Consider the following 57,671-nt stretch of genomic DNA (forward strand, 5'->3'; position numbering starts at 1 on the left):
CGGGGTGTGTGAACACCAGGGCCGCGACAGCGGACAGCACTACGGCGCAGGCACCGGCCAGCGCCGCGATCGTTCGCCTCATCCGCTCTCCTTCGCTCGATGGGGAAGTTCTTCCGCTTTGGTGCGCGGGGGCCGCGGCGCCGCCGACCCACGAGGTTCTCACCTGCAGCCGGTATAGAAGCGCCGTACCCGGCGGTCAAGGGATCGGCCGGCGGGTCATCGCGGCCCGCGCCCGGGAACCACGCCAATCCGCTGCATATCAAGCAGCTTGCTATCAAGCTGCTTGATTCGGAGTCGCGAAAGTTTCAGCCCGAGGGGCGCGCGTTATCGTCTCCTGGTGACTCATCGCCGCACCACTGACGCCGGCCCGCCCGCCGCACCCCCAGCGCGCCTCAGCTACCTGGTGTACCGCCTGGAGCGTCGGCTCCGCGCCCGCCTGGACGAGGCACTCGCCCGGCACGGCGTCACGACCACGGAGTACATGGCGCTGAGCGAACTGCGCATGGGCGACGGGGTCTCCTCGGCGGAGCTGGCCCGCATCGCCTTCGTCACGCCGCAGGCGATGAACCTCGTCGTTCGCAACCTGGAGCAGCGTGGACTGATCCGGCGTGACCCGCATCCGGACGGCGGCCGTGTGCTGTGCGCCCGGCTCACCCGCAAAGGGCTCTCGGCTCTGCGGCGCTGCGACGGCCTGCTCGACGGCATAGAGGAGGTCATGCTCGCGGAGGTCGACGACACGACGCGCAAGACGCTGGTGGAGGGCCTCACCGTGTGCGCGAGAGCCCTGCGTCCCGACGCGCCTTCCTGAACTCGCCGGGCGGTGCGACCTCGTCGCCGGCGGGGCCGCGCCACTCCCGGGCCCGGCGACGGCGTCCGCCGCGACGGGGAGGGCGACGAGACGGCCGCCGGACTTCCCGTGCGGCGGGGTGGGTCGCGTCGCACGGGAAGCGGCCCCGGGAGGGAGCGCGCCCGGAACCGGATACGGCCGGTCGTGGGGAGCCGGCCGCGTCCGGTCGAGGCGTCGGTCAGGGGCTGGTGCAGGTGAGGGCGGGGGTGGCGGCGGTGCCGTTGCCGTTGAAGCCGAAGGTGGTGGAGCCGCCCGCGGCGATGGAGCCGTTGTACGAGGCGTTGCGCACCGTGACGCTGGAGCCGGACACGCTGGGCTCGCCGTTCCACAGGCTGCTGATGGTCTGCCCGCCCGGCCAGGTCCACCGCACGGTCCAGCCGTTGACGGCGGAGCCTGCGGCCCGGACCGTCACCGACGCCCCGAACCCGCCCGGCCAGCTGTTGACGGTCGTCATGACCGCCGAGCACCCGCCGGGAGCCGGAGTGGGCGTCCCCGAAGGGGTCGCAGTGGGGGTGCCCGAGGGCGTCGGGGTGGGGGTGGGGGCCGGGTCGCTCTGGAACTGCGTGAAGAACCGCCAGGTCTCCGCCGGAAGCCAGCTGGAGCCGCCGGAACCGGGGGACCCGTCCATGGGAGCCGGCAGGTGCCCTTCGTCGAACGCGGCCCATACGACCGGATACCCGGCCCTGCACCCCGAATAGGTGGTGGTTCTGTGCGTCAGACTGCCCTGCGATGGTTCGGGCGGGTTCTGGGCGGTGCAGCCGTTGTTCCTGACGAAGGTGTCACGCAGCGATCGTCCACCGGCGATGCTGAGCACGTTGTCCCTGATGCCGTGCGCGCCGAAGTACGCGATGGGCTGAGTGCCGCCGCTGCACCCGCTGATCTGACCGCCGGCGTAGACCGCCACCGCGCGGAAGACGGTCGCCCGGGCACACGCCAGCGCGTAACTCATGCCGCCGCCGTAGCTGAACCCCAGGGCGAAGCGCTGCGTCGTGTCCACGCAGAGATCCGCTTCGATCCTTCTGATCATGTCGTCGACGAACGTCACGTCCTCGCCGCCGGAGTTGGCCCAGCCGTTGTTGAGGCCCTGGGGCGCCACGAAGATGGTGCTGTTGTTCGACAGCCGCAGGAGCCCGTAGTAGGCCCAGACGTCCCGCTGCACGGTCTGGCCGGTGGCCACGTCGGTGGCGGTGCCGTTCAGCCAGTGGAACCCGAAGACCAGCCGGTAGGGACGGCTGTTGTCGTAGTTGTCAGGAATCCTCAGGATGAAGGTGCGATTCTTGCCGTTGCTCTGAATCGAGTGCGTACCGTTGCTCAGCGCCGGCGCCCTGCCGCATCCGGCGGTGGGCGCCGCCGCGCTCGCGCCCGCGAGTGACACGCCCGCGCCGCCGCTGCTCAGCGCCGTGTGAGCCGTGCCCAGGACGAGGAGTACCGCGACCGCGGCAACCCCGACCAACGATTTGTGCCTCAGCATCGTGCAGCTTCCTCTCCCATTCGGCTCCGTCGCGGCAGGGCGGGCCGACGCCGGCGATCGTGTACGCCTCGACCTGCCCGGAGCCGTACACCCGCCGGGTCCAGCCCGGCCCGGTTGGGGTTGTTAACGCTCACATCCGGCCCTCCGGTTGTGTTTCCGGCTCTGTCGATCGGGCCGTGGTGGTGGAGCGCAGCAAATACGAGGCGGAACAAGCCGTCAAGAGCCCCGCGCTCGCCGTCGCGCGAGGGGTGAGGACCGCGTGGGCTCGTCTGGGGTTTCACGGGCCGCCGCACCCGGCCGCCGAAGGCGTCGTGCTGAAACGTTCATCGCCGACATCGCGGACCGGGAGACGGCGCCGCAACTTTCAGGGGGGTCGTGTGGACGTCGGAGCATGTGCGTCGCGCGCGACGCGGGCGGTCTGGTCGAAAGTTTCTAGCGAGGCTTGACATGTTTCTTAAGGATTCACACACTGAGTCACCGAGACGGTGCTCCTGCCGGGATCGGTGGTGGTGCGCGGCAGGGGTCACCGTCCGCGACACCCCGGCGGCGGGCGTTCGCCGGCGCTGTGACGGGGCGCCGGACCGCGGGACGTCTCCGTGCCCCCCGCCTCCCATGATCGAAGATGGGGGCTCGGTCATGGGCGGGGGCGGCACATCCCCGTCGATCTCGGCGTGGCCGCCGCCGGCGACTCGGCGTGCCGCAGGCGTTCCGGGCGTCGAAGACGGAAGGCCTGGCGCGGTTCGCCCGCTCCAGGCCTTGACCGGTCACCGTTCAGGGTTTGACGGCGACGCCGCCGTACGCCCAGGCGTGGCCGTCTCCGGGGATCGGCTCCTGGTACCGGTCGGGGCGCCACTGCACCACTTCGACCACGCCGGGATCGACCAGCTGCCAGCCCTCGAAGAACCGCTCCACCTGCGCCTTGGTGCGAGGCACCATGGGGGCGGTGCTCTTGTCGTAGGGCTTGGTGAACTTCTCGCTCAGGTCTGGGGCGAAGTCGAGCGTGATGTGCGACAGCAGCAGGCAACTGCCCGAGGGCACGGCGGCCTTGTACTGCTCGACCAGGTCGTAAGGGGCCTCGTCGTCGGTGATGAAGTGCATGACCCCGACCAGGACGACGGCCACCGGCCGGTCGAAGTCGACGACCTCCCGGACCTGGGGGTGGGAGAGGATCGTCTTCGGCTCCCGGAGGTCGGCCTCGATCACCGACGTCCTCCCGGTGGGGCTGCCGGTCAGCAGGGCACGGCCGTGCACCAGGACGATGGGGTCGTTGTCCACGTAGGCGACCCGGGCCCGGGCGTTGGCCTGCTGGGCGACCTCATGCGTGTTGCCCTGGGTGGGGATGCCTGTGCCGATGTCGAGGAACTGCGCCATCTCCTCCTTGACGGCGAGGTGGTGCACCGCCCGGCGCAGGAAGTCGCGGTGCGCGCGAACGCCCTCACGCGTGCCCGGCGACAGCTTGATCAACTGTTCGGCCGCCTCGCGGTCGGCCGCGTAGTTGTCCTTGCCGCCTAACAGATAGTCGTATATGCGTGCCGCATGCGGGATCTTGGTGTTGATCCGCGCGAGGAGGTCAGCGGCCGCAGACTCCGGAGAACCCGACATGAATAACCCTGCTTTCGTCGAATCAGCATGATGTTAGCGCTAGCCAGTAATCAGATCATCGCCTTTGAGTGAGTCTTTCGATCCCGTCCCCTGACGCGGCGCCGTGCTGAAATTTTCATCGCCTCGGCGCAGCCGGCGGGGACGCCCGCCGCCGTCCCGCCCGCACGGCGGCCGAGGGGCCCGAGCCGTCTCGGCGGCGGGGCGGCACCACAACGGCCGATAGGTCACCTGTCCACGAGGGCGCCGTGGGCGCCGGCCGGTCACGGGGAGCCGCCGCCTCGGCCGGGCCGGCGTCATGCGGGGTGGACATTTCATCGGGGGTGGCTTACAAAGACATCCCGCGTCCTCGGTGAGAGTGCCGCCGAACACCGCTCGCCGGGGCCCGGGGCCTTGGCCGCCGGACAGCCACGGCGAAGGCGTCGCCACGGCCGGCTCCGGCGTGAGGCTGTGGTCCCCCGACTCAGCGCGACCTCCGGTGGGCCGTCACCCCCGTCTGCCGGCATTGTCCTTCACCAGAATTGTTAGCGCTCACATCCTGGCCCCGCGCTGATGCGGGCTAAGTCGGTCGCCGCCCGGGCGGCCTCCCGGTCACAGAAAGGCGATCATGAAAATCCCCATCCCGCTCCGGGTCGGTCGCAAATCCAGGCGTGGCATCCTCTGGGTCCTTGCCATGACCTGTTTCGTGATGTCGATCCCGGTTGCCGCGAAGGCGGACAATCCCATCGTCCAGACGATCTACACCGCCGACCCGGCTCCTCTGGTGCACAACGGCCGGGTCTACCTCTACACGGGGCACGACGAGGACGGCTCCACGTACTTCACCATGAGGGACTGGCGGGTGTACTCGTCGGCGGACATGGTGAACTGGACCGACCACGGCTCCCCGATGAGCCTGGCCACGTTCAGCTGGGCGGACCAGAACGCGTGGGCGGGCCACACCGTCTACCGCAACGGGAAGTTCTACTGGTACGTCCCGGTGCGAGAGCGGGCCAGCGGCCAGATGGCCATCGGGGTGGGCGTCTCCAGCAGCCCCACCGGGCCGTTCACCGACGCTCTGGGGCGTGCGCTGGTCAGGAACAACGAGATCGACCCCAACGTGTTCATCGACGACGACGGACAGGCCTACCTGTACTGGGGCAACCCCAACCTCTGGTACGTGCGGCTGAACGCCGACATGATCTCCTACTCCGGTGGCCCGACGCAGATCCCGCTGACCACGGCAGGCTTCGGCACCCGCACCGGGAACGCCAGCCGCCCGACGCTGTACGAAGAGGCGCCGTGGGTCTACAAGCGCAACGGCCTGTACTACAACGTCTACGCCGCCAAGTGCTGCTCGGAGTTCATCGCCTACTCGACGGCTCCCGGCCCGACGGGGCCGTGGACCTACCGGGGGACGGTGATGCCCACGCAGGGCAGCAGCTTCACCAACCACCCCGGCGTCATCGATTTCAACGGCGGTTCGTACTTTTTCTACCACAACGGGGCATTGCCGGGCGGCGGCGGATACACACGTTCGGTGGCGGTGGAGAAGTTCACCTACAACGCCGACGGCACCATTCCCAGCATGAACATGACCACCACAGGGGCACCCCAGGTGGGCACCCTGAATCCCTACGTCCGCCAGGAGGCCGAGACGATCGCCTGGTCGTCCGGCGTGGAGACCGAGCGCTCCTCCGACGGCGGGATGAACGTCGGGTGGATCGAGAACGGGGACTACATCAAGGTCAAGGGCGTCGCCTTCGGCGCCGGCGCGACCTCCTTCGAAGCGCGGGTGGCCTCGGCCACCAGCGGCGGGAGGATCGAGCTCCGTCTCGGCGGCGTGAACGGCGCCCTCGTAGGGACGTGCGCGGTCCCGGGCACCGGCGGCTGGCAGGCGTGGACCACCGTCTCCTGCTCGGTCAACGGCGCGACCGGCACGCATGATCTCTACCTGAGGTACACCGGTGGAAGCGGCAACCTGTTCAACGTCGACTGGTGGCGGTTCAGCGGCGGCTCCGGCGGCGGGAACGTGCTGTCCAACGGCGACATGGAGAGCGGAACGACGGGATGGGGCGCCTCCGGCGGAACGCTGTCGTCCAACACCGGCGTCGCGCGCGGCGGCACGCGATCGCTGTCGATCACGGGCCGCACGGCTTCGTGGAACGGCCTCACCCAGGACGTGACCTCGAAGCTGACCAACGGCAAGAGCTACACGACCAACGTCTGGGTCCGCTCCCAGAGCGGCACGCCCGGGGCGAAGGCCACCATGGCGCTCACCGCCAACGGCTCGACGAGCTACGTCCAGCTGACTCCGGCGACCCCGGTGAACACGGGCGGCTGGACCCTGCTGTCCGGTACGGCGACCGTGTCGTGGACCGGCACGTTGTCCGGCGCCACCTTCTACGTCGAGACGGCGGAGGGGACCGACGGCCTCACCATCGACGACGCGTCCCTCCAGTAGGGCCACGACCCACGAAGCGGGGGCGGGTGGCCGACCGCTCACCGGGAGGATGAGAATCCTGTTCATGTCGTTGACCGAGCAGGCGATCGTGCGCATCAGGCGGCTCATCATGGACGGAGTGCTGTCGCCGGGCTCCCGGTTGCCTCCAGAACAGGAGCTGGCCGTCGAGCTCGGCCTGTCCCGGAGCCTGCTCAGGGAGGCGGTGCGCTCCCTCGTCACCACGCGGGTGCTTGAGGTGCGCCGGGGTGACGGCACGTTCGTCACGAGCCTCAAGCCGGAGCTGCTGCTGGAGGGGGTCGGGCTGGCGGTCGAGATGATGCGGGGCGATGATCTGCTGGAGATCGCCGAGGTGCGGCGGTTGTTCGAGCCGGTGGCCACGGGGCTCGCGGCCACGCGGATCACCGCCGATCAGCTCGCGGTGGTCGGGCGTCATCTGGAGGCGATGATCGCCGCGCAGGACGACGTGGAGGCGCTCAACCACCACGATGACGCCTTCCACCGCGCGGTGTTCGAGGCCACGGGCAACAGATCGCTGTTCGCCCTGCTCAGCGGCATCGCCGGCTGGACGCTTCGGGCTCGGGTGTGGCGGGGGCTGGTCGAGGACGACGTGGCCGGCCGTACGGTCGCCGAGCACACCGCCATCTACCGGGCGTTGGCCGACGGCGACGCCTCCCTGGCCCAGGCGGCGGCGCTCATGCACGTGAGCACCACGGAGACCTGGCTGAGGGAGAACCTCGGCGGATCGTGCGCCGATCCGGCCCCTGAGCCGCGGGAGGGGGACCGCGGGGGCGACGGATGAGGCCGCGCGACGTGTGTGCCTTCGCCCGGCACGGGCCGCGCCCTGGGGCGTCAGCGCCGCGCGGTGTGGTTCACCCCGAGGTCCGGCTGGACGGGCCCGCGGCTCAGGGGGGCGAGCCGGCGCGGCTGGGCGGGGTGAGCGTGATCGTCCGCCGCCAGCAGCCGCCGGCCGGCCTCCTCCGGCCGGACGCCGGGGCCTTCGGCGCTCGGGGTGCCCGGCCGGAGGCCGGCGGCCGTGATCGCCTCCTCGTCGATGGTGAGGCCCAGGCCGGGTGAGTCTCCCAGCACGAACGCGCCGTCCTCGACGTGCAGGTCGACCGACACTCCCGTCGCGGGGCGCAGATCCTGCAGCTCGCTGGCCATGTGGTTCGGCAGCGACGTCGCGGCGTGCAGCAGCCCGATCGGCGTGTTGCCGATCGGGCTGACCGGCAGGTCGAAGGCGTGCGCCAGTGCCGACACCCGCAGGAAATGGGTGACTCCCCAGACCGCGGCGGCCTGCACGATGTCGATCGCCCCCGCGGCCAGCAGCGGACGATACTGCTCCAGCCCGGTGAGGTTCTCCCCGCTGGCGACCGACGCGCGGATCCCGCGGCCGACGGCGGCGAGGCCCTCGGCGTCCCAGCGCCGCACGGGCTCTTCGACCCAGACGAGGTCGAGGGTGTCCTCCAGCTCGCGGACGTGCCGGACCGCCTGTTTACGGTGCCACGCCTCGTTCACGTCGAGCATCAGACCCGGCCGCGCCCCGCGCCCCGCCTCGGTCAGGACGTCCCGCACCAGCGTGAGGCGGTGCCGGTCCCGCTCGATGTCGAGTCCGCCCTTGAGCTTGGCGGCCCGCAGGCCGTGCCGGGCGTAGACCTCGTAGACCGAGACGAGCTCGTCGTCCGTCAGGCCGATGTCCAGGCCGGAGGCGTAGGCGCGAACCCGCCTGTCACGCCCGCCGAGCAGTCGCCAGAGCGGCTCACCTGCCGCCTTCGCCTTGATGTCCCACAGGGCGGTGTCCAGCGCGCCGATGGTGCCGAACGCGGCGCCCGCGTGGCCCGCCTTGAAGGTTTGGCGCAGCATGCGGTCGTACAGCGCCGTCACGCCGCGCGGGTCCTCGCCCTCGATGGCGGCGAAGAGGCAGTCGATCTCCACATGCGGCCCCAGGCCGGCGCCCGTGATTCCCTCGTCGGTGTCGACCATGACGATCGACACCGGGACGACCCCTTCGGGGTAGACGCCGTTGGCGTCCCCGACCGGGCGGTCCCATTCCTGGGTCGTCGTCAACGTGCGATACCCCGTGATCCGCATGTCAGCCCTTCGTGGAACCGGCGGTGACCCCGTCGGCGATCTGGCGCTGGAGAAAGAGGTAGACCATCAGAACGGGTATGGCGGCGATCAGGACTCCTGAGGCGAAGGTGGGGATGTCGTCGGAGTACTGTCCTCGCAGCGAGGTCACGCCGATCATGAGCGTGCGGTTCTCGGCCGACGGCATCATCAGCAGGGAGATGAGCACGTCGTTCCAGCAGAACAGCGTGTCGAGGATGCCGACCGACAGCAGTGCCGGAACGCCCATCGGCAGCATGATACGCAGGTAGACGCCGTACGTCGTGTTGCCGTCGATCCTCGCCGCGTCGACGATCTCCGCGGGAATGCCCTTGTAGTAGCTCGTCATCAGGAAGATGGTGAAGGGGAGGAACTGCGCGACGTACGCCAGGATCAGCCCCGGATAGGTGTCGATCAGGCCGGCGTCCGCCATGACCCGGGCGAGCGGCACCATGATCACCTGGAACGGGATGAGCAGCGCCGCGATGCAGACCAGGTAGAGCGCCTTGGAGCCGCGGAACCGCAGCTGACTCAGCGCGAAACCCGCCATCGAGCCCAGGAGCAGCAGAAGGGCCACCGAGACGCTCACCACGAGGAGCGAGTTGGCGAAGTAACGCGCCATGCCGACGCTGCTCCAGGCCTTGACGATGTTGTCCCACTGGAGGGAGCTCGTCAGGGAGAACCGGTCGAGGATGTACTCACGCCGGCTCTTCATGGCGACGTTGGCGGTGAACATCAGCGGGTAGATCGTGGCGAGGGCCAGGACCGCCATGGGCACCGCGACGATCCGGTTGCCCAAGTGCCTGCCGGCCATCAGGTTCTCCCTCCGGTACGGCGAAGCACGCTGATCTGCAGGAGGCCCACCACGAGCATGATGACGAAGAGCACCGTCGAGGCGGCCGAGGCGAGGGCGGGGCGGTTCATCTGCCCCTGCTGGATCCAGATGTAGTACTCCGGGAGGTACGTGGACCCCTCCGGGCCGCCGCTGGTCATGACGTACAGCAGGCCGAACATGGACGTCAGCATCCCGATCATCGTGGTCACGAAGACGAACTGGATGGTGCGGGACAGGCTCGGAATGATCACGTGCCAGATGGTCCGGGCGAGCGACGCGCCGTCCACGCGTGCCGCGTCCAGGAGTGTGGCGTCCAGGCTGGCGAATCCGGCGAGGAACACCACCAGCGCCATCCCGAACGTCGCCCAGATCTGCACGCCGACGACCGTGAACATGGCGACGTCGGGGTCGCCGAGCCAGTCGACCGGGCCGACGCCGACCGTCCCGAGCAGGGCGTTCAGCGGGCCGTCGAACGCGAGCATGAGGTTGAAGATCGCGCCGACGATCACCGGTGAGAGCACCGCCGGGAAGAAGTAGACGCTGCGGAAGACACGGTGCCCGGGCACACGCAGGTAGATGAACGTCGCGAGCATGCCCGGGATGGCCACCGCCAGAGGGAGCAGCAGCACCAGCAGCCCGACGTTGCGCAGCGAGCCCTGGAACAACGGGTCCTGGAGCAGCTCCAGGTAGTTGTCGAAGCCGACCGCCGACCCGTTGCGCTCGCCGTCGCCGGTGAAGGAGAAGTTGACGCCCAGGAGCAGCGGCCACAGTCGCAGGGCCACGATGATCAGTACCGCGGGAGCCACCAGGACATAGGGTGCGTGGCGCTCGAAACGTGCCCCGAGGGAGGCCCGCCGAGCACCCGCCCCCATGTCGCGGCGGCTTCCCCGCTGCCGCGGTTCCGCTCTGCCGGTCCGCTCGGGGCGTGCCGTGCGGACCGACGGTGACGAGCCTCCGATCGGCACGGGATCAGCCCGCCTTGTCGGAAGCGGCCAGTTGCTTCACCACCTCGTCGACGGTCGCCGATCCGCTCAGGAGCTTCTGGGACAGCCGGCCCATCAGGTCCAGGGTCTTGGAGGACAGCGCGACGTGCAGTGCGGGCTTACCGCTCTTGATCTGGGACACGATCGTTCCGACGGCCGGGGCGGCCTTCGACACGTCGATCGTGGTGTCGGACGCGATGGCTCCGGCGTCGGAGTAGAAGGAGTTCAGCGCGTCGGTCGTCGTCAGCGATCGCACGAGGTCGGCGGCGAGCCGGGGGTCCTTCGTCCACTTCGCGACCGCGTAGCCGATGCCGCCGTCGTACGGAAGGCTGGGGGTGGCTCCGTCGGTGACGACGGGGGCCGCCATGACGCCGACCTTGTCGGCGCCCAGGAACTCGCCGAAGTCCTTCCAGTGCCCGATGTCGGACATCAGGCCGATGATGTGGGCGGCCTTCCCGGACTGCACGACGGCGAAGGCGTCGTTGAACAGCGCGGTCGAGTTGGCGCCGTCGTTGTTCAGCCCCGAGGACTCGGCCTCTTTCCACAGTGCGAAGAGCCGCTTCACGTTGGGGGAGTTCCAGTCGCGCTTCCCGGCGATCCAGTCGTCGTACTCCTGCGGCGTCAGGACGCCCGAGCCGAGACCGGAGAGGAAGAACTGGATGCCGAAGCCTTCCTTGTTGCCGAGCGCGAAGCACCTGGCACCGGTGGCCTTCTTGATGGCGCCGCAGTCGCGAACCAGGTCCTGCCAGGTCTTCGCCGGGCCGGCGGGGTCGAGCCCGGCCTTCTCGTACAGCGTCTTGTTGTAGTAGATCGGGTGACCCTGCAACGTCACGGGGGCGGCGTAGATCTTGCCGTCCTGGCTGAAGGCGTCCCAGCCCGCCAGTCGCTCCTTGTCCTCGGCCACGTACTGGTCGAGCGGAAGCAGCGCGGCCACGCGGTCGCGGATCTGGCCGCCGCCGTTGAACAACATGACGTCGGGGCCCTTGCTGGCCTGGATGGCCGCGCCGAGCAGGGTGTAGTACTGGTCGAACGGCTGGGCCACGAATTCGACGGCGACGCCGGGATGTTTCTTGGCGAAGTCGGCCTTCGCCTTCTGGATGTAGGCCGCGGCGGTCTCTTCGCCGGATTTCCAGTCCCACACCACGAGCTTGGCGACCTTCTCGGAATCGCTCGCCGAGGTGGTGGGACGTGTGGCGCTGCCGCAACCGGCTAAGGCCAGCCCCGCCACAAGGACGGCAGACCACAGTATTCGCTGCTTCATCGGGGTTCACTCTCCAGGGGGCGGCCGGCTCGCCCGGCCGACAGTGCTGAGGCGAAACGTAATTCGTATGACGTCTGACGTCAATACGCGTGCCATATACTCAGGGCGCCATGTGGCGCCGTCCGCGGCACCGGAGGGGGATATGTCGGCATCGCAAGAACCATCCCTGGGCGTCGTGGTGCCCCCCGCATGGGTCCGGCGACCGGCCAACCTGGCAAGGGCGGTGACGGCGGAGCTGGTCGAGCGCATCGTGCGCGGGGTGCATCCGCCGGGTACGCCGCTGCCTCCCGAGCCCGCGCTCTGCGAGACCTTCGCGGTGAGCCGCACCGTCATCCGCGAGGCCGTGAAGATCCTTCAGGAGAAGGGCCTGGTGCAGATCCGGCAGGGCAACGGCACCATGGTCACCTCGCCGGTGATGTGGGACATGCTCGACGAGCTCGTCCTGGCGGCGACCATCGCCGAGGACGAGAGCCTGGCCATCCTCGACGACCTCGTCGTGACCCGGCGCGTGCTTGAGTCCGACATGGCGAACGTCGCGGCCCGCCTGGCGGGCCAGGACACCATCGATCGGCTGCGTGCGCTGGTCGACCGCATGGACGAGCTCGTGGACGACCACGTCATCTACGCCGACCACGACCGCGCGTTCCACGACACGATCATGCAGGCGTCCGGCAACCGCATCGCCCGGGGCGTGGTGCGGGCTCTGGAGAGCCAGGTCATCAACACCGCCCGGTACACGGGGCAGCCCGAGCGGGCCCTGTGCGTGGCGTCCAACCAGGGCCATCGCCGCATCTACGAGCGCATCGCCGCCCGCGACCCGGGCGGGGCCGCCGAGATGATGTTCAACCACATCACCGAGGCGTGGCTCGTCCGCCGCAGAGGCCCGGGCGACCCGATGCGCCTGCGGCGCTGACCGGGGACCGGCCGGCCGGAACCAGGCCATGGGTGTTCCCGGAGCCGGGCCGGGCCTGAGGCGTGCCCGGGGCCGGCGGGCGGGGGCCGGTCAGTCGGCCGGAGAGAAGAGGCGCTGCTGGATCTCCCGGCGGTAGTCGTCCAGCGTGTTGTCGATGTGCGTGGCCGCGGCCTGGGCGGCGGCCTCGGGATCACCGGCGCGGATGGCCTGGTAGATGGCCTCGTGTTCCTCGACGGCCTTGGCCGCGTGCCCGCCCACCGAGCCGCGCAGGCCGATGATGCTGGACTGGGCCTGCAGCCGGCGGGCCTCCCGCACCGCGATCTGGAGGAACATGTTGTGCGAGGCGGTGGCGATGTTGGTGTGGAAGGCGTCGTCCCCCTCGTTGAACAGATCCTCGCGTTTGGTGTCGAATCCCAGGCGGCACACGTCGGCCGCCTTCTCGATGGCGCCGAGCTCCGCCGGGGTCGCGTGGCGGGCGGCCAGCCGGCTGGTCTCCATCTCCTGCACCCGCCGGAACTCGAAGAGCATGTAGACGTGGGCCAGGTCGGTGGGGAGGAAGAAGGACGCCCAGCGCCCGGTGCCGAGCATCCCCTCGTCGTCGGCCACGTAGAGGCCGCGGCCCTTCTGGGCCCGCACCCGGCCGAGCGCGGACAGGATCTTCACCGCCTCGCGCACGACGGTGCGGCTGGTGCCCAGCTGCTTGGCCAGTTCGTTCTCGGTGGGCAGGCGGTCGCCCGGATTCAGGCGCATCTGAGCGATCAACTCCAGCACCTGCTCCGCGGCCACCTCGTAACCCGGCCGGTATCCGCCCTCGGCCCGCGGAGTGTCGATCATCCTGCCTCCTGCCCTCTCTGCCCTGCAAGGGTACGACGCAATCGATCGGGCGGCAGGCATGGACGCGACCCGTCCGCCCGCGCCCGGCGAGCGGCACTCCGTGACGGAGCCGAGAACGGCGTGAAGGCACCGCGACGGTCTCGCCGGGCGGGGCGGACGGGGGTATGTGGGGAGAGCCGGGGCTACCTCGGGCCGGCGTGGCCGTTGTTCGGCCTCTTCGCGGGAGGCTGGGTGGGCCGGCGTGGGGTCCGTGTCGCCGTGCCGTGACGGCCGGGGACGGCCGGGGGCGTGTCTGGCTTGCATCGCCTGGGGGTGGTCGCTGCGCCGCTCGCTCCCGACGGTCTCGCCGGACCTCCGGCGGTCGCGCGCCGGCCGGGTCGTGGCGGCCCGCCGACGGGCGTAGGCGCCCCGACGACGATGACGTAGCGGTACCGGCCGGCCGGGGACGTGGTCTCGCGTGCGGTGCCGCCGAAGGGCCAGTCGGACTTCGTGGTGAGGTAGCGGACCGTCACCGGGAAGGCCCGCCGGTTCGCGGGGTCGCCGGTGACGTGGATGTAGGTGTTCACCTCGGCCGGCTTTCGTGGTCGCCTCAGGCAGGCCGGGAACGCCGTGGTGCCGGGGCGGGGCAGGCTGAGCAGCCCTGTGAGGATCAGAGACAGGGTGGCGGTGGCCAGCAGGATGGTGATGATCGCTTGTTTCACGCTGTTTCCTTTCGCCCGGGCGAAGGTGCTGTGGACGATCACGGCATCCGGCCGCCGGCGTGTGGCGACCGCGTGAGGCACGCCAGGTGGCCACGGCTGGACCGGCCCGCGGTGTCAGGTGCGGGTCCGGCGCTCGTCGCTCCGCGGGTCGCGTTCCCAGATGGCGGGCTTCGGTGATGCTGTGGCAGGCGTCGGCTCGGGTGTCTCCATTCGCCCGTGACTGGTCTCCGCTGCTGAATGACTGAGAACAATGCGATGTTCCAGGGGGCGCGTGATCGTGTGCGTGGGATGCGCGCCGGTCGAGCACCCGCGGAATGCCGCTCCCGCCGCTCACCACCGGCCTGGCGGGAGGAGACCGCTTGGGGATTAAGTGTGGAAATATGTATGAAACATGTCAAGGCTGCGCCCGCAGAGTGATGAACGGCGGGGCCGGTCACCCGGGTCGGGCGCGGAGCGAGTAAGCCTGGTCGTGGCGAACTTCGCGGTGGTCCGGCCCCCCTCGGAGAAGAGCGTTCTTGCCGGTGAATCTTTCACGTTAGCGTGATCGGCGGGATGTTAACGGTCACTTCGGCCCTCGGTTTAAGATGCGGCTGGGCCGTGGCGGGGGGATAAAGAATGGTCGAGACCTTGACGGGGCGCCGAGCCGTCGTGTTTGCTGCGCACACCACCACCTCCCTTGGAGGAAGGGAGTTTATACGGCGATGTGTTAACGCTCACAAATGTCATAGATGGTCCGGTTCAGAAACACCTGACCGGTGCCGGGGCCGGCGGCCGTGTGCGGCGACGGCGGCATACTCCGCGCCGGCGGGCAGCGGGGCGGGTGGTCGTCTCCCGGCTCAAGGGACGAAAATTCGTCCATGTCGTTGACCGAGCAGGCGATCGTGCGCATCAGGCGGCTCATCATGGACGGAGTGCTGTCGCCGGGCTCCCGGTTGCCTCCAGAACAGGAGCTGGCCGTCGAGCTCGGCCTGTCCCGGAATCTCCTCAGGGAGGCGGTGCGCTCCCTCGTCACCACGCGGGTGCTTGAGGTGCGCCGGGGTGACGGCACGTTCGTCACGAGCCTCATGCCCGAGCTGCTGCTGGAGGGGGTCGGGCTGGCGGTCGAGATGATGCGGGGCGATGATCTGCTGGAGATCGCCGAGGTGCGGCGGTTGTTCGAGCCGGTGGCCACGGGGCTCGCGGCCACGCGGATCACCGCCGATCAGCTCGCGGTGGTCGGGCGTCATCTGGAGGCGATGATCGCCGCGCAGGACGACGTGGAGGCGCTCAACCACCACGATGACGCCTTCCACCGCGCGGTGTTCGAGGCCACGGGCAACAGATCGCTGTTCGCCCTGCTCAGCGGCATCTCGGGCCGGACGCTTCGGGCTCGGGTGTGGCGGGGGCTGGTCGAGGACGACGTGGCCGGCCGTACGGTCGCCGAGCACACCGCCATCTACCGGGCGTTGGCCGACGGCGACGCCTCCCTGGCCCAGGCGGCGGCGCTCATGCACGTGAGCACCACGGAGACCTGGCTGAGGGAGAACCTCGGCAGATCGTTCACCGACACCGAGGCGCGGGAGCGCGCCGCGGACTGACGCCGTCGGCACGGCGGCCGCACACGGATGAAACTTTCAGCACGGCGCATCGCTCCATGCGCGGCCCGCGCCCGTACACGAGCGCTCGGGCCTGCTCGGCCGGCCGGCCGCCGGAGCCGGCCCTTGACGGGGTTCGATCATTCGTGTTTGCTCCGCCGTGGCATCGATCCCTGGCGCGGCTGCCCCCTGACCTGTCGTGACCACGATGGTGTTAACGCTCACACCCGACTCCGCGTCGAGGGGCCGGTGCTGCGCGGGGCCGCGACCGCCGGGAGGCCCGGGCGCCTGGCTCCCCCGCTCACCCGCAGGAGGAACGTTGCGAAGGATGGGACCGCGTCCCTCTCGGCCGCACTCGCCGCCGGTGTGCTCGCCGGCGGCCTGCTCGCCGTCCAGCCGGAGGTGAGCGCTTTGGACAACGGCGTGGCGCGGACACCGCCCATGGGCTGGAACAGCTGGAACACGTTCGGCTGCGACATCAGCGAATCGCTGATCAAGCAGATCGCCGACGCCGTCGTCGGCTCCGGGATGCGTGACCTGGGCTACACCTATGTCGTGGTGGACGACTGCTGGATGAGCTCCACCCGGGACTCGGCGGGGAACCTCCAGGCCGACGCGACGCGCTTCCCGAGCGGGATGAAGGCGCTCGGGGACCACCTGCACGCCCGGGGCCTGAAGTTCGGCATCTACCAGGCCCCGCTGGACAAGACCTGCGCGCAGTACTTCGGCTCCCATCCGGGCGCGACCGGCGCCCGGGGACACGAGGCCCAGGACGCCAGGCGGTTCGCCGCCTGGGGCGTGGACTACCTGAAGTACGACTGGTGCTCACCGAGCGGCACCATCGACGACCAGGTGCGCACGTTCACGAAGATGCGTGACGCGCTGGCGGCGACCGGGCGGCCGATCCTGTACAGCATCAACTCCAACAGCGTCCACGACAAGACCGGGCCGCGCCGCGACTGGGGCGACGTCGCCAACATCTGGCGGACCACCGAGGACATCACCAACACGTGGGACACCGGCCAGACGAACGGCTACCCGATGGGCATCCGGAACATCGTCGACGTCAACGTGCCGCTCGCCTCGTACGCCAGGCCGGGGGCGTTCAACGACCCGGACATGATGGAGGTCGGCCGGGGCGGCATGACCGACACCGAGATGCGCAGCCACTTCGCGCTCTGGGCGATGATGGCTTCGCCGCTCATCGCAGGCAACGACGTCCGGAACATGGACGCCGCCACCCAGGCGATCCTGAAGAACCAGAATCTGATCGCCGTCAACCAGGACCCGCTCGGCCTGCAGGCCACCCAGATCGGCGACGACGGCACCCGCCGCGTCCTGGCCAAGCGCCTGAGCGACGGCGACGTCGCGGTGGCCCTGTTCAACCAGGGCGCGAGCACCACCACCGTCAGCACCACCGCGTCCGCGATCGGCCTGTCGGGTGGTTCGTTCACCCTGCGCGACGCCTGGACGAACGCCACCAGCACCGGTTCCGGCGCCATCTCGGCCGACGTGCCGTCCCATGGCACGGTGGTCTACCGGGTCAGCGGGTGACCCGCGCGAGCCGGCTGAGGCCCCTCCGATCGGCCCGCCGGGCGCGAAGACATACCATGTCTCGGCCGCCTGGCCACGCGTGCCGGGTTCCAGCCAGGTTCGGATCTCCCGGGGCAGTCCGCTGTGGATCGGCGGATTCGAGGGATTGTGCGGCGGGGGACTGGACATCGGCCGGGGTTTGGTCATAGAAAGACATCCCATGTCCTGTCGATGATGAGCGGGTTTCAGGCGATCCTCCGGAGTTCCACGTTCGGGAGCGTGGGCCCTTCCGATCGCGGTGCGGTCAGCGACGGCAACGCAGCCGTGGTGCTTCGAAGGGAGAGACGATGGAACGCAGACGGTTCACGCTCGTCGCGGCTTTGGCCATGTCAGGGTGTCTGGCCGTGGCCTGCGGCGACACCGGTGGTGGTGGCGGCGGTGCCGGCGGGGGCGGGAGCGCGCCGGCGAAGCCGATCATCGGGGTCGACTACCCGCGCTCGGACACCGACTTCTGGAACTCCTACATCAGCTATGTGCCGAAGGTCGCCGGCGAGCTGGGGATGGAGCTCAAGACCACCAACTCCCAGAACGACATCGCCAAGCTGACGGCCAACGTGCAGACCCTAATGGGGCAGGGCATGCGCAGCGTGGTGATGGCGCCGCAGGACACCGCCGCCGTGGCTCCCACGCTCCAGCAGCTGGAGGCCAAGAAGATCCCCGCCGTGCTGGTGGACACGCGGCCGGACACCGGCAACGCCTTCATGGTCGTGCGCGCCGACAACCGGGCGTACGGCGAGAAGGCGTGCCACTTCCTCGGCGAGAAGCTCCAGGGCAAGGGCAAGGTGGTCATGCTGCAGGGCGACCTGGCGTCCATCAACGGCCGCGACCGCACCGAGGCGTTCAACGAGTGCATGAAGCAGAACCACCCCGGGGTCAAGGTCTTCGGCGAGGCCACGAAGTGGGACGGGGCGGTGGCCGCGCAGAAGCTCTCGACGATCCTCACCGCGAACCCGGACGTCAAGGGGGTGTACATGCAGTCCAGCTTCGCCCTCGCCGGGACGCTCCAGCTGCTCAGGCAGCGCGGCCTCCTGGTCCCGCCGGACGACCCCAAGCACGTCTTCGTGGTCTCCAACGACGGCATCCCGCAGGAGCTCAAGGAGATCGCCGCGGGCAACATCGACGCCACCGTCTCCCAGCCGGCGGACCTCTACGCGAGGTACGCGCTGACCTACGCCAAGGCGGCGGCCGAAGGCAAGACCTTCCAGCCCGGCGAGACCGACCACGACAGCACGATCGTCCAGGTGCGCCCCGGTCTGCTGGAGGACCAGCTGTCCGCGCCCCTGGTCACGGCCGACGGCGGCACGTACGGAGGGATCCCCAGCGTGAAGCACGACGACAAGTCGCTGTGGGGCAACAACCTGAGGTGAGAGGTCCTGTCATGGGCGAGTTCGCGGGAGGGCCCGCGAGCCCTTCACCCGATCGCGGGGTCGAGCCGGTCCACACGGGCCGGCCCGCCCTCGCGGAGGCTGAGCGTGTGTCCAAGAGGTACGGCGAGACGGTGGCGCTGGACCGCGCGCACATCACGATCGGCCAGGGGGAGGCCCACGCTCTCGTGGGCCGCAACGGCGCGGGCAAGTCGACCCTGGTCTCCATCCTCACCGGCCTGCAGGCCCCGGACGACGGCGAGGTCCGTTTCGCCGGGGCCCCCGCTCCCCGGCTGTCCGACCGGGACGCGTGGCGCGCGCGGGTCGCCTGCGTGTACCAGAAGTCCACGATCATCCCCGAGCTCACCGTGGCGGAGAACCTGTTCCTGAACCGTCATGAACGCAACAGGCTGGGTCTGGTCGGCTGGCGGAGCCTGTGGAGGAAGGCGGCCGAGTTGCTGGAGATGTGGTCGGTGGACGTCGACGTCCGGCGGCCGGCCGGTGAGCTCGGGGTCGAGGGGCGGCAGTTCGTGGAGATCGCGCGGGCGCTGTCGTTCGGCGCGAGGTTCATCATCCTGGACGAGCCCACCGCGCAGCTCGACGGCGGGGCGATCTCCCGGCTCTTCCAGCGGATGCGGGCCATGCGGGAGCAGGGGGTCACCTTCCTGTTCATCAGCCACCACCTGCAGGAGGTCTACGAGATCTGCGACACGGTCACGGTCTTCAGGGACGCCCGGCACATCGTCACCGCGCCGGTGGCGGAGCTGCCGCAGGCGGATCTGGTGGCCGCGATGACCGGCGAGGCCGCGGGCCTGCGGCAGAACGCCGCCCGCCCGGCGGTCCGGCCGGACGCCTCGGTCGTCCTGGACGTCCAGGGCCTGACCGGCGGCGCCTACCACGAGGTGGACCTGCGGGTCCGCTCGGGAGAGATCGTCGGCCTGGCAGGCCTGGGGGGCAGCGGGAAGACGGAGCTCGCCGAGACCATCGTGGGCCTGCGCGCCCCGCGGGCGGGAGCCGTGCGCGTGGCCGGCGGCCGTCCGCGTCCCGGAAGCGTGCCGGCCTCGCTGGGCGCCGGGGTGGGGTTCGTGCCGCGGGACCGCCATCACCAGGGCCTGGTGCCGTTGATGTCGGTCGCCGACAACGCCACGATGACCGTTCCCGAGCGGCTCGGCACGGCGGGGTTCGTCAGCGGCAGGCGCAGGGACGAGCTGGCCCGCGAGATGATCGGCAATCTGGAGATCAAGACGCCCGGCCCCGAACTGCCCGTCTCGGGTCTGTCCGGCGGCAACCAGCAGAAGGTCGTCATGGCCCGCGCCCTGGCGAACGACCCTCGCCTGCTCGTGCTCATCACGCCGACCGCCGGGGTGGACGTCCGGTCGAAGGAGTTCCTGCTCGGCAAGGTGGAGGAGATCGCCGGGAACGGGACCGGCGTGGTGATCGCCTCCGACGAACTCGACGATCTGCGGCTGTGCGACCGGGTGCTCGTGCTGTTCCACGGCCGGGTCGTCGCGGAGCTGGCCGCCGGTTGGCACGACCACGAGATGGTGGCCGCCATGGAAGGAATCGACCTCGATGCCTGAGACCACCGCCGCGCACACCGCGACGGGCCACCCGCAGGGCTCCCCGCCGCCGCAGGACGCGCGAAGGCGCCGCGCGGGGCTCCGCCTGGCACGGCTGCGGGACCTCGCCCTGGTCCCCGCGGTCGTCGTGATCGCGATCGTCGGCCAGATCGTCAACCCGATCTTCCTGCAGGGCGACAACGTGATCAACATCCTGCAGACCATGTCGGAGATCTCGCTGCTCGTGCTGGCGCAGACGCTCGTGCTGGTCAGCGGCAGGATGGACCTCTCGCTGGAGTCCACCTTCGGGCTGGCGCCCGGAGTGGCCGCCTGGATGACGGTCGCGGCGGGGGCCGGGCACGGGCTCGGACTGCTGCCCGGGATGTGGGCCATCCCGGTGACCCTCGCGGTCGGGGTGCTGGCCGGGGTGGTGAACGCGCTGTTCATCGTCAGGTTCGGGCTCAACGGCTTCATCGTCACCCTCGGCATGCTCATCGTGCTGCGGGGGCTCCTCACCGGCATCTCCGGTGGGCAGACCTTCTTCAACCTGCCGCCGTCCATGACCTACTTCGGCTCGACCATGTGGCTCGGCGTGCCCGCGTCGATCTGGATCTGCCTGCTGCTGTTCGCGGTGGGCATCGTGCTCCTGGGGTACACCCGGTTCGGCCGCTCGCTGTACGCCATCGGCGGGAACATCGACGCCGCCAAGGCGGCCGGCATCCACACCGGCCGGGTCCTGTGGACGACGTTGATCGCCGCCGGCCTGCTCGCCGCGATCGGCGGCCTCCTGCTGTCGGGCCGGCTGGCCTCCGTCGCCGCCGGGCAGGGCAACGGAGCGATCTTCACGGTGTTCGCCGCCGCCGTCATCGGCGGCGTCAGCCTCAACGGCGGCAAGGGCACGGTGTTCGGCGCCTTCACCGGCATCCTGCTGCTCTACATGATCCAGAACGTCCTCACCCTCGCGGGCGTCCCGGCGCAGTGGATCGACGCGCTCAACGGGGCGATCATCCTGTCGGCCCTCGCCATCTCCCGCCTGACCGGCGGAAAGGTGCAGGAATGACCGGTGACCGTAGCCGGTCGCCCGCAGGGCTACGACGGCAGCAGCGGCAGCAGCGCGTTGAGGCGGCCGGACGCGAACCCGGACAGATCCAGCGAGCAGAAGGTGAAGCCGGCGCCGCGGACGGCGGCGTCGACCCGTTCGCGCAGCTCGCCGACGCGGGGGATCTCGGCCCGCGGCACCTCGACCCGGGCGAGGGTGCCGCCGGCGTGGGCGCGCACCCGGCACACCGGGAAGCCCAGCTCGCGCAGCGCCGCCTCCGCGGCCTCGACCCTGCGCAGGACCTCGGGGGTGACCGGGTCGCCATAGCTCACCCGCGAGGCCAGGCAGGGCGCGGCCGGCTTGTCCGCGGTGGCCAGGCCCAGCTCCCGGCTGACGGCGCGCACGCCCGCCTTGGTCAGCCCGGCGTCCACCAGCGGCGCGACGGCGCCGCGCTCGGCCGCGGCCCGCTGCCCGGGCCGGTGGTCGCCGAGGTCGTCGAGGTTGGTGCCGAGCGCGACGCGGGCGTCCATCGCCGCCGCCAGCGGCGCCAGCGCGTCGAACAGCGCCGATTTGCAGTGGTAGCAGCGGTCGGCGCCGTTGGCGGCGTACTCGGGCCGCTCGGCTTCGTCGGTGCACACCTCGACGTGGGCCAGGCCGTGCCGTCGCGCGAACGCGCGGGCCGCGGCTCGTTCGGAGGCGGCCAGGCTGGGGGAGACCGCGGTCACGGCGAGCGCCCGCGTGCCGAGCACCCGGGCGGCGGCGAAGGCCAGCAGCGCGGAGTCGGCGCCGCCGGAGTAGGCGACGACGACGGCCTTCTCCAGGCGCAGCCGCGCCGTCAGACGCTCCATGCCGTCGCCCTGCCCGGCGCCGGCCGGGTTCGCCGGAACGGGGTGATCAGTCATCGACGGCACCGCCGAAGGCGGGGGAGCCGGTGAGGCTCTCCTCCACGCCGAGCACATGCAGGGCGGCGTGGAGGCGGGCCCGCTCGGGGTCGCGCGCCAGCAGGGCCCGATGGATGGCCCGGTGCTCGCGCAGGGTGCGCCGGGGCGCCTCGGGGTCGGTCATGCCGCGCCAGATCCTGGCCCGCACGGTGCGGCCGGACATGTTCCGGACCACCGCGGCGAGCACCGCGTTTCCGCAGTGGGAGACGATCAGCGAGTGGAAGTCCTCGTCGAGGGCGACCAGCTTCCCGTGGTCGATCTCGCTCGCGGCGACGAGCTGCTCGGCCTCGTCGAGCAGCTCGCCCAGACGGACGAGGTCGGCGTCGGGGACGCGCGTGGCGGCCACCGCCGTCGCGTCCGACTCCAGGAGCCTGCGCACGTGCAGGAACCGCCCGGCACCGGCGGCCACGTGGAAGTCGGCGGCGAAGCCCATCCCGTCGAGCAGCAGGTCGGGCGAGAGGCTGGTGACGTAGGTGCCGTCGCCCTGGCGGGTCTGCAGGACCCGCACGGCGATCAGCGCCCGGACGGCCTCGCGCAGGGTGTTGCGGGCGACGCCGAGCTGCTCGGCGAGGTCCTTCTCGACGGGGAGCTTCTGGCCCGGGCGCAGCTCCCCATCGATGATCATCTGTTTGATCGTGTCGATCGCGCCCTCGATCACGCCCATCTCAGCCTCCCCAACGGTGCCCATCAGGGTATCGGTAGGCGGCCACGGAACCAGGGTGCATGCGGGCGCCGTAACCGGGCGCCTCTGGCAACCGGTAGCGGCCGCGCTCGACGCGCACGGGGTCGGTGAAGTGCTCGTGCAGATGGTCGACGTATTCCAGGACGCGTCCGTCGAGGCTGCCGCTCACGCAGACGTAGTCGACGATCGCCATGTGCTGGACCAGCTCGCACAGGCCCACGCCCCCGCCGTGCGGGCACACCGGCACGTCGAACTTGGCGGCCATGAGCAGGACCGGGACGATCTCGTTGACCGAGGCCAGGCGGCAGGAGTCGATCTGGCAGTAGTCGATCGCGCCCGCCTGCAGAAGCTGCTTGAACATGACGCGGTTGTGGCAGTGCTCGCCGGTGGCCACCCCGACCGGCGCGACCGCCTTGCGGATGGCCGCGTGGCCGAGGACGTCGTCGGGGCTGGTCGGCTCCTCGATCCACAGCGGCTCGTACGGCGCGAGCCGGTTCACCCACTCGATGGCCTCGGGCACGTCCCACACCTGGTTGGCGTCGATCATCAGCGTCCGGCCGCCCATCGCCTCGCGGGCGATCGCCAGCCGGCGGATGTCGTCCTCGACGCTCGCGCCGACCTTGAGCTTGACGTGGGTCCAGCCGTCGGCGACGGCCTCGCGGCACAGGCGGCGAAGCTTGTCGTCGTCGTAGCCGAGCCATCCGGGGGAGGTGGTGTAGGCGGGGTACCCGTGTTCGGCGAGTTCGGCGATCCGCGCCTCGCGCGTGGGGGCGAGCGCGGCCAGCATCTCGACGGCCTCGGCGGGGGTGAGCACGTCCGACAGGTAGCGGAAGTCGCAGGCGGCGACCAGCTCCTCGGGCGGCATGTCCGCCACGAGGCGCCACAGCGGCTTGCCCGCCCGGCGCGCCGCCAGATCCCAGGCGGCGTTCAGCACGGCCGCGGCCGACAGGTGCACCACGCCCTTCTCCGGCCCCAGCCAGCGCATCTGGCTGTCGGCCATGATGTCGCGGTACAGGCCGCCGAGGTCGGCCGCAAGCTCGTCCACGTCGCGGCCCGCCAGGCGTTTCGCGATCTGCTCGGCCGCGGCCACGCACAGGTCGTTGCCCCGGCCGATCGTGAAGGTCAGGCCGTACCCCGACAGGTCGCGGTCGTCGGTCTCCAGCACGACGTACGCCGCCGAGTAGTCGCCGTCGGGGTTCATCGCGTCGGAGCCGTCGAGCGTGGCCGAGGTCGGGAATCTGATGTCGATCACGTTCACGGAGGTGATCGTCGGCATGGGCGACTCCAATTAACCCGATGAATATGCTTCGAACAGTAGGCTCCTCCCGGGAACAGGTCAAGCTGACCGGGGGAGATCGTCTAGGCGGACTTCGTATTAACCCGATGAATCTGCCAGGCTCATCATAGGACGTACTCATGGAGACCAGGGGAGAAGACGAATCGTGAAGCTGATGCGTGTGGGACCACCGGGCCGCGAGCGGCCCTGCGTCATGGGTCCCGACGGCCGGGTGCTGGAGCTGTCGTCGCTGACGGCGGACATCGACGGCGCGTTCCTGGAAGGAGGAGGGGTCGAGCGGGTGCGGTCCGCCCTGGCGGACGGCCGGCTCCCCGAGGCCGGGCCGTATGACCGGGTCGGCGCGCCGGTGGCCCGCCCGGGGAAGATCGTCTGCATCGGGTTGAACTACTTCGACCACGCGGAGGAGACCGGGGTGGCGAGCCCTCCCGAGCCGGTGGTCTTCATGAAGGCGCCCAACACGCTCGTCGGCCCGGACGACGAGGTCCTGGTGCCGCGGCGCAGCGTGAAGACCGACTACGAGGTCGAGCTGGCCGTGATCCTCGGCCGTGCGGCCCGCTACCTGCCCTCGCCGGAGAACGCGGCGGAGGTGATCGCCGGCTACGCGATCGCCAACGACGTCTCAGAGCGCGAGTTCCAGCTCGAGCGCGGCGGCCAGTGGGACAAGGGCAAGTCGTGCGAGACGTTCAACCCGATGGGGCCCTGGCTGGTCACCGCGGACGAGGTCGGCGACCCGCAGGCGCTCGGCATGCGGCTGTGGGTCAACGGGGAGCTCCGCCAGAACGGCAGCACCAAGGACCAGATCTTCGGCGTGCACCACGTGATCTGGTACCTCAGCCAGTTCATGGTGCTGGAGGCCGGCGACGTGGTGAACACCGGCACCCCGGCGGGCGTGGCGCTCGGCCGCGGTCCCCGCGCGTACCTGCGCGAAGGCGACGTGGTCGAGGTCGAGATCGACGGCCTCGGCCGCCAGCGCCAGCGGATGGGGCAGGCGTGAGCGAGCCGGCGGGCACGCGCGGGGCGTTCGAGTCGTAGGAGGAACCAGACCATGCGCATTGAACTGGCCTACGGCACGGACGGGCTCGTCGTGGACCTCCCCGGCGACCGGACCACCGTGATCACGCCGGTCGACCGGGAGGCCGCGGCGGACGAGGCCGCCGAACTGCGGCGCGCCCTGCGCGACCCCGTCGCGGGGCCGCCGCTGCGCGAGCGTGTGCGCCCCGGGCAGACGGTCGCCGTCTCCGCCTGCGACGGCACCAGGCCGCAGCCGAGGCACCTCATGATCCCGGCGATCCTCGCCGAGCTGGACGGGGTGGTCGACCTGGACGACGTCGTGATCCTGGTCGCCACCGGCACGCATCGCGGCAACACCGGCGCCGAGCTGCGCGCGATGTTCGGAGACCAGGTCGTGGACGCCGTGCGGATCGTCAACCACGACGCGCGTGACGCCTCGTCGCTGCGCTGGGTGGGCCGGCTCGGCGAGGACGTCCCGGTGTGGCTGAACAAGGAGTGGCTCGACGCGGACGTGCGGATCACGACCGGCTTCGTGGAGCCGCACTTCTTCGCCGGCTTCTCCGGCGGCCCGAAGCTGGTGGCGCCCGGGCTCGCGGCCCTGGAGACCGTGCTCACCCTGCACGACGCGGCCCGCATCGGCGACCCGCGGGCCACCTGGGGGGTCATCGAGGGCAACCCGGTCCACGACGACGTCCGGGCAATCGCCGCCGCGACCGGCGTCACCTTCGGCCTCGACGTCATGCTGAACCGCCGGCAGGAGATCGTGCGGGCGTTCGGCGGCGACCTGCTCCCGATGCACGCCGCGGCCACGGCGGCCGTCCGGGCGACGGCGATGCGGCCGGTCGCCGAGCCGTTCGACGTGGTGGTGACGACCAACGCCGGCTTCCCGCTCGACCAGAACCTCTACCAGTCGGTCAAGGGCATGAGCGCGGCCGCGCAGGTGGTCAGGCCCGGGGGGACCATCGTCTGCGCCGCCGAGTGCCGCGACGGCTTCCCCGACCACGGCTCCTACCGGGAGGTGCTCACCTCCGCCGCGTCCCCCGAGGCGCTGTTCGAGGAGATCTCCCGCCGCGCCGTCACCGTGCCCGACCAGTGGCAGGTGCAGATCCAGGCCCGCATCCAGCGCGCCGCCCGCGTGATCATGTACACCTCCTTCCTCGGCGACGCCGAGCTGGCCGCCGCCCACCTTGAGCGCAGCCACGACGTCGCCGCCACCGTCGAGGGCCTCAAGGGCCGGGTGTGCGTCCTGCCGGAGGGCCCCATGACCGTCCCTTACGTCGTCTCCGCATGAACGGATCGTTCGACCTCGGGTACGCGCGGGTCGACCTCGGCCGGGAGGCCCGCCAAGGGCTGCCGGAGATCGTCTACGGGCCGGGCAAGCGGGTGCCGGAGATCATCGGAATCGTCTCCGCCCTGCTCGACCAGAACACCGGGCCCGTCCTGGTGACGCGCGTCGAAGCCGACGCCGCCGCGGCGGTGCTCGCCTCACTCCCCGAAGGCCGGTACGAGCCCGGCGCCCGGCTGCTGGTCTGGCGCGAGGCCCGCCCGGCCGGGCACACCGTGGCGGTGGTCACCGCGGGGACCGCGGACGGCCCGGTGGCCGCCGAGGCCGCCGCCGTCGCGTCCGCCCTCGGCCTGCGCGCGACGCTCGTCCGCGACGTGGGGGTCGCCGGGCTGCACCGGGTGCTGGCCGTCGTCGACGACCTGCGCGCGGCCGACAGCGTGATCGTGATCGCCGGCATGGAGGGCGCGCTGGCCAGCGTCGTCGGCGGTCTCGTCGAGACGCCGGTGATCGCGGTGCCCACCTCCACCGGCTACGGCGCGGCGCTGGAGGGGGTGACGGCCCTGCTGGCGATGCTCACCTCCTGCGCGGCCGGGATCACCGTGGTGAACATCGACTCGGGGTTCGGCGCCACGCTCGCGGCCTATCGCCTCACGAGGAGGCCGGGGTGATCCTCCATCTGAACCCGTTCACCGGCCTGGCCGGGGACATGCTGCTCGGGGCGCTGCTGGACGCGGGGGCCTCCCTGGACGCCGTGCGGCGCGCCGTCACCCTGACCGGCCTGACCGGGTGGCGGGTGGACGCCGAGGAGGTTCGCACCGGCCCCCTGGTCGCCGTCCGCGTCCGGGTCGGCGTCGAGGACGACGCCACGGAGCGCTCCGCGTCGGAGCTGCTGGCGATGGCGGCCCGGACCGGCCTGCCGGTCGCCGAGGCGGCGCTCACCGCCATCGCCGAGGCCGAGGGCGCGCTGCACGGCGTACCCGCCGCCGACGTGCACCTGCACGAGCTCGGCGGGCACGACACGCTGATCGACATCGTCGGCTGCGCGGCGGCCCTGCGCGACCTCGGGGTGACGCACGTCCACAGCGCGCCGGTGCCGCTCGGCTCCGGCGCCGTGCGCACCCGGCACGGTGTGCTGCCCGTGCCCGCTCCCGCCACGCTCGCTCTGCTCGAAGGGGCGATCGTCCGGGGCGGGGCGGTGGGGGAGGCGGTGACCCCCACGGGGGCCGCCCTGCTCCGCGCCGCCGGCGCGACCTACGGCGCGGCGCCCGAGATGACGCTGCGCGCCACCGGGTACGGTGCCGGCACCCGGGAGCTGCCGGACCGTCCCAACGTGGTCGTGGCCATGCTCGGAGAGCCCGTGGCCGAGGCCGGCAGGCAGGTCGTCCTGTCGACCAACCTCGACGACGTGACCGGCGAGGTTCTCGGGCACGTCATCGCACGGGCCCTGGACGCGGGCGCCGCCGACGCCTGGGTCACGCCCGCGGTCATGAAGAAGGGCCGCCCCGCCCATGTCCTGCACGTGCTGACCTCCCTGGAGCTGGCCGGCCGCCTGCAGGAGCTGGTGCTCGCCGAGACGGGCAGCCTGGGGCTGCGGCGGAGCGTGGTCGAGAAGGTCGCCCTGCCCCGGCACTTCGAGACCGTGCGCCTGTACGGTCAGGACGTGCGGATGAAGCACGGGCGGTGGGGCGTCAAGCCAGAGCACGACGACCTGGTGCGGCTGGCCGCGGCCACCGGCAGACCGTTGAGGCAGCTCGCGCTGGAGGCGCTGGAAGCGCTGTGACGACGCGACATGGGATGTCTCCGCACGGCTCGCCCCGTCCCCCTGCCCCGACGACGCTCGGTGACCTTCCACGGCGAGGTGGGCGGGGGAGCCGGACCCCGGCAAGCGGGGCTCGCCGTCACGCGATGCGGCCGACATCCCATGTCTGGGCTGAAAGTTTCACCTCAGCCGCTTCCCGCCCTCCGCTTTCCGACTCCACGGGAGGCCTTTCTCGACCCCCGTCCACGCCGAAACCCCTGGTGCGGGGGCATGTCTCGCCGCGCCCAAAAGACATCCGATGTATCTCCGGAGACGCGGCGCAGCGGCAATCTTGACACCCGGAAACCTGCGCTTAACATCGGGTGTCTGAGACTAAGATCGGCGCGGTCATCGCTCAGTCCTCCCATCCCGGCTGCCGGCGGGCCGTCCCGGCGACCGGTGGGGCGGAACCGCTGAGGCGATGTCCGGCACCGGCCATCTGTCGGACGTCGACGCCTTCAACGTCACCAGGTGACCGCGGCCGGCCGGCAGCCGCGGTGCCCGCCGCGCCGTAGTCCCGTCCGTACCCCCCCTCGGGATGGAGAAATCGATATGTCTGACTTCTCGCGCAGGCAGCTGTTCAGGTTCGGCGCGGTGGGAGCCGGCGCCGCCTTGCTGCCGTTGCAGTGGACGGCGGTGGCGCGGGCGGGGTCGGTCGCGCCGGCGCAGGTGCTGGCCGCGAACGATCTGGCGCTGTGGTACGACGAGAGCGCCGGCACCGACTGGCTGCGGGCGCTCCCGATCGGCAACGGGCGGCTGGGCGCCATGGTCTTCGGCAACGTCGACGTGGAGCGGCTGCAGCTGAACGAGGACACCGTCTGGGCGGGCGGGCCTTACGACCAGAGCAACACCCGGGGCGCGGGCGCGCTGGCGCAGATCCGGCAACTGGTGTTCCAGAACCAGTGGGGCCAGGCCCAGACCCTGATCGACCAGAACATGCTCGGCAGCCCCGCGGGCCAGCTCGCCTACCAGACCGTGGGCAACCTGCGGCTGACCTTCGGCGCCGGCGGCGGCGGGGTGTCGGAGTACAACCGCGTCCTCGACCTGACCACGGCCACCACCGTGACGACGTACCTGCAGAACGGCATACGGCACCGGCGCGAGACGTTCGCCAGCGCGGCCGACCAGGTCATCGCCGTCCGGCTGACCGCCGACCGGACCGGCTCGATCACCTTCTCCGCGACGTTCGACAGCCCCCAGCGCACCACCCGCACCAGCCCCGACAGCGCGACCGTGGGCCTGGACGGCGTCTCGGGCGACATGGAGGGCAAGACCGGCTCGGTGCGGTTCCTGGGACTGGCACGGGTCCTCGCCGACGGCGGCACCGTCAGCAGCTCCGGCGGCACGCTGCAGGTACGCGGCGCCAACAGCGTGACCGTGCTGATCTCCATCGGCTCCAGCTACGTCAACTACCAGAACGTCGGCGGCGACTACCAGGGCATCGCCCGCAACCACCTGAACGCCGCCGCCGCCAGGACCTACGACGACCTGCGCTCGCGGCACGTGACCGACTACCAGCGCCTGTTCGGGCGCACCACCCTGGACCTGGGCCGCACCGCCGCGGCCGACCAGCCGACCGACGTCCGCATCGCGCAGCACGGCAGTGCCAACGACCCGCAGTTCTCCGTGCTGCTGTTCCAGTACGGCCGGTACCTGCTGATCTCCTCCTCCCGGCCGGGCACGCAGCCGGCGAACCTGCAGGGCATCTGGAACGACTCGCTGGCCCCGGCCTGGGACTCCAAATACACCATCAACGCCAACCTGCCGATGAACTACTGGCCGGCCGACACCACCAACCTGGCCGAGTGCTTCGACCCGGTGTTCAAGATGATCGGCGACCTGTCGGTCACCGGCGCCCGCACCGCCCGGGTGCAGTACAACGCCGGCGGCTGGGTCACCCACCACAACACCGACGCCTGGCGCGCCTCCTCCGTCGTCGACGGCGCGCTGTGGGGGATGTGGCAGACCGGCGGCGCGTGGCTGTCCACCCTGATCTGGGACCACTACCAGTTCACCGGCGACCAGGCGTTCCTGCAGCAGTACTACCCCGCGCTCAAGGGCGCCGCGCAGTTCTTCCTCGACAGCCTGGTGACCGAACCCAGCCTGGGATACCTGGTCACCAACCCCTCCAACTCTCCCGAACTGCCGCACCACTCGGGCGTCAGCGTGTGCGCCGGCCCCACGATGGACAACCAGATCCTGCGCGACCTGTTCAACGCCTGCGCCCAGGCCAGCCAGGTGCTCGGCACCGACGCCGACTTCCGCACCCGGGTGCTCGCGGCCCGCGACCGGCTCGCGCCGATGAAGGTCGGCTCGCGCGGCAACATCCAGGAATGGCTGTACGACTGGGTGGAGACCGAGCCCAACCACCGGCACGTCTCCCACCTGTACGGCCTGCACCCCAGCAACCAGATCACCAAGCGCGGCACCCCGTCGCTGTACAACGCCGCACGGCGCACCCTGGAGCTGCGTGGCGACGACGGCACCGGCTGGTCGCTCGCCTGGAAGATCAACTACTGGGCGCGGATGGAGGAGGGCAGCCGGGCGCACACCCTGATCCGCCTGCTGGTCACCACCGCCCGCCTGGCGCCCAACATGTTCGACCTGCACCCGCCGTTTCAGATCGACGGCAACTTCGGCGCCACCTCCGGCATCGCCGAGATGCTGCTGCAGAGCCACAACGGCGAACTGCACGTGCTGCCCGCCCTGCCGTCGGCCTGGCCCAGCGGCAAGGTCCAGGGCCTGCGCGGCCGCGGCGGCTACACCGTCGACACCACCTGGAACTCCGGCGCGCCCGAAGAGATCCTCATCAGGTTCGACCGGGCCGGCACGGTCAACGTGCGCAGCCGGCTGTTCACCGGGACCTACACGGTGGTCGACACGACCAGCGGCGCCGCGGTCACCGTGACCAAACCCGAGTCCGACGTCATCAGGCTGACCGGCGAGGCCGGCCGCGCCTACCGCATGTCGGGCAAGGCGGCCGCCGGCGGGCACGTGCGCATCGCCAACGCCACCACCGGGCTGGTGCTGGACAGCGGCGGCAACGTCGCCTCAGGGGCCAACCTGAAGCAGTGGACCTGGGACGGCAACAACAACATGCAGTGGCAGCTGGTGGACCTGGGCGGCGGGTGGAACCGCATCGTGAACCGCACCAACGGCATGGTCGCCGACAGCTGGGGCAACACCGCCAACGGCGCCGTCTGCCGGCAGGCGGCGTGGAACGGCGGCAACAACCAGCAGTGGCGCCTCAACAGCACGGGCAACGGCCGCTACCAGATCATCAACCGCGGCACCGGCACCGCCCTGGACGGCATGGGCAACAGCACCGCCGGCTCCAACGTGGCCATGTGGGCGCCCAACACCAACACCAACAACCTGTGGACCATCATCGCGGTCTGACGACCGCGGACCCGGTACGGCCCTGAGCCCCACGAGCTTCGCCGCACCCGCCCCGGCGGGTGCGGCGAAGCACTCCACCGGGCCGGGCGCGGCGGGCAGGTCATGGTTCGGCGACGGACCCGCTGGTGCGGACCGCCGCTGGACGCGATGGACGAGCTCGAAGGGGAATCGGCCCCGGCGCCCGCCAGGCGGGCGCCGGGGCCTTCGTGTCAGCCGACCTGGGTGAGCCTCCACTGCTGGTTGGTGCCGCTGTTACAGGTCCACTGGGTGAGCTGGACGTCGTTCGCCGTGGAGGCGCTGGGGACGTCCAGGCACTTGCTGCTGTTCGCCGAGACGATCCGGTAGACGCCCGTTCCGGCGGATTCGAAGCGCCACTTCTGGTTGGCGGCGCCCGAGCAGCCCCACTGCTGGACCAGGGCGCCGTCGGCGGTCGAGGAGCCCGCGACCTGCATGCACTTGCTGCTGTGCACGGCGGCCAGGGTGAACGTCCCGTTGCCCGAGTCGGTCACCTTCCACTGCTGGTTGGTGCCGCCGCCGGCCGTCCACTGGATGACGGCGCCGCCGTCGGCGGTCGACTGGCCTCTGACGTCGGCGACCTTGTTGCTGTGCCCGGCGGTCAGCGTGTAGACACGTCCGCTCTGCGGGCCGCCGCCGCTACCGCCGCCGTTGCCGACGCCCCTGCCGTTGAAGGTGACCGAGTCGACGTCGAAGGAGTTCGCCGTCGGCGCCCGGAACACCATGTAGATGTTGCGGGTGCCACCGGGGTTGGTGACGGCCGCCGCCGGCAGCGACAGGTAGTTGTTCCAGCCGCCGGTGCTCGGCACCGAGCTGGACGCGATGAGCGCCCCGGTCGGCGAGTCGGCGCGCAGCTCGATCGATCCGCCGGTGCTGGACGCCGACGAGACGCGGAAGGACACCGAGTCGATCCCCGACAGGTTCATCGGCGTGAAGGAGAGCCAGTCACCGCCCGAGATCTCGCCGATGCGCCTGCCGCCCTCGGCCCCGGCCTGGTCGATGGTCCGGACACCCGACGAGCCGGTGAAGAACTCGGCCTGCTTGTGCTTGGGCTGCAGCGTGATCCCGGTGCTGGTCTTCAGGCCGCTCCCGTCGGTGTACTCGGCGATCAGCACGTAGTAGACGTTGGAGGCCTCGTCGTGCCCGGAGGCGGTGGTCGTGATGTTCCCCGAGCAACCGGTGACCTGACCGGTGTCATGGCTGTGCTGGTCGTGGCCGAGCGCGCCGATCACGGTGACCCGCGAGCAGTCGACCGTGCCGTCCTCGGGATCGGTGACGTTCACCGTGTAGGCGACGGTGTCGCCGAAGTCGATGAACCCGCCGTCCGCCGGTGCGCTGAAGACGACCCTGGGACGGGTGTTGCCGACGACCACCGACACCGTGACGGTGCCCGTCCTCCCGCCGGAGTCCCGTACGGTCAGCCTGGCGTTGTAGGTGCCGTTGGCGGTGTACGTGTGGGACGGGTTCGCGCTGGTGGAGGTCCCGCCGTCGCCGAAGTCCCAGGCGTAGGTGATCGCGTCGCCCTCCGGGTCGGAGGAGCCGGCGGAGGAGAACGCGACCGTCAGCGGGGCGCTGCCCGAGTCGGGGGTGGCGGTCGCCCGGGCGACGGGGGAGCGGTTGCCGCCGACGTAGTCGATCCGGTAGATGCCGTCGTCGGTGTTGTTGTGGCCGAAGCCGTTGCCCCATTCGGCGAGGTACAGGGCGCCGTCCGGGCCGAACTTCATGTCGATGGGCGCGTGCAGGGCGAGCTGGGCGACGAAGGGGTTGATCTTCAGGAGGTTGCCCGAGGAGTCCAGCCGCAGTTCCTTGACGAAGTTGCGGCTCCATTCGTAGAGGAACGGCGTCTTGTCGAAGTACTCGGGGAACTTGCGGTCGGAGGTGCTGGCCGGGTTGTAGTCGTAGAACGGGCCGCCCATCGGCCCCGCGCCGCCGCAGCAGTTGATCTCGGGGAACTGGGCGGAGGCGTGGTAGTTGTACCAGATGGTCGCGGACTTGGCCGCGGGCAGGCTGGTCAGCCCGGTGTTGTTGGGCGAGTTGTTGACCGGCGCCGAGCAGTTGAACTTCGAGCCGGAGGTGTTGGTGGCGAAGTTGAAGTCGTTGAACGGGATGTTGTTCCCGACGCAGTAGGGCCAGCCGTAGAAGCCCGGCTCCTTGATCAGGTTCCATTCGACGGTGCCTTCGGGGCCGCGGTTGGCGTTCGCCGCGCCCGCGTCGGGGCCGTAGTCACCCACCGAGATCCAGCCGGTCTCCTTGTCGACGGCGAACCGGAACGGGTTGCGGAAGCCCATCGCGTAGATCTCGGGACGCGTCTTGGCGGTCCCGGGCGCGAAGAGGTTGCCCTGCGGGATCGTGTAGGTGCCGTCGGCTTCGGGGTGGATGCGCAGGATCTTGCCGCGCAGGTCGTTGGTGTTGGCGGAGGAGCGCTGGGCGTCGAAGTGCTCCCGCCCGGCACGTTCGTCGATCGGCGCGTAACCGCTGGAGCCGTTGGGGTTGGTGTCGTCGCCGGGGCCGATGTAGAGGTTGCCGTTCGGGCCGAACGTCAGGTAGCCGCCGGTGTGACCCGGCTCGTCGACGTTGCGGTACGCCGGGATCTCGATGATCTTCCGCTCGCTCGCCATGTCGAGCGTGGTGCCGTTGAGCGTGAACCGGGACACCCGGTTGACCTCGGCGCTGCCCGCGGGCGAGAAGTTGAGGTAGATCCAGCGGTTGCTGGCGAAGTTCGGATCGAGCGCGATGCCGATCCCGCCGTCCTCGCCGCCGGTGTAGACCTGCAGGGTGCCGATCGTGCGCGGCGCCCCGCCGGGGGCGATCATGTTGACCTTGCCCGACCGGGAGATGTAGTAGACCGTGCCGTCGGCGGCCACGTCCAGCTCCATGGGCTGGTCAGGCGCGCCGTCCAGGGTGACCTTCTGGAACCGGGCCGCGACCGTGCCGCCGCAGTCACCGGCCGCGGCGCCCGCCGCCCACCGTACTCCGCCGAGCAGGTGCTGCCTGAACAGCGGCTCGGAGTAGGAGGAGGCGTTGTGGCCCATCGCGGTGGCCCACATCTTGCCCCCTTCGGGGGTGTGGCACCAGGAGATCGGGTGGTCGGCGCCCATCCTGCTCGACCCGGCGTCGTAGGTGGTCTCGTCCGCGGTGACCAGCACGTGGACGGAGCCGCGCATGTTCTTGTCGAAGTTGTACCACTCCTCGGTGCGCCCCCACCGGTCCGGCAGCCCCTGGGTCGAAGGGTGCACCTTGTCGGCGACCTTGGCGGTGCCCTGCACGGTCGCGGAGTGCGCGGTCATGTGGGCGCCGCCCATCACGACCTGGTCCCACCAGGGGAACTGCGACTCGATGTTCATGTCGGTGGCGTTGTGGACCGCGACGATGCCGCGGCCGCCGCGCACGTACGCCTGCGCCGCCTGGCGCTGCGCGTCGTTGTCCCAGACCATGCCGGAGGTCTGGAACATGATCACGGCGTCGTAGGTGCTCAGGGTCGCCGTGTTGAAGACGCTGGAGTCCTCACTGCGGTCGACCTGGAAGTTGTTCTCGGTCGCGAGCTGCTGGAACATGGTGACGCCGGCGCTGATGGAGTCGTGCCGGTAGGCGCCCGACGCCGTCTTGGTGAACAGCAGCACCTTGAACAGCGGGGCCGCGGCGTGCGCCGACGGCACCGCGGTGAACGGCAGCAACAGCAGGAAGGCCGCCAGGACGTGAAGCAGGCGTGGTTTTCGCATGAGGGCTCTCCAGGGGGTGGACGCCGGCCCTCGGCCGGCGCGGAGGACCGCTGATGGCGCGGTTTGGCGCATGACTCTCCTAAGGGGGACAGGGGAGCGGGCGAGGGCGCCGGGGACGCCCTCGCCCCGATGTGAAGGCCGGCTCAGACCCTGGCCCATCTCTGGCCGGTGGCGCCGTTGCAGGTCCAGATCTGGGCCTTGGTGCCGTTGGCGGTGCCGTTGCCGGTCACGTTCAGGCACTTGTTGGCGCCGATGGCGGTGATGGTGCCGTCGGAGTTGAGACGCCATTTCTGGTTGTTCTGGCCGTTGCAGTCCCAGATGAGGACGGCGGTGCCGTCGGCCGTGCCGGCGCCGCTGACGTCGAGGCACTTGTTGCCGTAGACCCGCAGCTCACTGGCGCTGGTCGAGGTCCACTGCTGGTTGGCCTGGCCGTTGCAGTCCCAGATCTGGGCCAGGGCGCCGTTGGTCTGCGAGGCGCCGTTGACGTCCAGGCACCGGCCCGATGCCACCCCCTTGATCGCGTTCTGGGTCGATCCGCCGGTGGACGTGTCGAGCGTGAAGGCGTCCAGGTCGAACAGGTAGCCCTGACCGGTCGCGCCGCGGAAGACCAGGTAGAGCGTGGTCGTCGAGGCCGGTGCGCCGGAGAGGGTCGCGGAGACCTCGGTGAAGGTGTCCCAGTTCCCGGTCACCGGCACGGTCACCGTGCCCAGCAGGGTGCCGGTCGCCGATCCGGCCCGCACCTCGATCCGCCCGCCGGCGCCGGCCGACGACACCCGCGTGGTGATCCTCGTGGCGTTGCCCAGCGCGTAGGTCTGGAAGGAGATCCAGTCGCCGTCGTCGGTGAAGCCGGTCGTCTTGCCGCCCTCGGCGGTGGTGTGGTCGGAGGTCTGGACGCCCTGCTGCGCGGTGAAGTGCTCGGCCTGCCGGTGCCGCGGTTGCAGGGTGCGGGTGCTGGTGGACGTCAGGCCGCCGTTGTCGGTGTAGGACGCCACGAACACGCCGTAGAGGTTGGCCGCGGCGTCGTGCTCGCCGTCGGCCGGCACCGTGATCGACCCGGTGCAGCCGGTCTGCTCGGTGATCTGGTGGCGGTGGCTGTCGTGACCCAGGAAGTAGGTGACCGTGACCTTCGAGCAGTCCAGCGCGCCGTCCTCGGCGTCGCTGCCGGTCACCTGGAACGGCACGCTGTCACCGAAGGAGAACAGTCGCCCGTCGCCGGGCTGGGCGAGGCTGATCGCGGGCGCGCTGTTGCCGACGTTCACGGTGACACTGGCGGTGCCGGGCAGCCCCTGGGGGTCCCTGACGGTGAGCGTGGCGGTGTAGGAGCCGTTGGTGCCGTAGGTCTTGGTCGGGTTGGCCGCGGTGGAGGTGGTCCCGTCGCCGAAGTTCCACGAGTAGCTCAGCGCGCCGCCCTCGGGATCGGAGCTGCCGGCCGAGGAGAAGTTCACCGTCAGCGGAGCCGGGCCGGAGGTCTTGTCCGCCGCCGCCCTGGCGATCGGGTTGCGGTTGGCGTTGCCGATGTACTCGATCCGGAACAGCGCCTGGTTGTTGCTCCCGGTCCCGTAGTCCAGCACGTAGAGCGCGCCGTCGGGGCCGAAGGCCATGTCCATCACCTGGGTGCCGGTCCAGGGGAACGCGCTGATCTCGCCGTAGCCGCCGTCGCTCCTGACCTCGATCGCCTTGATCCACCGGCGGCCGTACTCGCCGGCGAAGTAGCGCCCGTCCAGGTACTGAGGGAACTTGACGCTGGAGGCGAGGTTGGGGTCGTAGCGGTAGACCGGGCCGCCCATCGGCGACTCCCCGCCGCCGCCGAACTCCGGCGGGGAGCCGGCGTCACCGCCGTACCTGATCCAGCTCGGCTTGGCCGGGGGCAGGGTGCCCAGGCCGGTGTTGCGGAAGGAGTTGTTGGTCGGGCCGCCGGAGCAGTTGTACTTGGAACCGGAGGGGCCGCTGGGGAAGGTGTACTCGTTGTAGGTCTCGTTGGTGGTGTTGGTCCCGGTGCAGTACGGCCAGCCGTAGTTGCCCGGGGCGGTGATGCGGTTGAACTCCACCTGCCCCTGGGGGCCCCGGCTGGAGTTGGTCGAACCCGCGTCCGGGCCGTAGTCGCCCAGGTAGACGATGCCCGTGGCCTTGTCCACGCTCATCCTGAACGGGTTGCGCAACCCCATCGCGTAGATCTCCGGCCGCGTCCTGGCGGTGCCGGGCGCGAACAGGTTCCCCGACGGGATGGTGTAGGTCCCGTCGGCCTGCGGCTTGATCCGCAGCACCTTGCCGCGCAGGTCGTTGGTGTTGGCGGCCGAGCGCTGCGCGTCGTACTGCGGGTTGCGGTTGGTGCGCTCGTCGATCGGGGTGTAGGAGCTGGACTCGAAGGGGTTGGTGTCGTCGCCGGTCGTCAGGTAGAGGTTGCCGGCCGCGTCGAAGTCGATGTCGCCGCCCACGTGACAGCACTGCCCGCGGTCGTTGGGCACCTCCAGCACGACCTTCTCGGTGGACAGGTCCACCGTCTCGTCCGACCGCAACGTGAACCGGGACAGGTTCAGATGTCCCTTCCACTGGTCGAACTGCGCTTGCGTGCCGGTGCCCGGGGCGTCACCGGTGGGGGTGCTCAGCCGAGGCGAGTAGTACAGCCAGATGTACCGGTTCGTCGCGAAGTTCGGGTCCACCGCCACACCCTGCAAACCCTCTTCGTCATGGGTGTAGACACTGAGCCTGGCCGCCACCTTGGTGTTGCCGGCGGCGTCGGTGACCCGCACCGTGCCGTCGCGCGCCGTGTGCAGCACCGATCGGTTGGGCAGCACGGCCAGCGACATCGCCTCACCCAGCTCACCGCCACCACTGGCCAGGTTGATCTGCTGGAAATCGGACGCCGGGATGACCACGGCGCTGGCCGGTGAAGCGGTCAGCACCAGCGTTCCGGGAAAGATCAGCGCCATCGCAGCCAGCAAGGCGCGCCACGGACGTCGTGACATGTGGGAGTGTTCCTTCCTTCGTGTGAACCCAGGCCACGGCGAGGCCGGAGCCTCGCTGTCGCCATGGCGCCTTGGCTTGAGAGGGCGCCGTCTCTGGTTCCGTCGCCGGGGCGGTCGGTCGCCCCGGCGACGGGGGTGGGGATGGTCGTCAGGCGCGGGCCCATCTCTGGCCGGTGGCGCCGTTGCAGGTCCAGATCTGGGCCTTGGTGCCGTTGGCGGTGCCGTTGCCGGTCACGTTCAGGCACTTGTTGGCGCCGATGGCGGTGATGGTGCCGTCGGAGTTGAGACGCCATTTCTGGTTGTTCTGGCCGTTGCAGTCCCAGATGAGGACGGCGGTGCCGTCGGCCGTGCCGGCGCCGCTGACGTCGAGGCACTTGTTGCCGTAGACCCGCAGCTCACCGGCGGCGGTCGAGGTCCACCGCTGGTTGGCCTGGCCGTTGCAGTCCCAGATCTGGGCCAGGGCGCCGTTGGACTGCGAGGCGCCGTTGACGTCCAGGCACCGGCCCGACCCCACACCGCGCAGCGCGCTGGTGGTGCCGGGGGAGGGCGTCGGCGAGGGCGTCGAGCCGCTCTGCGGGCCGGCGGACGCCATCACGGCCTGGGCGCCTGACGGCCAGTTGCCGTTGGTGACCGTGACGTTGTTGTTCACGACGTTGCCGCGGTCGCCGTTGGTCACGTTCGTGCTGGAGTTGGTGGTCCAGTTGCCGGTGACGGTGAAGTTCCCCATGTTCTCGGCGAACCAGTAGTTGGCGGTGGCCCAGGTGCCGATGGCGGAGAAGACGTTGTTGCGCGCGGTGTAGTACCGCGAGCCCTCGTCGAAGTAGATCCCGAAGTAGCCGTTGGTCCGCAGGCAGTAGTTGTCGCTGATCAGGCCGCTCGGGTTCGCCGACAGGGTGTAGATGCATCCGCCGTCGTTCATCTGCTGCATGACGTCGTGCACGTAGTTGCCGGTGAGCTGGTTGCCGGACGCGGTGGTGGGGGTGGAGTACCGCGGCTGGTAGTTGTACAGGCCGCGGTCCGCGTAGTGGTTGCTGCCGCCGGCGTCGTTGGAGCCCCAGCCGTATCCGATCGACATGCCGGTGTACGGCAGGTTGTAGACCTCGTTGTGGGAGATGCTGGCCGTGGTGACGTAGGTGGTCAGCACCGAGACGATGCCCCGGTACTCCACGCCGAGGTCGTGGATGCGGTTGTTGCTGATGGTGATGTTCCGGTTGACCATCCGCTGGTCGCCGGGGTGGTGGGCGTCGGCGCGCACGCCGCCGACCACGATGCCGCCGGCCGAGCTGCGGGCGATCTCCGACCGGGTGACGGTGATGTTGCTGGCGCCCAGGCCGACCCCGCTGGCGTGGCCGTTGGCGTCGTTGCCGATGCCGATGGCCGTCTGGCCCAGGTTGAGGAACTGGGAGTCGCTGAAGGTGACGTTGTTGGCGGCCGAGACCTGCACGGCGGCGGGCATCTGGTACCAGTTGGGCCGGGCGGCCTCGAACTGCGGGCAGCCGTTGTGGCAGGAGGTGAAGGCGGGCCAGCTCCAGTTGCCGGCGATGTAGGACCCGGTCTGCTGGTCCACGTAACCCTGGTTGGAGCTGGGCCCCAGCCAGCTCGTGCCGGTGAACGTGATCCCGGTGAACGTGATGTGGTGCGCGGGCGCGTCGTAGCTGCCCCCCACGTTGACCAGCGACTGCAGCACCGGCAGCTCCACGCTGACGTTGCTCATGTTCTGCCCGGAGAGCGGGATGTAGGACAGCACGCCGGTCGAGGGGTTGATGTACCACTCGCCCGGCGCGTCCAGGAACTCGTAGGCGTTGGCCAGGTAGAGCGGGCCCGCGCGGTGCGGGCTGGTGAAGGTGTCGTAGCCGAAGTTGTTGTTGTTCCACGCGGGCTGCTGCATCGTGATGAGGTTCCCGCCGATGCTCTGCACCGGGGAGTAGCGGTCGGTGAACGAACCGACGCTCTCCATCTCCACCCGGCTCTGGTTGGCGAGGTTGTTCAGATAGCTCAGGGCGCTGTTGCTGAACCTCATGCCGGTGCTGGTGGCGGTGAAGTCGGCCCGGTTCACCTGGGTGCGGGCGCGCGTGGCGATGGCGCCGTTGACGTACAGCTGCCGCGCCTCGATCCCGGTGCCGACGCTGGCCCGCCAGATGTTCTTCGCGGAGTCGGCCAGCGTCCAGCCCGTCACCGCCCTGGCGCCGCTGATCACCGGGCGCGCCGACGCGGCCGCCCGCCAGATCACCTGGTAGCCGTTGTTGCCGGAGTCGGCGGCGGTGAACCGCAACGGCGCGGAGAGCCGGTACACCCCGTCGGCCAGCTCCACGACCACGTCACCGGACATCGCGCCGGTGAGCGCCCGCACCGCGGTCTGGGCGGCCGGCAGCGAGCACGGCTGCGCGGCGGAGCAGCTGGTCCCGGTACCGGCCGGGGAGGCGTAGAGGGTCGTGGTGGCCGCCGAAGCCGGAGAGACCTGGGCGACGAGGGCTACCGCGGCGGTCAGCCCGAGCGCGGTGACGCCGGCGGACACCAGCCTTCGCATCACGCGGTACGAGGATTGGAACACTGAACCTCCTGGTGGGGTGGGGGGTGTGGCGCCGGAACGCTCCGCTCGCCGGGCGAGGTCCCGGCGGTGTCGCGCCTCCGGGCCGGCCGGGGCCGGGCCCCGGCCGGTGCGGCCGGCAGACGAGGCTCGCTGCTCCCTGTCACGAGAACGGCCGGTGGATCAGGCCGTTCCGGCGAAACGTAATTCGTATGACGTCTCACATCAATCGTGGTGATTCGTGCGCTTATTCGGTCGTCAGGTCGTTCTCCGGCGGCGAAGCCGGGCGGGCACCCGCAGGGAAGTCGTGAACGCCGTCGGTGCTCGGCGTGCCGCGGGCTCGGCGCCGGGGCGGGGGGACGAGGGCCCCGCCCGGAAGGGGGGCCCTCGTCCGGTCAGCCGTCCCGCCGGCGTTACCGCGCGGGGTCAGGCACGGCTCCACCTCTGGTTCGCTCCGCCGTTGCAGGCCCAGATCTGGACCCTGGTGCCGTTGGCGGTGCCCGCCCCGAAGACGTCCAGGCACTTGCCGGAACCGACCGCGGTGACGGTGCCGTCGGAGTTGAGACGCCACTTCTGGTTGTTCTGCCCGTTGCAGTCCCAGAGGATGACGGCCGTGCCGTCGGCGGTGCCCGCGCCGTTCACGTCCAGGCACTTGCCGCCCGAGGCCCGCAGCTCACTCGCGCCGGTGAGCGACCACTGCTGGTTGGCGCCGCCGTGGCAGTCCCAGATCTGCAGCTGGGTTCCGTTGGCCTGCGAGCTGCCGGGGATGTCCAGGCACCTGCCCGACCCCGTACCCCGCAGCGCGGTGCCCGGGGATGACGGCGTGGGCGAGGCGGTCGGCGTGGGATCGGGGCCGCCGCTCTGGAACTGGGAGAAGAACCTCCACACCTCTCCCTTGGTCCAGGTCGTGATGCCGCTCTCCGCGTAGGTCCCGTCCACCGGGCCGGGCATGTGACCGTTGTCGAACGCGGCCCAGACGACCGGGTATCCGGCCCGGCACCCCGAGTACGTGGTGGTGATGTGCGTCCGGCTGCCGGAGCCCGGCTCGGGCGGGTTCTGGGCGGTGCAGCCGTTGTTGCGGACGAACCTGTCCCGCAGCGCCCGTCCCTGCGAGATGTTGAGGACGTTGTCGGTGATGCCGTGCAGTCCCATGTAGGCGATGGGCTCGTTACCGCCCTCGCAGCCGCTGAGCTGCGCGCCGGCGAAGACGGCGACCGCGCGGAACGACGTCGCCCGGGCGCACGCGATGGCGTAGCTCATGCCGCCGCCGTAGCTGAAGCCCGTCGCGAAGCGCTGGGTGGTGTCGACGCACAGGTCGGCTTCGATGAGCCGCATCAGGTCGTCGACGAGCCGCAGGTCCTCGCCGCCGGAGTTGGCCCAGCCGTTGCCGATGCCCTGGGGCGCGACGAAGATCGCGGTGTTGTTCGACAGTGACCGGAGTCCGTAGTACGACCAGGGGTATCCGCTGGTTCCGCCGGAGTCGACGTCGTTCGCGGTGCCGCCCCGCCAGTGGAAGCCGAAGATCAGCCGGTAGGGGTTGGTGTTGTTGTAGTTGTCGGGGATCCGCAGGATGAACGTGCGGGTCTTGCCGCCGCTCTGGATCGACTGCGAGCCGCTCCTGAGCGTCGGCGTCTTGCCGCATCCGGCGGTCGGCGCCAGGGCCGTGGCACTCGAGGCCGACGTGCTCCGGCCGAGGCTGGTACTCATTGCCGCATGACCCGTGGCCACGACGAGAAGTGCCGCGACCACGATCGCTCCGAAGGCGGATCTAGGGCCTAACATCACGCAACTCCCTTTTGCCGATCGAGTGTGGGACTCAGGTGCGGGTCCAGCGCTGGTTGGTGCCGCCGTTGCAGGACCAGATGACGAGTTTCGTGCCGTTGGCGGTGGCGTTGCCGGGGACGTCCAGGCACTTGCCGGAGCCGACGGCGGTGATGGTGCCGTCGGAGTTGAACCGCCATCGCTGGTTGGCCTGGCCGTTGCAGTCCCAGACGACCACCGAGGTGTTGTCCGCGGTGCCCTGGTTGTAGACGTCCAGGCACTTGCCGCCGTACACGCGCAGCTCACCCGCGCCGGTCGGGGTCCACCGCTGGTTGACCTGGCCGTTGCAGTCCCAGATCTGCGCCTGCGCGCCGTTGGCCTGCGAGCCGCCGGCCACGTCCAGGCACCTGCCCGAGCCCGCGCCCCGGATCGCGCCCGTGGCCGTGGCCGTGGGCGTCGGCGTCGGGGAGGGAGTGACCGCGCCGGCGTCGACGGTGAGCAGCACCGCCTCGCGGGCCGGCACGGTGGCGGTGTAGCCGCCGGTGTAGGTGCCGACGTCGGCGCCGGTCCACAGGTTCCGCACCGTGCCCGCGCCGCCCAGGCCGAGGTCCGACCAGCGGGCGGTGATGGAGGCGGGCGAGGTGGTGCGGTTGAGCAGGAGCACCGCGCGGCGGTTGGCGCCCGACAGGACCTTGCTGTACACCTGGCGTCCGGTCTGGTCCTCCGCGACCTTCACGCCCTGGCGTCCGAGCGCGTCCTGGTCGACGGCCAGCACCTCACGGTTGGTCAGGATCGCCCTGGTCTCCGCGCTCATCTCGGTGAGATCGTTGCCCGCCAGCAACGGGGCCCCGGAGATCGCCCACAGGCCCATGTGCGTGCGGTTCTGCGCCGCCGAGAAACCCGGCATCCCGACGATGAGCATGTCGGGGTCGTTGTAGTGCCCGGGGCTTTGGGCGCTCGGGTGCTGGGCGGAGTCGAAGTTGGCCAGCACCCGGTCCATCGACGGGGTCTGTCCCCAGTAGATGATGTCACCGCTGGTCCGCCACATCGTGGACATGCCCGGCGCCCAGTTCCACGGGCTCTGGTTGCCCCAGTTGCAGATCGACAGGACCATCGGCCGCCCGGTCTGCGCGGTGGCCCGCCCGATCGCGTCGCTGATCGCCTGATAGGTGCTGCGCGAGTCCAGGCCCTCGGCCTGCCCGCCGCACCAGTCCACCTTGACGAAGTCGAAGCCCCATCGGGAGAACTGCAGGAAGTCCTGGTCGTAGTGCCCCTCGCTCCCCGAGCCCGGCGCCGCCGGGCGCCCCGTCGGGTAGTAGTACCCGCACCCGTCACGGCCGGCGTCGGTGTAGATGCCGGCCTTCAGGCCCTTGCTGTGGATGTAGTCGGCGATCGCCTTCATCCCGCCCGGCCACTCCGCCGTGTCGACGGTGATGTTGCCCGCGGCGTCGCGCGTCCCCTGCCACCATCCCTCGTCGATGTTGACGTACTCGTACCCGGCGTCCTTCATCCCCGAGGACACCATCGCGTCCGCCTGGGCCTTGATCACGTTGTAGTCGATCCTCGCGGCGAAGGTGTTCCAGGACGCCCAGCCCATCGGCGGCGTCGTCACCGCGGCGGCCACGGCGGCCGGGGCGGCCGCCCTTCCCCCGGCCGCCGCGCCGTCCGTGAGCGCCCATGCCGCCGCCAGCGTCAGGATCAACAGCTGCACGGTGAACACCAGCGGTCGCCCGCGCCGGAGCGATCGCCGGGCTCCGCCGGCGGGTGGGGGGTAGGTGCCCATGCCTGAGCCTCCGCTGCTGGATCGATTGGGGGGGGACGCGAGGAAACGCTCCGCGGACCGACGGCGCGAACCAGTCCAGGCCGTGCACGACAGGCGGCGACCGGCTGCGTAACGGCTCCTGTCGTTCACCACCGAACCCGGCAGGAGGCCGCTTGGGGACTCAGTGTGGAAATCAGTACGAAACATGTCAAGGCTGCTGTACGGAAGGTTCGATCGAGGCGCCGAGGCACGCAGGCGTGAGTGACGGGGGTGACGAGCCCCGGGAGGCGGATCGCGTGCCCCGGGAGATCGTCGGCGGTCATGAACGTTTCATCACCGGCCCGGTCAGCGATGGTGCGAGTCTGTACTCATCCCAGCAGATGAGAGGCACGCCGGCGGCGCGCGGGCCGGGGAGCGGTGGGGCGGATCCTTGACGGTGACGGCCGTGTCGTATTCGCTTCGCGCACCACCACCTCCCTGCGAGGAGAGGAGCAGCCGTTCGCGTGACCGAGTGTTAGCGCTAACAAGAATTTCGCTCTGCCATGGCGTCGCACAGCGAGTGACGGTCGGACCCCCCGTACCGTGATGGCGGCGTGCCCAAGACGAGGCGCGTGTCCTGCCGCGGTTCCGCTTCCCCGACGTGAGAGGAGTCGAATGAGGAAGATCCTTCGATGGGCGCTGGCGGTGACGCTGGCGGCCGGGTCTCTGGTCACGGTCGGCGGAGCGACGACCTCACCGGCCGCCGCCCTGGAGAACGGCCTGGCCCGTACCCCCCAGATGGGCTGGAACGACTGGAACACCTTCTTCTGCAACATCAACGAGAGCCTCATCCGGCAGACCGCGGACATCATGGTGTCCAGCGGCATGGCGGCGGCGGGCTACAACTACGTCAACATCGACGACTGCTGGTCCACCATGAGCCGCAACTCCGCCGGCGACCTGGTCGCGGATCCGCAGAAGTTCCCCAGCGGGATGAAGAGCCTCGCCGACTACGTCCACTCCAAAGGGCTGAAGCTCGGCATCTACTCCTCGGCGGGCACGAAGACGTGCGCGGGGTACCCGGCGAGCCTGGGGTACGAGCGGCGGGACGCGGCCCTGTGGGCGTCCTGGGGCATCGACTACCTCAAGTACGACAACTGTGGCGACCACCAGGGCAGGAACGGGCAGCAGCGGTACACCGCCATGCGGGACGCGCTCGCCGCGACCGGTCGTCCGATCCTGTTCAGCCTGTGCAACTGGGGCCAGGAGAACGTGTGGACGTGGGGGATGCCGGTGGGCAACTCGTGGCGTACCACGGGTGACATCGCGTCCAACTGGGGCTCCATCATGGGCATCCTGGACAGCCAGGTCGGGCTTGAGGCCTACTCCGGGCCGGGAGGCTGGAACGACCCCGACATGCTGGAGGTGGGCGTCGGCTCGCTGACGGTGACCGAGGGCCGGGCGCACTTCAGCCTGTGGTCGCTGCTGAACGCCCCGCTCATCGCGGGCAACGACATCCGCTCGATGAGCGCCGAGACTCGCGCGACCCTCACCAACACCGAGGTCATCGCGGTCAACCAGGACTGGGGCGGCAAGCAGGGCCACAAGATCAGCGACAACGGGAACCTCGAGGTCTGGCGCAAGCCCATGGCCGACGGGTCGGTCGCGGTGGTGCTGCTCAACCGGGGCACCGGCACGGCGACGGTGTCCACCACCGCCTCCGCCCTCGGGCTCGGCTCCGCGACCTCCTACTCCGTGCGCGACCTGTGGGCCCACACGACCGGCTCCTCATCGGGGACGATCAGCGCGTCGGTGCCCGGGCACGGGGCCGCCATGTACATCGTCAGCGGGGGAGGCGCCCCCGTGCCGGCGAACACGATCCGGGGCGTGGGTTCGGGCAAGTGCCTGGAGGTCGCCGGCGGCTCGCAGGCCAACGGCGCGCAGGCGCAGATCGGGGACTGCAACGGCCAGACCGGCCAGCAGTGGACCGCGACCGGCTCGGGCGAGCTGCGGGTGTACGGCGGCAAGTGCCTGGACGTCTACAACCAGGGCACCGCGGACAACACCTCGGTGATCATCTGGGACTGCAACGGCCAGGCCAACCAGCGATGGCGGTTCAACTCCGACGGCACCATCACCGCCGTCGGCGCGAACAAGTGCCTGGACGTGCCGAACAACGCCACCGCCAACGGCACCAGACTCGTCATCTGGTCGTGCAACGGCGGCGCCAACCAGCGCTGGACCCGCACCTGACCTTCGCTCAGCGGCCGGGCTCGCGGGGACGCGCGGGCCCGGTCGTCCCGCGCAGCGAGATGGCCGGGGTGAGGAGGAGGCTGAGGTGCGGGGTGGCGGGATCGGCGATGCGCTGGATGAGCAGCTCGACGGCGCGGGCGCCGAGCTCGTCGGCCGGCACGTCGGCCGCGGTGAGCGGCGGGTGCAGGTTCTCGGCCCAGTGCTGGGCGGCGACGCCGGTGACCGAGAAGTCCCGGGGCACGGCCAGCCCCGCCTGCTCGAGCGCGCGGTACATCCCGGGCATGGCCGCCTCGTTGATCGTGGCGATGGCGGTCAGCCCGGGGTGCTGCCCGAGCAGCGCCTCGACGCAGGCCGCCCCGGACTGGGCGTCGTCGGCGCAGCAGCTCTGCACGCTGTCGAGCCCGCGCTCCGCGACGGCGCGCGCGAACCCGCTCTGGGCCCGGTGGCCGGGGCCGTACCCCGCGGCCACCAGCTCGGCGGAGCGATTGACCAGGGCGATGCGGCGGTGACCGAGATCGGCCAGGTGGTGCACGCACTTGGAGATCAGCGTCTCGTAGTCGACGTCCACCCAGGACATCTCCTCCGGCAGATGGGTGCGGCCGATGCCGACGAACGGAAGCCCGGTCTGCCGCAGGCGGGTGACGCGGTCGTCCTCCAGCCGGATCTCCATCAGGACGACGCCGTCCACGCGCTTCCCGCCGACCATGCGCTCGAACGAGCGGTCGTGCTCGCCGCCTGACGGCGACAGCAGGACGTCCAGGTCGGCGCGGCCGGCGGCGTCGACGACGCTGGCCACGAAGCCGAGCTGCATGTCGGTCAGGCGCCGGCCGGCCGGTGGGATCACCAGGCCGATGGTGCGGGTCCTGCCCTCCTTGAGTGCCCTCGCGGTGGCGTTGGGGCGGTACCCCAGTTCGTCGATTACCGCCTGGATGCGCTGCTGGGTCACCTTCGACACCCGGCGCTTGCCGCTGAGGGCATAGGAAACCGTGCTGCGCGACACGCCCGACCGCCGGGCGATCTCCCCGATGTTCACCTGGCGCTCCTCATCCGGTCCTGCCGACAGCGCCATCGTAGGACGAATCGTTCGCGCGCCGGAACCGGTGGCGGCTCCAAGGTGGTGGCTCCGAGCCCCATTGACTAGCGGTGGGAGCGGGCCTATCTTCAGTCGAACCGATTCGATATCGGGGGGAGAAGCAGCCTCTTCAGGCGCAGCGGAGGTCACGAACATGGGATCAGCGGCAAGGAACCGGCGTGCTGCCGGCCTGGGACTGGCGGCACTGACCGCCCTGGGCTGTCTGGCCGCGTGCTCATCCGGCGGGGCGCCGACCGGCACGAGCCAAGCCGCTGGCGGCGGGACCCACACCATCTGGGACCCCTACCCGCAGTACGACGGCGACTCCGCGTGGGCCGGGCTGCTCAAGGCGTGCGGCGCCCGGGCGGGCGTCACGGTCGAGCGCACCGCGTACGACACCAGCGACCTGACGAACAAGGCGCTGCTGGCGGCGCAGCAGGGCAACGCGCCCGACGTGCTCATCGTCGACAATCCCGTGGTGTCCACCCTGGCGGAGGCGGGAGTCCTGACGACGACGCGGGAGAACAAGCTCGACACCTCGGCCATCGCGCCGAACCTGCTGGCCGCCGGGCAGAGCGGGGACGACGCGTACGGCGTCCCGATCGGCGCCAACACCCTGGCCCTCTACTACAACGAGGAGGTGCTCGGGAAGGCCGGTGTGGACGTCGCGTCGGTCAAGGACTGGGCGTCGTTGACCGAGGCGCTGAAGAAGGTGAAGGCGGCCGGGAAGAAGGGCATCACCTTCTCCGCGATCGGCACCGAGGAGGGCAGCTTCCAGTTCCTGCCCTGGTTCTGGGGCGCGGGCGCCCAGCTCACCAAGCTCGACTCTCCCGAGGGGGTCGCGGCGGTGACGCTGTGGACCGACTGGCTGAAGGCGGGGTACGCCCCCAACTCGGTCATCAACAACACCCAGACGACGAGCTGGCAGGAGTTCGCGACCGGCGACTTCGCCTTCGCCGAGAACGGCACCTGGCAGCTCGCCAACGCCGAGAAGGCCGGGTTCGACTACGGCGTCATCCCGATCCCCGGCAAGGACGGCGGAACGGCGCCGGCGCCGACGGGCGGCGAGTTCGTCGGCATTCCCGTGCAGAAGGACACCGCTCGCTACGCGACCTCGCAGAAGCTGGTCGCCTGCCTGACCGACACCGGCAACTCGCTCACCACGACGACCACCCTGTCGTACGTCGCGCCCACCGAGCGGGTGCGGTCCGAGCAGGTGGCCGCGAACCCAGACCTGAAGGTGTGGGTGGAGGCGGTGAAGGCCGCCAAGGGCCGCACCAGCGACGACCTCGGCACCAAGTACCCGAAGATCTCCGAGCCGATGTGGGCCGCGGTACAGGCGGCGCTGAGCGGATCGGCGAGCCCGCGGCAGGCGATGACCGACGCGCAGACCGCCGCGGCGAACGCAACACAGTAGGCACGCGGACGACAAGGGAATGAACCGAGTCACACAGGCGCAGGCCCCTCCCGCCGCCGGACCCGTCCCGGCGGCGGCGGGGGGCCGCCGGGCCGTACGGCGGCCCCGGTCGGCCCAGTGGGCGGCATGGGCCTTCCTCGCCCCGGTCACCGGGTACCTGCTGTTGTTCTACGCCTACCCGCTGTACCGCAACCTCGAGCTGAGCCTGCGCGACTACACGGTGCGCTCCTTCGTCCAGGGGGACGCGCCCTTCATCGGGTTCGCCAACTACGCCGAGGTCCTCGGCGACCCTGCGTTCGGGCCCGCGCTGTGGCACACGCTGGTGTTCACCCTGGTGTCCCTGACCTTCCAGTTCACCATCGGGCTCGCCCTGGCCCTGTTCTTCGTCAAGAACTTCCGGCTGTCGGCCACGCTGCGAGCGCTGTTCCTCGTGCCGTGGCTGCTCCCGCTGATCGTGTCGTCCTCCACCTGGTCGTGGATGCTCAACAGCGACTCCGGCGTCGTCAACGCCTTCCTCGCCCTGTTCGGCGCCGGCCCCGTCCACTGGCTGACCTCCCCGGACTGGTCGCTGTGGTCGGTGATCATCGCCAACGTCTGGATCGGCGTCCCGTTCAACCTGGTGGTGCTCTACTCCGGTCTCCAGGCCATCGACCCGGTCATCCACGAGGCGGCGGCACTGGACGGCGCCACCGGCTGGCAGCGGTTCTGGCGGGTGACCTTCCCGCTGCTCCGCCCGGTGTCGGCGGTCACGCTGCTGCTCGGCCTGGTCTACACGCTGAAGGTGTTCGACATCATCTGGATCATGACGAGGGGCGGCCCCAGCGGTTCGTCCACCACGTTCGCCACCTGGTCGTACCGGCTGGGCTTCGGCAACCTCGTGCCGGAGTTCGGGCCCGGCGCGGCGGTGGGCAACCTGCTGATCGTGATGGCCCTGGTCTTCGGGCTGGTCTACATCCGCGCGCAGCGAAGGCAGATCTTCTCATGAGAGCCGCGCGCGGCTGGTGGAGGACCGTGATCGGGCTGGCGCTCACCGGCGTGATGCTGTTCCCGGTCTACTGGATGGTCAACGTGTCCTTCACCCGCGACCAGGACATGCGCAGGAGCCCTCCCTCCCTGTTCCCCCTGAACGGCACCCTGGAGGGATACCGGGCGGTTATCGACCAGCAGTCGCCCTACCTGGGCGTCAGCGTGGTCGTGGGCCTCGGAACGGTGGCCCTGACCCTGCTGGTCGCGGCGCCCGCGGCGTACTCGCTGGCGAAGCTGCGACCGCGCGGCGGCGGGGCGCTGGGCTTCGTCCTGCTGATCGCGCAGATGATCCCCGCGATCATCATGGCGATGGGCTTCTACGCCGTCTACCTCAACCTCGGCATGCTCAACACGGTTCCCGGGCTGATCGTTGCCGACTCCACGCTCGCGGTGCCGTTCGCGGTGCTGGTCCTCACCGCCTTCATGTCCGCGATCCCCGACGAGCTGACACAGGCCGCCCGGGTGGACGGCGCCGGAACGCTGCGCACCTTCTGGTCGATCGTCGTGCCGGTCAGCCGGAACTCCATCATCACGGTGTCGCTGTTCGCGTTCCTGTGGGCCTGGTCGGACTTCGTCTTCGCCAGCACGCTCGACGGCGGAGGCGGTCTCCGGCCGATCACTCTGGGCATCTACCACTACATCGGCAACAACAACCAGCAGTGGAACGCCGTCATGGCCACCGCCGTGGTCGCCTCGATCCCCACCGCGATCCTGCTCGTCATCGCCCAGCGTTACGTCGCCGCCGGTGTCACCGCCGGAGCGGTGAAGAACTGAGCGGTCCGCCGCCCGACAGAAGGGACTCTTTCTTCATGACCGCCGCCGCAGGCCCGGTTTTCGTCTTGCAGGAGATCCCGTTCAGCTACCGCGGATCCTGGTTCGACTTCTCCCCGGTGGTCGCGGAGAAGACCTACATGGAGGACGTCCACCTGGTCTCGCACCAGACCGGGATGCATCCGATCCTGCGGCTGATCCCCACCGTGGGGGACGCCCGCGCCGAGACGGCGGTCGACGCCGCCCCGCACCGGCTCACCTGGAGCTGCGACGCCGGCCGGATCGAACTCGCGTACGAGGACCCGGACACCGTACGCGTGCGCGGTCAGGGCCTCGGCCTGCGCCTGCTGGCGGCCGACGCGGTGCTGACGCCGTTCGGCGGCCCGTACTTCTACCAGGACCCCCGCGACGGCGCGTGGGTCTTCACCGTGTACCAGACGGGACGCCGCTACCGGGTCACGCTGGTCGCGGGGCGGGTCGCCGAGCAGCTCGGCACGGAGGCGCTCGGCACGGCCGAGCGCGGCATCGTGCTGCCCGGCGGCGAGGGGTGGGAGATCGCCGTCGAGGAGTACGAGACCGCCCGCGCCCCCTACCGGGGCGGGAACGGCTTCGAGCACGTGGTCGCCGCCGCCCGTTCGGAGTTCGAGACGTTCCGCGACGCGGTGGCGCCCTGGCGCGGCGACCGCACGCCCGCCGCCGAGCTGGCCGCCTACGTGCTCTGGTCGGCCACGGTCCGGCCCGCCGGGTTCGTCACCCGCCCCGCGGTGCTGATGTCGAAGCACTGGATGGACAAGGTGTGGAGCTGGGACCACTGCTTCAACGCCATCGCCCTCGCCGACGGGCTGCCGGCCCTGGCGTGGGACCAGTACCGGCTGGTGTTCGACCACCAGGACGCCGCCGGCGCGCTGCCCGACTCCATCACGCACTCGGAGATCCTGTACAACTTCGTCAAGCCGCCGATCCACGGCTGGGCCCTGGGGCACCTGGACCCGTCGCGCGAACACGAGCCGGCCGAGGTCTACGGCCTGCTGGAGCGGTGGACGACCTTCTGGCTGAGCCACCGGCGCGTGCCCGGCCACGAGCTGGCCCACTACCAGCACGGCAACGACAGCGGCTGGGACAACGCCACCACCTTCGATCCCGAGCGCGTCGTCGAGACCGCCGACCTGGCCGCCTTCCTCATCCTCCAGATGCGCCGGCTCGCCGGTCTCGCCGGCGAGCTGGGGCGGTCCGCGGACGCGGCTCACTGGACGCGGGCCGGCGACCGCATGCTCGACGCGCTGCTCGCCGAGCTGTGGACCGGTGAGCGGTTCGTCGCCCGGGGCGCCCACACGGGACGCACCTGGTCCAGCTCCAGCCTGCTCGATCTGATGCCGATCGTGCTGGGGGAGGAGCTGCCCGAAGCCGTCCGGGCGTCGCTGGCCCGCGGCGTCGAGAGGCACCTGACGGCGTTCGGGCTCGCCACGGAGCTGCCCACGTCGCCGCACTACCGCGACGACGGGTACTGGCGCGGGCCCATCTGGGCGCCCTCCACCGTCCTGATCGAGGACGGCCTTCGCCGCGCCGGCTACACGGAGCTGGCCGACGAGATCAGCACCCGCTTCCGCGCCCTGTGCGAGAAGTCGGGATTCGCGGAGAACTTCGACGCCCGAAGCGGCGCCGGCCTGCGCGACCGGGCCTACACCTGGACGGCCAGCGCGTACCTCATCTTCGCCGCCGCCCACGAGCGCCGCGAAGGCAGGGTGACGGCGCTCTCCCCCTGAGCGCGGAGGCGGGCTCGGCCATGGCCGGGCCGATGGCGTGCACGACGACGGGCCCGGCGGCGAGAGGGATCTCGCAGCCGGGCCTTCTGACGGCCGTCACCGCGTCGGAGCCGGCGCGGGCCGGGGCCCGCACCGAGCTCGCGGACGCCCCCGGGTCAGCCGCGCAGACTCCATCGCTGGTTGGCCTGGCCGTTGCAGGTCCAGAGGATGAGCTTCGTGCCGTTGGCGGTGCCGGCGGCGTTGGCGTCGAGGCACTTGCCGGACTGCACGCCGGTGATGGTGCCGTTGGTGTTGACGTTCCATTGCTGGTTGGTGCCGTTGTTGCAGTCCCAGATGACGACCTGGGTGCCGTTGGCGGTGCCCTGTGCGTAGGCGTCCAGGCACTTGTTGCCGTAGACCTGCAGCTGCTTGCCGGTGGTGTGGGTGAAGCGCTGGTTGGTGGCGCTGCCGCAGTCCCAGATCTGCGCCTGGGTGCCGTTGGCGGTGCTGGAGTTGGGCACGTCGACGCATCGGCTGGACTGGCCGCCCACGATCTGGACGCCCTGCGGGTTGCCACCGCCCGACGGGGCGTAGGCGGCGGCGGTGATGTTGGCCTGTACGGCGTTCTCGGTCTCGGCCGTGGGATAGCCGGAGGTCAGCACGCCCTCGTAGAAGGTGCCGCGGGCGGTGTTGCTGTTGTCGCCGCCGATGCCGAGCAGGATGGCGCCTTCCTTCTTCATCGGGTGGTAGCCGTTGGGGCGTCGCCCGTCGAAGTAGTTGGTCAGGCCGCCTGATTGGGCGTTGCCGCCCCGGATCGCCCAGTGGTTCGGCTCGCCGTTGACGATGGCGGTCACGAAGCGGTGGTTGATCGGCGGCATGGGGTTGTATCGCGGGTTCACCCCCGAGAACAGTCCCCACTCCATGTCCATCATGATCCAGGGACCGTTGCCATCCCCGTAGCCCCACACTTTGTTGTTGCCGAAGTAGATGGTCTCCATGATGCCGATATCGTCGGCGAGGGCGTTCGTCTGCGCGTTGCCGTAGTCGAAGCAGCACCCCCCGTTGTAGTGCGTGCCGTCGAGGACGGCGTAGATGCCCTCGGGCTGGTCGCCGGTAGCGATGCCGTTGGTGTTGTTGTTGCGGTAGCCGGTGCCGGGAGCGATGTAGACGCCGTACGCCCGCTGGCCACCGATCGTGATCGGGGCCGCCTTCGCGTCGGCGAGGTTGTCCGATCCGTCGGGACGTGGGCCGGGCACGCCGCCGCCGAGCGCCCGGGTGAGGCGGTTGTTCCGGCCGGACTGGTCGTAGATGATGCTGATGACGCAGTTCGTGTTGGCGCAGAACGAGTCCTGCGCGGCGGCGTTGGCGACACCGCCCGCGCCCAGCACACCGATATCCTGGGTGGCGTTGTCCGACGAGCGTTGGACCTGGTACAGCGGGCCGTTGTAGGCGCCGTACAGCGCCCGGGTGGTGCTGTGCGCCGCCACGCACGGCGTGCCGCCCGTGGCGTAGATGTCACATGGGCCGGTGGTGGCGGCCTGGGCCGGCGGCGCGTCCAAGACCTCGTGACCGCCGGCGGCTACGAGGAGCAACGAGATGCCTGCGGTGGCGATGAGACGGCTCAGCTTCACATTCATCGAATCCTTCCGGATGGCGGTCGGCGGGGTGGTCAGCTGCGCAGGGCCCATCGCTGGTTGGCCTGGCCGTTGCAGGTCCAGAGGATGAGCTTCGTGCCGTTGGCGGTGCCGGCGGCGTTGGCGTCGAGGCACTTGCCGGACTGCACGCCGGTGATGGTGCCGTTGGTGTTGACGTTCCACTGCTGGTTGGTGCCGCTGTTGCAGTCCCAGATGACCACCTGGGTGCCGTTGGCGGTGCCCTGTGCGTAGGCGTCCAGGCACTTGTTGCCGTAGACCTGCAGTTGCCTGCCGGTGGTGTGGGTGAAGCGCTGGTTGGTGGCGCTGCCGCAGTCCCAGATCTGCGCCTGGGTGCCGTTGGCGGTGCTGGAGTTGGGCACGTCGACGCATCGGCCGGACTGGCCGCCCACGATCTGGACGCCCTGCTGGGGGTTGCCGGCCGCGGGCGCGTAGCCGGCGGCGGTGATGTTGGCCTGTACGGCGTTCTCGGTCTCCGCGGTCGGGTAACCCGAGGTCAACACGCCCTCGAAGAACGTGCCGCGACCGGAGACGCTGTTGTCGCCGCCGATGCCGAGCAGGATGGCGCCCTCCTTCTTCATCGGGTGGTACCCGTTGGGGCGCCGTCCGTCGAAGTAGGTCGTCAGGCCGCCCGACTGCGCGTTGCCGCCACGGATCGCCCAGTGGTTCGGCTCACCCTTGACGATGGCCGTGACGAAGCGGTGGTTGATCGGCGCGAGGTTGTTGTAGCCCGCGTTCACCCCGGAGAACAGTCCCCACTCCAGGTCGGCCATGATCCAGGGGCCGGCCCCGGCCCCGTAGCCCCACTGTTTGTTGGCGCCGAAGTAGACGGTCTCCATGATGGCGGGGGCGTCGGCCTGGCCGTCGGTCTGCGCGTTGCCGTAGTCGAAGCAGCACCACTGGTTGTAGTGCGTGCCGTCGACGACGGCGTAGATGCCCTCGGGCTGGTCGCCGGTCGCCACGCCGTTGGTGTTGTTGTTGCGGTAGCCCGTGCCGGGTTCGATGCGGACGCCGTACGCCTTCTGGCCGCCGACGGTGATCGGCGCCGCCTTCGCGTCGGCGAGGTTGTCCCATCCGCCGGGCAGAGGGCCGGGCCAGTAGCCGGGGGGCGCCTGGGTGAGGCGGTTGTTCCGGCCGGACTGGTCGTAGAGGATGGTGATGAGGCAGGTCGTGCCGGCGCAGAACGTGTCCTGGGTCGCCGCGTCGACGACTCCGCCGGCGGCCTGGACGCCGACGTCGCGGGTGGTGTTGTCCGAGGCGCGTCTGACCTGGTACAGCGGCCCGTTGTAGGCGCCGTACAACGCCCGGGTGGTGCTGTGCGCCGCCACGCACGGCGTACCGCCCGCGGCGTAGATGTCGCACGGCCCGGACGCCGCGGCCGCCTGGGCCGTGCCGCCGGCCGTCAGGCAGGCGGCGGTGACCAACGCGCTCGCGACCGCCGCGAGCGCCCTTCTCGCATGTCTGAGGGGCATGACGTCTCCTGTTCGGCCTATCTCCGGTTGTGCGGGGTCGTCTCGCGGATTCGGGCCGTCGCCTGTCCGGGGGCCGGACTCCGTGCCGGCCCCGCCGGTCGTCGATGGTCGCCGGGTCAGCTCCGGGTCCATCTCTGGCTGCTCGTGCCGGTGCAGGCCCACAGCTGCGCCTTGGTCCCGTTCCCGGTCCCGAAGTTGCTCGCCTCCAGGCACAGGCCGGACTGCACGCCGGTGACGGTGCCGTCGCCGTTGACGTTCCACTGCTGGTTGGTCTGGCCGTTGCAGTCCCAGATGATCACCTGGGTGCCGTTGGCGGTGCCCTGCCCGGAGGCGTCCAGGCACTTGTTGCCGTACACCTGCAGCTGCTTGCCGGCGGTCTGGGTGAACCGCTGGTTGGCGCCGGTTCCGCAGTCCCACAGCTGCAGCTGGGTGCCGTTGGTGGTGGTCGAGTTCGGGACGTCCAGGCACCGGCCGGCGTTGACGTTGCGCAGCACCGACGTCGACCCGCCGCCGGGGTCGGAGGAGGGGGGCAGCAGCGTGATGGTGTAGGTGTCGTCGACGGCGGTGTGCGGCAGGTTGACCGTCGTGCCGTTGCCGGACAGGGTCACCACGGAGTTCTGGACGGTGACCGGTCCGGTGACGGCGCCGCCGCCGTTGTAGGGGATGCGCTCGGCGACGACCCGCACCTGGTTGTTCTCGACGATGCCGCTCGTGGTGTCCAGGCGCCGCAGGTTGACGGCGACGTTGCCGGTCGTGGTGCCGCCGCCGACCAGGATCTTGGCGGTCCCGGCCGCCTTGGTGGCGAACGCGTCGTAGTTGGCGCTGGGGGTGACGGACACGATCTGGCCGGTCTGCGAGCCGTAGAAGCGGTAGGCCCACCATTCGCCCTTCGGCTGGTGCTGGCCGGAGGAGTTGCGCACGAGCAGGTTGCCGAGATCGTTGTGCAGGTTGCCGCCGCCCGCCCAGTTGGCGCGCAGGCCGTCGGCGCCGGCCCTCTCCAGCCGGGCGATGTACCAGGCGCCGTCCGCCGGGTTCTGCTCGTTGGACGCCCCGTACTCGTTGATCTGGTACGGACGCGGATGCGCGATGGCCCGGGAGTTGAGCGTGGTGTCGGCCGCCGCCACGTTGGCCACCGGGTCGCCCGGAAGGGAGTGCCAGCTGATGATGTCGGGCACGACGTTGTTGGCCTTGACGTAGTCCAGGTACTGGTTCCAGAACGCGTGCGTGGTGGACGGCACGCAGGCGCAGCTCGGGCCGACGATCAGCTGTTCGGGGAAGGCGGCCCGGACGCGCTGGAAGGTGCGCCGCCACAGTTCGAGGTACTGGGACTGGGGGCGGTTCCAGAACAGTGTGATGTTGGGTTCGTTCCACAGGTCCCACTGCACCGGGACGCCGGTCGCCCGCACGTCGCTGATCAGGCGGGTGAGGAAGTTGTCGTAGTCGGTCCAGTTGCCGTTGTCGCCGGGGAAGCGTGAGATCGGGTAGCCGTCGGCGCCCCACAGGTCGTGGACGAGCAGGATGAACTCGCCGCCCAGCGCCCTGGTGCGCAGCAGCTGGGCCCGGGTCGCGTTCCACCGGCGGTCGTACTTGCCCGAGACCCAGCCGCCCGGACTGTCGAGCTGGGCGCCTCCGGCGCGCATGTACCGGAACTTCACGTCCCGGAACCACTGGTCCGCGGGCGCGGACGCGTTCTCGGTCATGCCGTAGATCCATCCCGAGGCGCGGTAGCTGGGCGAGCCGCCCGCGACGGAGAAGTCGACGGCGATGGACTGGTCGGCCGCGCCGGCGGGCGAGGCGGCCGTCACGACTGAGGCGACGGCGAGCGCGCCGGCGACGAGGAGTGCGGCGAGCCGGCGACGGGTTCCGCGCCGCGGGCCGGAGGTGATGTCCACTCGTGACTCCTTGGACGGGAGGGCGGGGGGCGTGTGAATCACAGGCGATGCGCCGCGCCGTACCTCGGCCCGGCGGGCGACCTCGCCCAGGCTCGTCGCGGAGTCCTCGCGAC

39 protein-coding genes are annotated in these 57,671 nt (G+C 70.4%); 19 read left to right on the forward strand and 20 right to left on the reverse strand.

Annotation, left to right across the window (positions count from 1 at the left end):
• Positions 1 to 337: 337 nt before the first annotated feature.
• Positions 338 to 808 carry a MarR family transcriptional regulator gene (locus PYR91_RS35440; protein ID WP_279787241.1) on the forward strand — a complete coding sequence of 157 codons (471 nt, stop codon included), beginning with the start codon at positions 338 to 340 and terminating at the stop codon, positions 806 to 808.
• Between the two features lie 217 nt (positions 809 to 1,025).
• Here PYR91_RS35440 and PYR91_RS35445 read toward each other — a convergent pair whose 3' ends face one another.
• The gene (locus PYR91_RS35445; protein WP_279787243.1) at positions 1,026 to 2,318 is read right to left on the reverse strand and encodes a cellulose binding domain-containing protein; all 1,293 of its coding nucleotides are present in this window, start codon (positions 2,316 to 2,318) and stop codon (positions 1,026 to 1,028) included.
• A 771-nt stretch (positions 2,319 to 3,089) separates the two neighbouring features.
• Positions 3,090 to 3,920 (reverse strand): SAM-dependent methyltransferase, encoded by an 831-nt coding sequence (locus tag PYR91_RS35450; protein ID WP_279787245.1) that lies wholly within the window; start codon positions 3,918 to 3,920, stop codon positions 3,090 to 3,092.
• Between the two features lie 685 nt (positions 3,921 to 4,605).
• On the opposite strand from PYR91_RS35450, the gene PYR91_RS35455 reads away from it, so the two are divergent.
• Both PYR91_RS35455 and PYR91_RS35460 read left to right on the forward strand, forming a co-directional pair.
• Positions 4,606 to 6,360, forward strand: coding sequence for a family 43 glycosylhydrolase (locus PYR91_RS35455; RefSeq protein WP_279787247.1), 1,755 nt, complete (start codon positions 4,606 to 4,608; stop codon positions 6,358 to 6,360).
• Between the two features lie 64 nt (positions 6,361 to 6,424).
• Positions 6,425 to 7,159, forward strand: coding sequence for a FadR/GntR family transcriptional regulator (locus tag PYR91_RS35460; RefSeq protein WP_279787248.1), 735 nt, complete (start codon positions 6,425 to 6,427; stop codon positions 7,157 to 7,159).
• A 50-nt stretch (positions 7,160 to 7,209) separates the two neighbouring features.
• On the opposite strand, the gene PYR91_RS35465 is transcribed toward PYR91_RS35460, so the two are convergent.
• From PYR91_RS35465 to PYR91_RS35480, 4 genes are all read right to left on the reverse strand, one after another.
• The gene (locus PYR91_RS35465; RefSeq protein ID WP_279787250.1) at positions 7,210 to 8,424 is read right to left on the reverse strand and encodes a mandelate racemase/muconate lactonizing enzyme family protein; all 1,215 of its coding nucleotides are present in this window, start codon (positions 8,422 to 8,424) and stop codon (positions 7,210 to 7,212) included.
• 25 nt (positions 8,425 to 8,449) lie between these two features.
• On the reverse strand, positions 8,450 to 9,277 hold the full coding sequence (locus PYR91_RS35470; RefSeq protein ID WP_279787252.1) for a carbohydrate ABC transporter permease: 828 nt from the start codon (positions 9,275 to 9,277) through the stop codon (positions 8,450 to 8,452).
• Positions 9,277 to 10,104 carry a sugar ABC transporter permease gene (locus PYR91_RS35475; protein ID WP_279787255.1) on the reverse strand — a complete coding sequence of 276 codons (828 nt, stop codon included), beginning with the start codon at positions 10,102 to 10,104 and terminating at the stop codon, positions 9,277 to 9,279. The genes PYR91_RS35470 and PYR91_RS35475 overlap by 1 nt, the downstream gene beginning before the upstream one ends.
• A 163-nt stretch (positions 10,105 to 10,267) precedes the next feature.
• The gene (locus PYR91_RS35480; RefSeq protein WP_279787257.1) at positions 10,268 to 11,542 is read right to left on the reverse strand and encodes an extracellular solute-binding protein; all 1,275 of its coding nucleotides are present in this window, start codon (positions 11,540 to 11,542) and stop codon (positions 10,268 to 10,270) included.
• A 142-nt stretch (positions 11,543 to 11,684) separates the two neighbouring features.
• On the opposite strand from PYR91_RS35480, the gene PYR91_RS35485 reads away from it, so the two are divergent.
• Positions 11,685 to 12,455 carry an FCD domain-containing protein gene (locus tag PYR91_RS35485; protein ID WP_279787260.1) on the forward strand — a complete coding sequence of 257 codons (771 nt, stop codon included), beginning with the start codon at positions 11,685 to 11,687 and terminating at the stop codon, positions 12,453 to 12,455.
• A 90-nt stretch (positions 12,456 to 12,545) separates the two neighbouring features.
• On the opposite strand, the gene PYR91_RS35490 is transcribed toward PYR91_RS35485, so the two are convergent.
• Both PYR91_RS35490 and PYR91_RS35495 read right to left on the reverse strand, forming a co-directional pair.
• Positions 12,546 to 13,289, reverse strand: coding sequence for a FadR/GntR family transcriptional regulator (locus tag PYR91_RS35490; RefSeq protein ID WP_279787262.1), 744 nt, complete (start codon positions 13,287 to 13,289; stop codon positions 12,546 to 12,548).
• Between the two features lie 182 nt (positions 13,290 to 13,471).
• Positions 13,472 to 13,990 (reverse strand): hypothetical protein, encoded by a 519-nt coding sequence (locus tag PYR91_RS35495; protein ID WP_279787264.1) that lies wholly within the window; start codon positions 13,988 to 13,990, stop codon positions 13,472 to 13,474.
• A gap of 857 nt (positions 13,991 to 14,847) precedes the next feature.
• On the opposite strand from PYR91_RS35495, the gene PYR91_RS35500 reads away from it, so the two are divergent.
• From PYR91_RS35500 to PYR91_RS35520, 5 genes are all read left to right on the forward strand, one after another.
• Positions 14,848 to 15,567: a FadR/GntR family transcriptional regulator gene (locus PYR91_RS35500; RefSeq protein WP_279787266.1), complete on the forward strand. Its 720-nt coding sequence runs from the start codon at positions 14,848 to 14,850 to the stop codon at positions 15,565 to 15,567.
• A 246-nt stretch (positions 15,568 to 15,813) separates the two neighbouring features.
• Positions 15,814 to 17,118, forward strand: a complete 1,305-nt coding sequence (locus PYR91_RS35505; RefSeq protein ID WP_279787268.1) for a glycoside hydrolase family 27 protein — start codon at positions 15,814 to 15,816, stop codon at positions 17,116 to 17,118.
• Positions 17,119 to 17,444: 326 nt separating this feature from the next.
• Entirely contained in the window at positions 17,445 to 18,524 is a 1,080-nt protein-coding gene (locus tag PYR91_RS35510; RefSeq protein WP_279787270.1) for a sugar ABC transporter substrate-binding protein, read from the forward strand.
• A gap of 107 nt (positions 18,525 to 18,631) precedes the next feature.
• Complete coding sequence (locus PYR91_RS35515) at positions 18,632 to 20,101, forward strand: sugar ABC transporter ATP-binding protein (RefSeq protein ID WP_279787272.1); 1,470 nt, start codon at positions 18,632 to 18,634, stop codon at positions 20,099 to 20,101.
• Entirely contained in the window at positions 20,094 to 21,140 is a 1,047-nt protein-coding gene (locus PYR91_RS35520) for an ABC transporter permease (protein ID WP_279787274.1), read from the forward strand. The genes PYR91_RS35515 and PYR91_RS35520 overlap by 8 nt, the downstream gene beginning before the upstream one ends.
• Before the next feature lie 29 nt (positions 21,141 to 21,169).
• On the opposite strand, the gene larE is transcribed toward PYR91_RS35520, so the two are convergent.
• Genes larE through PYR91_RS35535 form a run of 3 tightly spaced genes read right to left on the reverse strand, consistent with a single transcriptional unit; the run spans position 21,170 to position 24,018 of the window.
• Complete coding sequence (gene larE, locus PYR91_RS35525) at positions 21,170 to 22,021, reverse strand: ATP-dependent sacrificial sulfur transferase LarE (protein ID WP_279787276.1); 852 nt, start codon at positions 22,019 to 22,021, stop codon at positions 21,170 to 21,172.
• The gene (locus tag PYR91_RS35530; RefSeq protein ID WP_279787278.1) at positions 22,014 to 22,724 is read right to left on the reverse strand and encodes a FadR/GntR family transcriptional regulator; all 711 of its coding nucleotides are present in this window, start codon (positions 22,722 to 22,724) and stop codon (positions 22,014 to 22,016) included. The genes larE and PYR91_RS35530 overlap by 8 nt, the downstream gene beginning before the upstream one ends.
• 1 nt (position 22,725) lies before the next feature.
• Positions 22,726 to 24,018 (reverse strand): L-fuconate dehydratase, encoded by a 1,293-nt coding sequence (locus tag PYR91_RS35535; protein ID WP_279787280.1) that lies wholly within the window; start codon positions 24,016 to 24,018, stop codon positions 22,726 to 22,728.
• 166 nt (positions 24,019 to 24,184) lie between these two features.
• Here PYR91_RS35535 and PYR91_RS35540 point away from each other — a divergent pair, with 166 nt between their 5' ends.
• The 5 genes from PYR91_RS35540 (at position 24,185) to PYR91_RS35560 (ending at position 31,532) form a co-directional block, all read left to right on the forward strand.
• On the forward strand, positions 24,185 to 25,033 hold the full coding sequence (locus PYR91_RS35540) for a fumarylacetoacetate hydrolase family protein (RefSeq protein ID WP_279787282.1): 849 nt from the start codon (positions 24,185 to 24,187) through the stop codon (positions 25,031 to 25,033).
• 51 nt (positions 25,034 to 25,084) lie between these two features.
• Entirely contained in the window at positions 25,085 to 26,341 is a 1,257-nt protein-coding gene (larA, locus tag PYR91_RS35545) for a nickel-dependent lactate racemase (protein WP_279787284.1), read from the forward strand.
• Positions 26,338 to 27,003, forward strand: coding sequence for a nickel pincer cofactor biosynthesis protein LarB (larB, locus tag PYR91_RS35550; RefSeq protein ID WP_279787286.1), 666 nt, complete (start codon positions 26,338 to 26,340; stop codon positions 27,001 to 27,003). The genes larA and larB overlap by 4 nt, the downstream gene beginning before the upstream one ends.
• Complete coding sequence (gene larC, locus PYR91_RS35555; protein WP_279787287.1) at positions 27,000 to 28,115, forward strand: nickel pincer cofactor biosynthesis protein LarC; 1,116 nt, start codon at positions 27,000 to 27,002, stop codon at positions 28,113 to 28,115. Before larB ends, larC begins: the two co-directional genes overlap by 4 nt.
• A gap of 570 nt (positions 28,116 to 28,685) precedes the next feature.
• Complete coding sequence (locus PYR91_RS35560) at positions 28,686 to 31,532, forward strand: glycoside hydrolase N-terminal domain-containing protein (RefSeq protein ID WP_279787289.1); 2,847 nt, start codon at positions 28,686 to 28,688, stop codon at positions 31,530 to 31,532.
• A gap of 209 nt (positions 31,533 to 31,741) precedes the next feature.
• Here the strand turns inward: PYR91_RS35560 and PYR91_RS35565 are convergent, their stop codons facing one another.
• From PYR91_RS35565 to PYR91_RS35585, 5 genes are all read right to left on the reverse strand, one after another.
• On the reverse strand, positions 31,742 to 35,266 hold the full coding sequence (locus tag PYR91_RS35565) for a ThuA domain-containing protein (protein WP_279787291.1): 3,525 nt from the start codon (positions 35,264 to 35,266) through the stop codon (positions 31,742 to 31,744).
• 143 nt (positions 35,267 to 35,409) lie between these two features.
• Entirely contained in the window at positions 35,410 to 38,232 is a 2,823-nt protein-coding gene (locus tag PYR91_RS35570; RefSeq protein WP_279787293.1) for a PQQ-dependent sugar dehydrogenase, read from the reverse strand.
• A 148-nt stretch (positions 38,233 to 38,380) separates the two neighbouring features.
• A complete protein-coding gene (locus PYR91_RS35575) occupies positions 38,381 to 40,783 on the reverse strand; it encodes a ricin-type beta-trefoil lectin domain protein (RefSeq protein ID WP_279787295.1) in 2,403 nt (800 codons plus the stop codon).
• 402 nt (positions 40,784 to 41,185) lie between these two features.
• Positions 41,186 to 42,466, reverse strand: coding sequence for a lectin (locus PYR91_RS35580; RefSeq protein ID WP_279787297.1), 1,281 nt, complete (start codon positions 42,464 to 42,466; stop codon positions 41,186 to 41,188).
• Positions 42,467 to 42,575: 109 nt separating this feature from the next.
• Positions 42,576 to 44,231, reverse strand: coding sequence for a lectin (locus PYR91_RS35585; protein ID WP_279787299.1), 1,656 nt, complete (start codon positions 44,229 to 44,231; stop codon positions 42,576 to 42,578).
• Between the two features lie 705 nt (positions 44,232 to 44,936).
• Between PYR91_RS35585 and PYR91_RS35590 the strand changes: the two genes are divergently transcribed.
• Positions 44,937 to 46,514: a ricin-type beta-trefoil lectin domain protein gene (locus PYR91_RS35590; RefSeq protein WP_279787301.1), complete on the forward strand. Its 1,578-nt coding sequence runs from the start codon at positions 44,937 to 44,939 to the stop codon at positions 46,512 to 46,514.
• 7 nt (positions 46,515 to 46,521) lie between these two features.
• Here PYR91_RS35590 and PYR91_RS35595 read toward each other — a convergent pair whose 3' ends face one another.
• Positions 46,522 to 47,547, reverse strand: a complete 1,026-nt coding sequence (locus PYR91_RS35595; protein WP_279787303.1) for a LacI family DNA-binding transcriptional regulator — start codon at positions 47,545 to 47,547, stop codon at positions 46,522 to 46,524.
• Positions 47,548 to 47,740: 193 nt separating this feature from the next.
• Here PYR91_RS35595 and PYR91_RS35600 point away from each other — a divergent pair, with 193 nt between their 5' ends.
• The 4 genes from PYR91_RS35600 to PYR91_RS35615 are packed head-to-tail and all read left to right on the forward strand — an operon-like array spanning position 47,741 to position 52,563.
• The gene (locus PYR91_RS35600) at positions 47,741 to 49,003 is read left to right on the forward strand and encodes an extracellular solute-binding protein (protein WP_279787306.1); all 1,263 of its coding nucleotides are present in this window, start codon (positions 47,741 to 47,743) and stop codon (positions 49,001 to 49,003) included.
• A 19-nt stretch (positions 49,004 to 49,022) separates the two neighbouring features.
• A complete protein-coding gene (locus tag PYR91_RS35605) occupies positions 49,023 to 49,988 on the forward strand; it encodes a sugar ABC transporter permease (RefSeq protein ID WP_279787308.1) in 966 nt (321 codons plus the stop codon).
• A complete protein-coding gene (locus PYR91_RS35610; RefSeq protein ID WP_279787309.1) occupies positions 49,985 to 50,803 on the forward strand; it encodes a carbohydrate ABC transporter permease in 819 nt (272 codons plus the stop codon). The genes PYR91_RS35605 and PYR91_RS35610 overlap by 4 nt, the downstream gene beginning before the upstream one ends.
• Before the next feature lie 35 nt (positions 50,804 to 50,838).
• Positions 50,839 to 52,563: a trehalase family glycosidase gene (locus PYR91_RS35615; protein WP_279787311.1), complete on the forward strand. Its 1,725-nt coding sequence runs from the start codon at positions 50,839 to 50,841 to the stop codon at positions 52,561 to 52,563.
• A 155-nt stretch (positions 52,564 to 52,718) separates the two neighbouring features.
• Here PYR91_RS35615 and PYR91_RS35620 read toward each other — a convergent pair whose 3' ends face one another.
• From PYR91_RS35620 to PYR91_RS35630, 3 genes are all read right to left on the reverse strand, one after another.
• Positions 52,719 to 54,173, reverse strand: coding sequence for an arabinofuranosidase catalytic domain-containing protein (locus tag PYR91_RS35620; RefSeq protein WP_279787313.1), 1,455 nt, complete (start codon positions 54,171 to 54,173; stop codon positions 52,719 to 52,721).
• Positions 54,174 to 54,211: 38 nt separating this feature from the next.
• A complete protein-coding gene (locus tag PYR91_RS35625) occupies positions 54,212 to 55,666 on the reverse strand; it encodes an arabinofuranosidase catalytic domain-containing protein (protein WP_279787315.1) in 1,455 nt (484 codons plus the stop codon).
• A 116-nt stretch (positions 55,667 to 55,782) separates the two neighbouring features.
• Positions 55,783 to 57,558 (reverse strand): ricin-type beta-trefoil lectin domain protein, encoded by a 1,776-nt coding sequence (locus PYR91_RS35630; RefSeq protein ID WP_279787317.1) that lies wholly within the window; start codon positions 57,556 to 57,558, stop codon positions 55,783 to 55,785.
• Between the last annotated feature and the right edge of the window lie 113 nt (positions 57,559 to 57,671).

Origin of the sequence: Sphaerisporangium sp. TRM90804, from assembly GCF_029846175.1 — a bacterium.
Taxonomy (GTDB): domain Bacteria; phylum Actinomycetota; class Actinomycetes; order Streptosporangiales; family Streptosporangiaceae; genus Sphaerisporangium.

Excerpts from the sequence above, each read along its gene's own strand:
- PYR91_RS35445 (WP_279787243.1), bottom strand. The coding sequence starts at position 2,318 with ATGCTGAGGCACAAATCGTTGGTCGGGGTTGCCGCGGTCGCGGTACTC.
- PYR91_RS35450 (WP_279787245.1), bottom strand. The coding sequence starts at position 3,920 with ATGTCGGGTTCTCCGGAGTCTGCGGCCGCTGACCTCCTCGCGCGGATC.
- PYR91_RS35455 (WP_279787247.1), top strand. The coding sequence starts at position 4,606 with ATGTCGATCCCGGTTGCCGCGAAGGCGGACAATCCCATCGTCCAGACG.
- PYR91_RS35460 (WP_279787248.1), top strand. The coding sequence starts at position 6,425 with ATGTCGTTGACCGAGCAGGCGATCGTGCGCATCAGGCGGCTCATCATG.
- PYR91_RS35470 (WP_279787252.1), bottom strand. The coding sequence starts at position 9,277 with ATGGCCGGCAGGCACTTGGGCAACCGGATCGTCGCGGTGCCCATGGCG.
- PYR91_RS35480 (WP_279787257.1), bottom strand. The coding sequence starts at position 11,542 with ATGAAGCAGCGAATACTGTGGTCTGCCGTCCTTGTGGCGGGGCTGGCC.
- PYR91_RS35485 (WP_279787260.1), top strand. The coding sequence starts at position 11,685 with ATGTCGGCATCGCAAGAACCATCCCTGGGCGTCGTGGTGCCCCCCGCA.
- PYR91_RS35490 (WP_279787262.1), bottom strand. The coding sequence starts at position 13,289 with ATGATCGACACTCCGCGGGCCGAGGGCGGATACCGGCCGGGTTACGAG.
- PYR91_RS35500 (WP_279787266.1), top strand. The coding sequence starts at position 14,848 with ATGTCGTTGACCGAGCAGGCGATCGTGCGCATCAGGCGGCTCATCATG.
- PYR91_RS35510 (WP_279787270.1), top strand. The coding sequence starts at position 17,445 with ATGGAACGCAGACGGTTCACGCTCGTCGCGGCTTTGGCCATGTCAGGG.
- PYR91_RS35520 (WP_279787274.1), top strand. The coding sequence starts at position 20,094 with ATGCCTGAGACCACCGCCGCGCACACCGCGACGGGCCACCCGCAGGGC.
- larE (WP_279787276.1), bottom strand. The coding sequence starts at position 22,021 with ATGACTGATCACCCCGTTCCGGCGAACCCGGCCGGCGCCGGGCAGGGC.
- PYR91_RS35530 (WP_279787278.1), bottom strand. The coding sequence starts at position 22,724 with ATGGGCGTGATCGAGGGCGCGATCGACACGATCAAACAGATGATCATC.
- PYR91_RS35535 (WP_279787280.1), bottom strand. The coding sequence starts at position 24,018 with ATGCCGACGATCACCTCCGTGAACGTGATCGACATCAGATTCCCGACC.
- larA (WP_279787284.1), top strand. The coding sequence starts at position 25,085 with ATGCGCATTGAACTGGCCTACGGCACGGACGGGCTCGTCGTGGACCTC.
- larB (WP_279787286.1), top strand. The coding sequence starts at position 26,338 with ATGAACGGATCGTTCGACCTCGGGTACGCGCGGGTCGACCTCGGCCGG.
- PYR91_RS35560 (WP_279787289.1), top strand. The coding sequence starts at position 28,686 with ATGTCTGACTTCTCGCGCAGGCAGCTGTTCAGGTTCGGCGCGGTGGGA.
- PYR91_RS35565 (WP_279787291.1), bottom strand. The coding sequence starts at position 35,266 with ATGCGAAAACCACGCCTGCTTCACGTCCTGGCGGCCTTCCTGCTGTTG.
- PYR91_RS35570 (WP_279787293.1), bottom strand. The coding sequence starts at position 38,232 with ATGTCACGACGTCCGTGGCGCGCCTTGCTGGCTGCGATGGCGCTGATC.
- PYR91_RS35580 (WP_279787297.1), bottom strand. The coding sequence starts at position 42,466 with ATGAGTACCAGCCTCGGCCGGAGCACGTCGGCCTCGAGTGCCACGGCC.
- PYR91_RS35590 (WP_279787301.1), top strand. The coding sequence starts at position 44,937 with ATGAGGAAGATCCTTCGATGGGCGCTGGCGGTGACGCTGGCGGCCGGG.
- PYR91_RS35600 (WP_279787306.1), top strand. The coding sequence starts at position 47,741 with ATGGGATCAGCGGCAAGGAACCGGCGTGCTGCCGGCCTGGGACTGGCG.
- PYR91_RS35605 (WP_279787308.1), top strand. The coding sequence starts at position 49,023 with ATGAACCGAGTCACACAGGCGCAGGCCCCTCCCGCCGCCGGACCCGTC.
- PYR91_RS35610 (WP_279787309.1), top strand. The coding sequence starts at position 49,985 with ATGAGAGCCGCGCGCGGCTGGTGGAGGACCGTGATCGGGCTGGCGCTC.
- PYR91_RS35615 (WP_279787311.1), top strand. The coding sequence starts at position 50,839 with ATGACCGCCGCCGCAGGCCCGGTTTTCGTCTTGCAGGAGATCCCGTTC.
- PYR91_RS35625 (WP_279787315.1), bottom strand. The coding sequence starts at position 55,666 with ATGCCCCTCAGACATGCGAGAAGGGCGCTCGCGGCGGTCGCGAGCGCG.